The following is a 56,904-nucleotide window of genomic DNA, read 5'->3' on the forward strand; positions in this document are numbered from 1 at the left end:
AGTTCCTGTTCGGGGACGAGGACGCGCTGATCATGCTGGACATGTCCGAGTTCATGGAGAAGCACACCGTCTCGCGGCTGTTCGGCTCCCCGCCCGGTTACGTCGGGTACGAGGAGGGCGGCCAGCTCACCGAGAAGGTCCGCCGCAAGCCGTTCTCCGTCGTCCTGTTCGACGAGATCGAGAAGGCGCACGGCGACATCTTCAACTCGCTGCTGCAGGTGCTGGAGGACGGCCGGCTGACCGACGCGCAGGGCCGGGTCGTCGACTTCAAGAACACCGTCATCATCATGACGACCAACCTCGGCAGCCGCGTCATCTCCAAGAGCGTCAGCCTGGGGTTCTCCACCATGGACGACAGCGACTCGATGCACAACCGGATGAAGTCGCAGGTCCAGGAGGAGCTGAAGCAGCACTTCCGGCCCGAGTTCCTCAACCGGATCGACGACATCGTGGTCTTCCACCAGCTGACGCAGAAAGAGATCATCCAGATCGTCGACCTGATGCTCGCCGGCCTCGCCGTCCGCCTGCGCGACCGCGACATGGACCTGGAGGTCACCGCCGAGGCCAAGGCCCTGCTCGCCGAGCGCGGCTACGACCCGGTGCTCGGGGCCCGGCCGCTGCGCCGCACCATCCAGCGCGAGCTGGAGGACACGCTGTCGGAGAAGATCCTGTACGGCGACCTGCGTCCCGGCCACATCGTCAAGATCGCCGCCGAGGGCGACGTCCTCACCTTCACCGGCGCCGAACGGCCTCTCATCCCCGAACCCCCCGCCCCGCCCGCCGCCGAGCCCGGCGCGGCGGCCGAACTCGAACCGACGCGAACCTAGATGGACCGCCATGCCCCTCCTCGGGTGGAACTGCAAGACATGCGGAGCTGATGCATGAACGTGCTCGTCATCGGGGGCGGCATCGGCGGCCTCTGCACCGCGCTCGGCCTGGCCCGCCGCGGGTACCGGGTCCGGGTGTTCGACCAGAGCGACCCGGCCGAGCACGCCGGCTCCGGCCTGGTGCTGTCCCCCAACGGCATCAGGGCCCTGGACCGCCTCTCCCCCGAGGCCGGCCAGAAGGTGCGCGCCGAGGCGGTACCCGGCCCGCATCGGTTCAACTACGTCTCGCACACCGGCAAGGTCAAGGTGCGCATCGAGCCGACCGACCTGGTGGCCAAATGGAAGGCCCCCCTGGTCGCCATGCGCCGCCGCCTGCTGCACCGCATCCTGCTGGACTGCCTGCCCCCCGGCGCGCTCACCCTCGGCAGCCGGTTCGTCCAGGCCAAGGAGACCGGTGACGAGGTGACCGCCCGGTTCGCCGACGGCTCCACCGCCCGCGGCGACCTTCTGGTGGGCGCCGACGGCGTCTGGTCCATGGCCCGCCACCACCTCGGCACCAAACGCACCCCCCGCTACCTCGGCATCAGCTCCGTCCGCGGCATCACCCCCGCCCCCGAGCACACCTACCCCGGCGGCTTCTTCTCCCAGGGCCCCGGCCTCCAGATCTTCGCCAACCCCCTGAGGAACGGCGACCTCTACTGGGCCGCCACCCTGAACGCCGCCGAACACGAATGGCCCCAGCTCCACCCCGAGTACGCCAGGGAACGCCTCTCCCGCATGGTCAAGGACTGGCACGCACCCATCCCCGACCTGGTCGCCGAAACCCCCACCGGCCAGCTGGTGGTCACCGACATCCACGACATGAACACCCTCCCCACGTGGACCACCCCCCGGATGGCGCTACTGGGGGACGCGGCCCACCCCATGGCCCCCTTCCTGGGCCAGGGCGCCAACGCCGCCATAGAAGACGCCGCCGTCTTCTGCACCCTCCTCCCCGACCTCGCCCCCACCCCCGCCGTGACCGCCCACTCCCTCCCCGCCCCCACCACCCAGATGGCCGTGGCCACCGCCCCCGACGCCCTCCGCGCCTACGAGACGGCCCGAGTCCCCCGCACCACCCGCCTGAGCAAGATGTCCCGCCGCATAGGCATGGCCGGCCAGTGGGAGAACCCCACCGCCATAGCGATCCGCGACACCATGATGAAACTGGCCTTCAAATACGGCGGCGAAGGCCCCGACACCTGGCTCTACGGCTACGAGACCTGATCGCTTCCGCACCCCTGTGTCTCGTCCGTCACCGCGCTCTGAACACGGTCCAGGTCTCGACGACGCGGAAGCCCATCGACTCGTAGAGCGGCAGGCCCATCGCGGAGGCGTGCAGGAAGGCCGCGCCCGCTCCGGCCGCGACGCCGTCCCGCAGCACCGCCTCGGTGACCGCCCGGCCCAGGCCGCGGCCCCGTGCGGCCGGGAGGACGGCGATGTTGAACACACCGACCGCGCCGGGGACTCGTATCCCGAGCCCGGTACCGGCGGCCCGTCCGGACTCCTCGGCCAGATACCCGGTGATGGGACCGGCGTCGAGCACGCCCCCGCCCATCAACGAGTCGAGCATGTCCTCATGGACTTCGAACCCCCGGGTGAGAGCCTCGGTGTAGAGATCGCTCTCGTCCGCGCCGACCCGGCGCACCGCCTTCCGCTCCCCCGCCCCGGCCCGGAACACCAGGTCGTCCGCGGCACAGACCAGAAACGGCAGATCGCCGCGTTCGACCAGCCCGTGCCGTGCCGCCAGACCGGCGACCTCGTCGCTCACCTCACCGCGAACCATGATCGACCACGGCACCCCCTGCCGGCCGGCCTCGGCCGCCACCTCGTCGAGCGCCCCGAGATCCGGCTCCCGTGCCGTGTCGTAAACCGCGTTCAGTATCGCGAGACCGGCACGCGTCATCGCCGCACGCGCGGTACCCCGCTCGGCGTACCAGCCCTTCGGAGTCACTCCGCAGAGGAACTCGAAGGCCTCGAAGTACGCCGCCGCCATGCGGTCAGCGATGGTGTCCATCGGCTGTCTCCCCGTGTCTCCGCCAAGCCGCCACCAACATATAGGACATGTCCGACTCAACGTAAAGGGCGTTCCTAATCGGGCGAAGAGGGTGGCTCGACCGGCTCGCGGCGTCGGCTCCTCCGGAAAGCAGCCGGAGCTGTGACACCAGGCGATTTCCCTGAGCCCCAGGTCCGCGAGCCGGCGGGTGCCATCATTGGTGGTGCCCTATCCAACTCTTGATCTTTTCGGGGAACAGCGGTGAGCAGCGTTGGGGTACAGCCCCGCACTCAACGGCGACCATCGGGGGAGGTGCTGGCCGTGGCGCATCCGGTCCCTACACTGGACCTCGTGTCGGCGTCCGTGCCTCTTCGTGGACCAGCCGCAACCGTCGTCTATCTTCTGGCGGCCGCGCGGGCGAACGGCATGCGGGTCAATCGCACAAAACTCACGAAGCTTCTCTATCTCGCCGATCTTCGCGCGGTCGAGCAGGGGATCGCTCCCGGGTCGGGTGTCGAGTGGCGGTGGCGCGGCCACGGGCCGCACAGTCTCCGGCTCGGTGAGGTCGAGCGGGACCTGCGTGAAGCGGGGGTCGTCCTGGTCGAGGAGAACGCCGATCCGTTCGCGGGTCACCGCGAGTTCGTCATCCACCTGGTGGACGCCCCGCACGTCGAAATCGACGCCGGGTTCGCCGAGGTCGTCGACGATGTGCTCGCCGACTACGGGCGATGGTCGGCTGGCCAGCTCCGCGACCTCGCCTACCAGACGTCTCCCATGCAGGAGGCCGTCAAGCAGGGCGAGCGCGAGGTGCGGCTCGACCTCGCGGGGGGACCGCCCCTGCCCGATCTCGGCCCGGGCCTGGCCCGCCTGCGGGAGTGGGCCCGCCGCAATCCACTGCCCGACGACGAGCCGGGCGGCGTCGACGACCTCGTGGAGGAGAGCCGGCAGTTCGCCGAGCACCGCACCGAGGCGACCCGGAACCTCCTGGAGGACTAGTGCCGGGCCCCTACGTCACCGGCGGTGTCTACCTCGTGAGGGACAAGGCGCTACGTCTGCTCCCCGAGGAAGAACGAGTCGTTCACGATGAACGCCGTCCCGTGGTCGTGGTGACCGGTCACCGGTCCAACGGCGACCCCGACTGGCCGTTCGTACTCGCCTGCCCTGTCTCGGGCTCGACGTCCCGGCGCACCCGCTTCGACGTCCAGCTCGCCCAGGGACAAGGCGGCGCCCAGAAGAAGTGCTGGATTCGCGTACCCGCGGTTCAACCCCTCGCCAAGGCGGTCCTCGAGGACAGGAGCGGGACCTTGGATGAGGACCTTCTGACGCAGGTCCAAGCTCGGCTCGCTCAGTACATGGGGTTGATCGACTGAGCGTGGCGGGCCGGAGACGGCATGCCGAAGGCCCACCGCGGTGTGGTGGGCCTTCGGGGGACCGCTTGGGGGGAAGCGGTCAGTCTTTGGGCTGGATCAAGAAGAACTCGTTGCCGTCGGGGTCTACGAAGGCCGAGTGCCAGGCCCAGGACTGGTCTTCCGGCTCGGTGGTGAAGTGGACGCCTCGGGAGGTCAGGAGTTCGTGGTCGGACTTGATGTCGTCGGTGATGAGCTGGATGTCGGTGAAGATGCCGATCTTTTCCTCGCTGCCCACCGGGAAGTCGGCGGTGGCGAGGACGATGGTGGTCTTGGCGCCGGGTGGCGCGACCTCTATCCAGCGCATGGGGCCCATGGAGTCGTCACGGCGTAGTTCGAAACCGAGTTTGCCGACGTAGAAGTCGACGGCGACGTCCTGGTCGCGGACGAAGACGTCTACGGTTCCTACGTGGGTGATCATCTGGGCCTCCTGGGCGGTGGATACGGACGGTATGCCCCGTGGTTCTATCAGTGACGAGGCGCGCCCGTCTGCCTCATCGGGTAGCGGGCGCGCCGGGTGTCACCGGAAGGCGGGGAGGTGGTCGGCGAGCCATTGGTCGAAGGAGCGGGAGGGCTTGCCGGTGAGCTCCTCGACCGAGTTGTAGACCTTGGCCCAGCGGCCGCTGTCGTCGGCCAGGACCGACTGGACGGCGTCGATGAGCTCCTCGGGGGCGCCGAGCATGACCCAGTTGTCGCGGGCCTGCTGGGCGGTGAGCTGCTGGAACTCGATGGGGCGGCCCAGAGCGGCGGAGATCTTGGCCACGCGCTCCTTCGGAGTGAGCGCCTCGGGCCCGGTGATGGGGTACGACCTGCCCTCGTGGCCGTCGGTGGTGAGCACCACGGCGGCGACGGCGCCGATGTCGCGCGGGTCGATCATCGCCTGCCGGGTGTCGCCGTGCGGCTCGCGCACGACGCCCTCGCCCCTGATGCCCCAGATCCAGTAGAACGTGTTGGACATGAACTCCCCGGGCTGAAGGATCGTCCAGGGGATGCCCGACTCCTTCACCGAGCGCTCGCCCGCAAGGTGCCAGCGGGTGATCGCGTCGGGGGCGTCGTCGATGGTGCCGAGGCCCGAGATCTTGACCAGGTGGCGCACCCCGGTGCCCTTGGCGGCGGCCACGATGGCGGCGTCGTGCGCGGGGGCGTGGTGGCTCGGCGCGAGCATGAAGACGCGCTCGACGCCCTCCAGCGCTCCGGGCAGCGTGTCAGGCTTGTCGACGTCGGCGACGTACACGTCGACCGAGGGGTCGAACTTCGCCTTGTCCGGGTTGCGGGTCAGCGCGCGGACCTTGGCGCCGGCCTCGACGAGGTGGGAGACGACGTGGTTGCCCACGGCCCCGGTGGCCCCGGTTACCAGAATCATGGATCGGATCTCCGTTCGACGGTGTCTCAGCCGGTGGTGGGCCAGCTGACGGGCAGGCTGGTCACGCAGCGCAGCACCGGGATGGGGAGGTAGAACTCGGGCTCGAAGTCCTCGGGCAGCCGCGCGTCCGGGATGGTGTCGAGCAGCACCTCGATGCCGGTGCGGATCGCCATGCGCGACCAGCCGGCGCCCACGCAGTAGTGCGCGCCGCGCCCGAACGCCACGTGACGGGCGAGGCCGGGCCGCTGCGGGTCGTACGACTCGGGCGACGGGAACGCCTCGGGGTCGCGGTTGGCGGCCTGGTAGGTCACCGCGACCATGGCGCCCTTGGGGATGCGGGTGCCGCTCAGCTCGATGTCGCCGGCGGCGGTGCGCGGCAGCCACTGGGTGGGGCCCTCCAGCCGCAGCCCCTCCTCGACGGCCCCGGCGAGCAGGTCGCGGTCGGCCAGCACGGCCTCCCAGCGCTTGGGCTCGCTGAGCAGCACGAGCAGCACGTTGGCCAGCCCGTCCACGGTGTTGGCGGCGCCCGCGGAGATGAGCTCCATGGTGCACCAGGCGATCTCGGCCATGCTGAGCTTGTCGCCGGCGTCGGCCTCGGCGAGCGCGAGCCGGGTCAGCATGTCCTGGCGCGGGCTGGCGCGGCGATCCTCGACGGCCCGCTCGTACCAGCGCTGGTACTCCACGATCTGCGCGGCGGCCTGGCGCTGGTCCTCGACGGGCAGGCCGGGGATGAACAGCATCTCCCACAGCCCGTTCCACTGCAGGACCTGGTCCTGCTCGTCACGGGGCACGCCGAGGAAGTCCAGCAGGGCGCGGTTGGCCAGCGGGCGCACGTACTGCTCCAGCAGCTCCGCCGAGCCCCCGGTGAGCCCGGCGGCGAGCTCTTCGGCCGCCGCCCGGGTCAGCGGCGCGTTCTCGGCGACGCGCTGCTGGGAGAGGCCCTGGCCGACGAGCGTGCGCATGCGGGTGTGCTCGGGCGGGTCGGTGTTGTACAGCGTGGTGCTGAGCGGCAGGCCCTTGGCCAGCTCCTCCAGCACCTCGGGCGGGATGCCGGGGCCGTTCTTGTCCTCGCCGGAGCTGAACTTGTCCGGGTGCTCCAGGATGTACGCGACGTCCTCGTGCTTGGTGACGACGTACACGGCGCCGGCGTCCTCGGCGTCGTCGACCATCCACTCGTCGGACCCCATGGAGCTCTTGTACACCGGGCACTCGCCGCGCAGCCGGTCCCAGATGGGGTACGGGTCCTTGGTCTGCTCGGGGTCGAAGGGGCTGAAGTGCAGGTCCGCCGCGGTCATCAGGAAATCACTCCCTCGACGAGGCTGTCTCCGCCGGCGGTGGCGGTGACCTTGCCGAACCTCAGACCGGCCAGCTCGAAGAGCCGCGCGAAGTCCCCGGCGCTGCGGGCCTTGCCACCGCCCACGGCCAGCATGTGCAGGTCGAGCAGGGCGACGTACTGGCCCTCGGGTCCCTCGGTGACGAGCTGCTCGATGGCGATGACCCGCGCGCCGGGGTTGGCCGCCGCGACGGCGTTGCGCAGGATCGCCGCCGCGGCGACGTCGTCCCACATGTGGAGCACGTGCTTGAAGAGGTACAGGTCGGCCGCCACCGGGATGCTCTCGCGGCAGTCGCCGGCGACCAGCTCGGCGCGGTCGGCCAGCTCGCCGCCCTCGCGCAGCTCGGCGTGGGCGTCGTAGAGCGCGGGTTCGATGTCGAACACGGCGCCGCGCAGGCCGGGGTTGCGCTGGAGCACGGCGCGGATGATGCTGCCCTGCCCGCCGCCCACGTCGACCACCTTGGAGACGCCGGTCACGTCCAGGGCGTCCACGATCGGCCCGACGGCCGCCTCGCTGATGGCGGTCATGGCGCGGTCGAACACCGCGCCGGCCTCGGGCTCGTCCTCCATGAAGTAGGAGAACAGGTCCTTGCCGTACAGCTGCGGGAACAGCGGCCTGCCGCTGCGCACCGGCTCGGCGAGCCTGCTGGACAGCTTCCAGCCCCACTCGGCGCCTTCCAGCAGCACCATGTCGAGCAGCCGCTCGGGGGCGCCGGAGCGCAGCCCGGCCGAAAGGTCGGTGTGCGCGAACGTGCACTCGTCGCCGGCGGTGCGGAACACGCCGAGGGTGGTCAGGGCGCGCATGAGGCGGAACAGGGCGTCGGGGTCCGCTCCGACCTTGGTCGCCAGGTCGTCGATCCCCACCGGCTCGTCACCCACGGCGTCCGCCAGGCGGAGCTCGGCGGCCGCCACGACGGCGCCACTGATCTCCTTGCCGGTGAGGAATTGCATGATCTGGTTGGTAATCGATTGCCGGTCAGTACTGGTGGTCACGCATGCCACCCCATTCGAGGTCGAGAAAAGAGCGTGGAGGCCCGGACAGCGCTTTTCCGCAGCGTATGGGGGCCGGAGAGGCACCTTCTTCTCATGGATTGCCTACGCGCGAGGGCCTGTGGGCAATCCGTGAGAAGGAAACGCGTACCACCCGCGGATACGTTCGCAATCGAACGATCCGAAGGAGCTGCCGAGATGACCACTACCGCAGATGCGCAGACCGTGGCGGAGCGCAACAAGGCATTCGTGGAGGCCTTCCAGGCCCAGATCATGGCGGAGAACTGGGAAGAGGCCAAGAAGTTCCTGCACCCCGAGGTCCGGGTGCACTTCCCCATCGCGGGCGCCTCCGTGGTGCCCAGCGACCCGGACGGCGTGATCCGGATGTTCCAGGACTCCGCCCAGTGGTTCACGTTCCTGAAGGCCGAGCCGAAGATCTGGCTCGCCGACGAGAACCACCTTTTCGAGGTCGTCGAATTGTACTTCGAGCACACCGGCGAGTTCTTCGGCGTACCGCCGACGGGCCAGCGTTTCTCCATCAACGGCATGGGTGCCTGGCGTTTCCAGGACGGTCTCATCCACGACCACTGGGGCCAGTACGACATGGCGGCCATCCCGGGCAAGCTCGGCCTGGAGATGCCGGGATCGCTCCCGATCCCCGAGGCCGGGTGACCGCACGACCGGCACCACCCGCACGGAACGCACCATCACCCGTACCACCGCACCAAGGGCCCGTCCCGCCCCGGCCGGGCCGGTTCGCGCAGCACGCACCGGCCCGGCTCCCCGTGCCACACCCCGGCCCACCGGCCCCCGATCCACCGGCCCCGATCCCCAAGGCCCTCACAGCCCACCCGGCTCGCACGCATCGGATGGCGAAACGTTGATGCCCGCACCGCGACCACCCGCCCCGGCGGGCCTTCCCCTGCTCGGCAACGGTCCGTCCTTCATCCGCGACGCCATGGGGACGCTGTGGCGTGCCCACGCCGAACTCGGCCCGGTCTTCTCGCTGAAGCTCGGCCCGAAGCGGATGGTCGTGATCACTAGCCCCGCGGACGCCCAGGGCGTCGTCAACCTGCCGGAGTCCACGCTGTCGCTGCGCCCGGTGTACCGCTGGGTGATCCCGATGTTCGGCGAGGTCCTGCAGGCCGCGCCGTACGAGTCGTACGTGGACCAGCGGGACATGATGCTGCCCGCGCTGCGCGCCAAGAACCTGCCGAACTACCTGGTGTCCATGGTCCATGAGACCGGCGAGTGGCTGAACACGCTGGGCGAGGCCGGGGTGTTCGACGCGACCCGCGGCCTGGAGCGCCTGTCCATGTCGATCGCGGTCCGGTCGTTCCTCGGCGAGGACTTCCTGCACCGGTCCGGCGAGTACTTCTGGCGGCAGTACCTCGACCTGGCCGAGGGCATGGAGATCCTGCTGCCGCCGAAGCTGCCGCTGCCCCGCCTGATCCGCAGGGACCGGGCCAGGGACCGGTTGTTCACCCTGCTGCTGCCCAAGGCCGCCGAGGCGCGGATCGACCCCGACCCCGACGCGTACGGCTTCCTGGCCCACCTGGTGAGCGGCCGGTACGCCGACGGCTCGCCGGTGACGGACGAGGAGGTCGTCGGCCTCATCCTGTCGCTGGTCTTCGCCGCGTACGAGACCACGGCCGCGCAGCTGGCCTGGGCGCTGGTGCTGCTGCTCCAGCACCCCGAGCAGCTCAAACAGGTGGTGGCCGAGGTGGACGAGGCGCCCGCCGAGCCGACGCCGGGCTCGCTGCACGCGATGCGCCGCCTGCAGTGGAACCTGCGCGAGGCCGAGCGGCTGCGGCCCATCACCACCATGTTGTGGCGCTACACCGAGAAGGCGTACAAGGTGGGCGGCTACTCGGTCCCGGCCGGGTGGTTCACCGTGCTGTGCCCGCCGATCACCCACCGGTCGCCCGAGGTGTACGACTCCCCCGGCGACTACGACCCCGACCGTTTCTCCCCCGACCGCGACCCCTCGGGCCGGGCCGCCGCCACGCTGATCAACCTGGGCGGCGGCCAGCACCGCTGCCTCGGTGCCCGCTTCGCCGAGTCGGAGATGAAGGTGGTGCTCAGCATGCTCCTGCGATCCCACTCGCTCAGCCTGGTCGAGCAGGATCCGCCGCCGTCCAAGAAGATGGGCATCTCCCGCCCCGCCTCCCCCTGCCTGGTGGCCTACCAGCGGCGCGAGCCCGCCCTGCCGGTGGACCCGGCCGACGTGGGGTGGCTGGCGTGAACGACGCGATGATCGAGGTCGAGGGGCTGCGCAAGTCCTTCGGGAAGAAGGCCGCGGTCGCGGACGTGTCGTTCAGCGTGCCGGGCGGCACCGTGCTCGGGCTGCTCGGGCCGAACGGCGCGGGCAAGACGACGGTGATCAACTGCCTGTCCACCCTGCTGCGGCCGGACGCCGGTCGCGTGACGGTCGCCGGGCACGACGTGCTGGGTGACCCCGCGGCGGTGCGCGCGTCCATCTCGCTGACGGGGCAGTTCGCCGCGGTCGACCAGGTGCTCACCGGCCGGCAGAACCTCGTGCTGTTCGGGCGGCTGCTGCGCCTGTCCCGGCGGGAGGCCGGGGAGCGGGCCACCGAGCTGCTGAGCAGGTTCGACCTGCTGGAGGCCGGCGACAAGGCGGTCAAGGAGTACTCCGGCGGCATGCGGCGGCGCCTGGACCTGGCGGCGGCGCTGGTGGTGCCGCGTCCGGTGCTGGTGCTGGACGAGCCGACCACCGGCCTGGACCCGCGCAGCCGCCACGCGATGTGGCGGGTGGTGCGGGACCTGCGGGCCGAGGGGGTGACGGTGCTGCTCACCACGCAGTACCTGGAGGAGGCCGACCGCCTGGCCGACGCCATCGTGGTGATCGACAAGGGCCGGGTCATCGCCACCGGCACGCCCGACGAGCTGAAGGACAAGGTCGGAACCACGATGTGCGAGGTGCGCCTGGACGACGACGCCGCGCGTGAGCGGGCGCTCGGCGAGCTGCGCGGCCAGTGGACCGACGCGACCGAGAGCGACGGCGCCATCGTGGTGCCCGGCGGGGACGCCCGCACGCTGACCGAGATCGTCCGGCGGCTCGCCGACACCGGGATCGAGGCGGACAACGTGGCGCTGCGCCGCCCGACGCTGGACGACGTGTTCTTCGCCCTCACCGGCCGCGGCGCCGCTGAGCCCGGAAGGTCCGGCACGTCCGGCGAGGTGGCGAGGGCCGCGCGGTGAGCGCGGGCGCGGGCCTGACCCCGGCCGCCGTACTCGCCGAGGGCGGGGCGGCGAGCCTGGTCAGGCAGTCCGCCCTGCTGGCCGGGCGCAACCTCCGCGTCGCGCTGAGCGTCCCCACGATCGTCGGCATGGTCGTGTCGCCGCTGCTGTTCTACTTCGGGTTCCTCGCGGTGTTCCGCAAGATGTTCCAGGCGCAGGGCATCGACTTCGGGCAGTACCTCCCGCCCGCCATCGTCGTCATGTGGGCGACGTTCACCGCCGTGTCGGCGGCCGTGCTGCTGTCGCGGGACCGGCGCGGCGGCATGCTGGCCCGGCTGCGCTCGATGCCGGTGCACGGCGGCGCGGTGGTCACCGCGCGGCTGGCCTCCGACGGCGTCCGCGCGCTGATCAGCATCTGCGCGGTGATCGCCGCCGCCCACCTCACCGGCTTCCGCTTCGCCACCGGCCCGCTCGGCGCGGCGGCGTTCGTCCTGCTGGCGCTGGCGTTCCTGCTGGTCCTGAGCCTCGGCACCGGCGCGGCCGGGCTGGCCGCGACGCAGCCGGAGGCGATCGGCGCCACCCTGCACATGCCGGCCATGCCGCTGCTGATGCTCTCCACGGCGTTCGCCCCGGCCGCGAGCTTCCCCTTCTGGCTGCGCCCGGTGGTCGAGCTGTCGCCGGTTTCGGCGATCGTGGACGCGCTGCGGGCCGTCGCGGACGGCACGGGCCTCGCGGGCGCGTTGCTCCGGGCCGGCGTCTGGCTGGTGGTCCTGCTGCTGATCTTCTCGCGAGCCGCGACGCGGGCCTACCGGAGGGCGACGTGAGCGCCGCGGGCGGCGCCGGCGTCGCGGCGGAGAGCCTGCTGCTGGCGGGCAGGGGCGTGCGGCGGTTCCTGCGCAGCCCCCAGCAGATGGTGCACACGGTCGTGATGCCGCTGATCCTGCTGTTCACCATGCTGATCGTGTTCGGCGGCGTCGTGGCGGGCGCCGGCGGCGGGTCGTACGTCGCGCGGCTGGCCCCGGCCATCGTGATGTTCGGCGCCGCGTCCGGGTCGGTGCTGACCGGCGTGGGGTTCTACCTGGACCTGAACACCGGCCTGTACGACCGGTTCAGGACCATGCCGATCAGCAGGGCCTCGCCCCTGGTGGGCCGGGTGCTGAGCGACCTGACCCGGGTGCTGCTGACGGCCGTGGCCTCCGCGGCGGCGGCGCACCTGGCGGGCTTCCGCTTCGAACGGGGGCCGCTCGCGGCGCTCGCGTTCTTCGGGGTCGTGCTGGCCTTCGGCTCGATCTTCATGTGGATCGCGCTGGTCATCGCGCTGACCGTGCGGAAGGTGGAGGCGATCGGCATGCTGCTGACCGCCCCCTCGACACTCCTGCTCTTCTTCTCCTCCGGATTCGCGCCGAAGGACGCGTTCCCTGGCTTCCTGCAACCTCTGGTGGGCGCCAATCCGTTGTCGTCCGCCGCCGACGCCGCGATCGGGTTGTCCTCCGGAGGCCATCCGGTCGCCGGCCCGGTGACCCACATCCTCTGCTGGGCGCTGGCGGTGACCGCAGTGGCCGCACCTCTGGCCGTGCGGCTCTACCGTCGCCGTGACCTCGCCACGCCCGGCTGATCCCAAGGGGAGCTCCAGATGACAGCAATCCATGAGAAGGCCACGTTTCGCGGCGAACGTAGCTTTCGACGTGTGATGTCCCCCGTCACGACAGGTCACATCCCCACAACAGGAGGACAGGGAGAAAAGTGCTCGCGTACATCAACACATTCGTTCTCAAGGGTGACCCCCAGGTGTTCGAAAGCCTGATGGCGTCGCACGCGGAGTACCTCCGGACCCAGGCCGGGTTCGGCGGGTTCGAGCTGAACCCCTCGGACACCCGCCCGGGCGAGTACGTCAACATCGTCCAGTGGGTCAGCGAGGAGTCGCACGCGGCGCTCCGCCAGACCAAGGCATTCCAGGTGCAGGTCACCAACCTGCTCGGTGTGGCGGACGTGAGCTGCAGCGAAGTGGTCGAGGCCTCCGCGGATGTCACGCAGGCGGCCGAGGCCCGCAGCGCCTGACCCCGTACGACCCCACGGCGAACGGACGTGAGATCAAATGATCGCTTTCATCAATACGTTCACGCTCCGGGGCGACCGGTCCGAGTTCGAACGCCAGATCAAGGAGCATGAGAAGTTCCTGCAGGCCCAGCCGGGTTTCGGAGGCTTCGAGTTTCAGCGATCCGATCTCCGGCCGGACGAGTACATCACCATCATCCAATGGAGGGACACCGCGTCCCACCGCCGTCTGATGTCCATCAGGGAGTTCCAGAAGCAGGTGACCGACCTTCTCATGATCGCGGACGTCTCCTGTAGCCCTGTGGACCCTAATGTCGCGAAGGTCGGCGTCGCCAGAGTCGCGTGACCTTCCCGGGCAGGGCCGCCGCCGAGCCGTAGACGGCGGCGGCCCCAGCTTGGGGTGTACAGCATGACGGCGCGATGTCGCAAGGCGCGAGCGGGCGGGCGCGTGGTCCCCTTTCATAGATAGGACTTCGCCATGTCAGCCGGACCGCCCGAGAGACTGCTCGTGGTCGGCAGCGGTTGCCAGGTCTGCCGTGAGTACGGGCTGCGCAGCATGGCCGGGGGGTACGCCATCACCCTGGTCGACGACGAGACGCCCACATGGCAGCTGGCCCATATCCGCGACCACATCCCCGTGTCCTTCGACGACACCGACGCCGTGGTGAACGCGGTGCGGGCCGCCGGGCGGTTCGACGGCGTCGTGACGTACGTCGAGCAGTACCTGGAGGTGACGGCCGCCATCGCCGAGGAGATCGGCGTGCCGCACAACAGCCTGGAGACCGTGCGCGCCTGCCGCGACAAGCTGCTGACCCGGCAGGCCCTGGACGCCGCGGGGGTGCCGTCCGCCCGCTCGGTGCCGGTCGGCTCGCTCGGCGAGGCGCTGGAGATCGCGGCCGACATCGGCTACCCCGTCGTGGTCAAGCCCCGCAACCTCGCGGGCAGCGTCGGCGTGTCGCGCGCCGACGACCCCGCCTCGCTGGCCCGTGCCTACGACCTGTCCTCGGGGTCCCGCCTCGGCGGCGTGGACGGCCCGGTGCGGGTCCTCGTCGAGGAGTACCTCGACGGGCCGCAGATCAGCGTGGAGTGCGTGAGCGTCGGCGGCACGACGATCGTCTCGTGCGTCACCGACCACGTGGTGGACTACCCGCCGTACTTCGAGCAGGGCGCGCACGTGGTGGACACCGCGAGCCCGCTCGCCGACCCCGGCTCCCCCGCGGTCGACGTGGCGACTGCCGCGCTGGACGCGCTCGGCGTCGACTGGGGGGTCACGCACACCGAGCTGCGCCTCACCTCGCGCGGCCCGCGGGTGGTCGAGGTGAACGCCCGCCTCGCCGGCGCCCGCATCCCGTACCTCTGGCGGCTCGCCTCGGGGGTGGACCTCGCCAGGGCCGCGGCGGACGCCGCGATGGGCCTGCTCGGGGACCTCACCCCGGCACGCTCGGGCGCCGCCGCCATCAAGCACATCTACCCGGAGGCCGCCGGCGTGGTGACCTCGCTCGGCGCCGCGCCCGAGCTGGCGCGCGAGCCGTGGTTCCACGAGCTGGTGTGGGAGAAGTCACCGGGCGAGGTGGTCAAGCCTCCGCCCAACGGCCTGGACGACGTCCTGGGCTCGATGATCGTCACCGGGGAGGACGCCGGGTCCTGCCGGCGCGCCATGGAGGAGGGGATGCGGCAGGTCGAGGTCGTCATCGCCGCGCCGGATTCCCCGGCAGCGCACACGGCCGTCACGGCCGGGGAGGGGACACGATGACCGCCGACGCCACCTGGTACGAGCAGGTCGCCGATCTGCCCGAGATGCCCATCTGGGCCGAGCACATCACACTGACGCCGCACTGGGCCGCGGCCTGGGAGAAGGTCACCACCGAGCAGGTCAGGGACTTCCGCCACCTGCTGCTGAGCGACGGCGACGACGCCGAGCTGGTGTCGTACTACCTGGTGGACCACTCGCCGTTCTGGACGGAGAACGAGCAGGTGGTCGGGGTGGACCCGGTCTGGCCGGGGCCTGTGGTGTACGCGCCGTCGACGTACGCCGAGTACGGCGGCGCCGGGGCCAAGCGCACCGACTTCATCGCCGAGGCGGTGGACCGCGGCCTGGAGCTGACCCGCGAGTGGGGGGCCGTGGCGCTGGTGTTCAGCAACCTGACGCCGGACGTGCTGAGCCGGTGGTCGGCCATCCGCCCCACCTCGATGTCGGTGCTGTTCGACGTCGCCTACTTCGCCCCGATCGGCCAGTCGATCGAGGACTTCCTCGCCATGCGGCCGGGCTCCAACGTGCGCCGCGAGTTCCGCCGGCAGTGGCGGCGCGGCATGGACGCCGGGCTGAAGGTGCGGCGGCTGTTCGGGACCGAGATGGTGCCCGTGCTGGACGAGTTCGCCGCGCTCACCGTCGACACCTCGGCCGCGCACGGCTACAACATGTACGGCGCGGACCTGTTCCACGCCGTCGCCGAGGTGCCCGGCGCGATCATGCTGGCCGCCGAGCACGACGGCACCCTGGCCGGGGGCTTCCTGTGCCTGCGGCACGGCAACCGGCTGTCGGCGTGGACGGCCGGCATCGACTACCCGCGGCTGCGCAACCTCCACACCTACGGCACGCTCGCCTACGAGGCGGTCTCCTACGCCGTGGACAGCGGCGCGGCCATCATCGACATGGGCCGCTCCAACCACCTGTACAAGCAGCGTCTCGGCCTCACCGGCGTGGATCTGTACGCCGGGGTGTACCTCGCCGAGGACGACTACAACATCCAGGCGTCCCTGACCGAGCTGCACATCCGGCTGATCGCGCGCAACCACGCGGGACGGCGGCCGTGACCGTCGCCACGATGGGGTACCGGGTCAGGTTCGCCCTGATCATCGTCGCCATCGCCGGGATGAACATCGGGTACACCGCGATCCTGCCGTTCCTGCCGCAGTTGCAGGGCGAGCTCGGGCTCGGGCCGGTCATGCTCACGGTGTTCCTGCTGGCCTACCCGGTGGCGAAGATCATCAGCCAGTGGGCGCTCGGCGGGCGGCTGACCGACGGCTGGGGCCCGGCGCCGACGGCCGCCGTCGCCTGGCTCGGCGGCGCGGCCGGCATGGGGCTCATCGCCGTCGCGGACGGCGCGGAGCTGGCCGTGGCGGGGCGGCTGGTCTGGGGCGTCGGCACCGGGCTCGGCATCCCGGCGATCTACCGCGCCACCGGCATGCTGGCCGAGCACTACGACGTGCCGGTCGCCAAGCTGCGCTCCATCGTCGGGGCGGGCGCCGTGCTCACGCTGGCCATGGGCCCGGCGGTGGCCGGCGCCGTCCACCTGTTCGCCGGGTTCCGCGTGGTCCTGCTGTTCGGCGCGGCCCTCAGCGTGGCGGGCGCGGCAACCGTGGCGTACGCCATGCGGCTGCCCGCCGGGCGGGGCGAGGCCGCGACGGCGGCGAGCGTGCCGGAGCCCGCGGCCGTACCCGCCGGGCGGGGCTGGGCGTTGCCGTTGTTCGTCTTCGCGCTGTACGAGCTGATCCTCAACCTGCTGTTCGCGGCGTCCGAGCCGCTGGTGCCGCTGTACGTCGCCGGGGGTGAACAGGACCCGACCGGGAGGTCGGCGCTGATCCTCGGCGTCGGCCTCGGCGTGTGGGTGGTGTCCACGCTGCTCAGCGCGAGAGTCTCCGAACGGCTGCGCTCCCCGGCGGCGGGCACGGTGAGCCTGATCGTGCTCGCCGGTTCGTGCCTGGCCATGTCGGAGATCGGCGACCTCGGCATCGGGCTGATGGCGTTCGTGGTCTTCATGGTCGCCCAGGGGCACGGCTACCTGGTGGCCAGGGACGGCATCGACAAGTACACCGACGCCTCGGGCACCGTGTGGGGACGGTTCAACGCCATCGCCGACGTGGGCTTCCTGCTCGGCCCGGTCGTCGCGGTGGCGGCGTACAGCTGGGTGGGACACCTGGCGTTCCCGGTGGTCGGCGTGATCGCCCTGGCCGCCGCCGGCGCCTTCGCCCTGGCGGCCGGCCGCCTGCACCGCGCCACGACGGTACTGCCCCTGCCGATCCCGGAGCTGTCCAGCCGGGTGTGACGGCCCGAGCGCCTCCTCGCGGCGGAAGCTCCGCCGCGAGGAGGCGCCGGTACGCGCGTCACTCCAGGAGGAAGCTGGCGCTGCTCCGGAAGGCGCTCGTGCCGTCGTCGGCCTCGACCCACGCCAGATCCGCGCGGTGGCGCAGGTAGTAGCCGGGGAAGTTGACGGACTCCAGGGACACGGTGCCCGAGCCCGCAAGGCCTGTCCTGCGGGTGAAGCTGGCGTCGGCCCTGAACAGGGTCGAACCGTCGTTCCGTTCCACCCACGCCTCGTGGTTGCGGTGCCGCAGGAAGTAGCCGGGGAAGTTCGTGGACTCCAGCGACACCGTTCCCGAGCCGGACAGGCCCGTGACCAGCCGGAACTGGGAGTCGGCCAGCGGGGAGACGTTGGCCTCGGGGCGGACGCGGTAGTCCCAGTGCCGCAGCGCGTACCCGGGCCTGTCGTAGGACATCAGCCGCACCGGGGTCGCCCCGTCGGGCACCGGGATGCCGAAGTCGGGGGTGCCGTCCGCCCGCCAGTACACCTTCTGCACCCGGGTACGCCGGTTGGGGTCGTTGAGCGGGTCGCCGGAGATGTCCCGGTAGTTGCGGTCGTGATAGACGAGGATGTCGCTCTGCCCGTCCTCCGAGACCGTGAACGAGTTGTGCCCCGGCCCGTATTGGCCGGTCGCGGCGCTGGTGGCGAAGACCGGGTTGGCGCCCTTGGTCCAGGAGGAGGCCTGCAGCGGGTCGGACGAGGCGGACGACGTCAGCATGCCGAGGCAGTAGTTGGCGTCGGTGGCGCTGGCGGAGTAGGTGAGGAAGCGCCGCCCGTTGCGCTCCAGGACGGCCGGGCCTTCCGCGACCTTGTAGCCGCGGGTCTCCCAGGCCAGCGTGGGCACGGTCAGCCGCGTGGTGGTGCCGGTGATCGTCCAGGGGTTGGCGCCCATGCGGGCGATGTACAGGTTGGAGTTCGTGGAGATGCCCGGTTCCTGCTGGGCCCAGAGCAGGTAGCGCACGCCGTTGGTGACGAACGTGGTGGCGTCCAGGGAGAAGGTGTCCCAGGGGGTGGTGATCCGGCCGCGTTCGGTCCACGGACCGGACAGGGGGTTGGCGGCGGAGCTCTCCAGGACGTACATCCTGATCCGCCAGACGTCGTCGGCCCGGCCGGCGGCGAAGTAGACGTACCACTTGCCGTTGATGAAGTGGATCTCCGGTGCCCAGATGTGGGCGCCCATCTCACCGGAGGAGTGCTTGCGCCAGATGACCGTCTCCGCGGCGGACGAGAGTCCCTGGATGGTCGTGGCGCGGCGCAGGACGATGCGGTCGTACTCGGGGGCGGTCGCGGTGAAGTAGTAGTAGCCGTCGGTGTGGCGGAAGATGTGCGGGTCCGCGCGCTGGGCGGCCACCGGGTTGGTGTACTGCACGGCGGGCGAGGCGTGGGCCGGGCCGGGGAACAGCAGGCTCGCCATCACGGCGAGCAGCGTGGCCAGCGCGATCATCGGCGGGCGCGGGCGCGAGAGGGATTGCATCGGCTCCTCCAAGGGGGTCAGGCCAGTGGAGAGATGAAGGTGCGGGAGGCGTCCGGAGCGGCCGATGCCTGTTGACATGTACGCGTTCCGGACGGCCTCCACGCATTGTTAGCGCTAACACACATCACCGTGCGCGAGCAGGATCAGTGATGGCGTCCGGGGACAGTCGTAACCTGGCGGGCGACCCGCCGTCAATGGGCGTCGCACTCCGGCCTGAAGGCGGGGCCTCGCGCAGGCGGGGCCCCGTCAGCGTGCCGGCCTGGTCGCCGGGGTCACACGGCCTCGCGCCAGAGGCCGAGGCCGGGCTGGCGTCCCGAGGCGTACAGCAGGACGTCCCAACAGTCCTCCCCGGCGCGGAACAGGTCCGGCAGCCAGCGGCCGCAGACCGCGCCGAGGACGCCCCGGCATTCGGGGCGGTAGTGCACGCCCACGCTGGAGTACATGTCCCAGGCGTGGATGTGCCATTCGAGTGCGCAGAAGCCCGCGTAGTCCCCGACGGTCCACGTGCGGCCGTCCATCGGGAACAGGACGTGGTCCCAGGCGAGCGGCAGGCGGGTGACGAAGCTCCTGGCGGACAGGCCGAACTGCGCCAGCCGCACCAGCGGGGCCGCGGGCCGGAGGCTCGCCATGCGCTCGGCGTTGTGCGCGACGATGTCTTGGTGCGTCAGCAGCGGACCCGCGCACTCGTCGAGGATGCAGTCGAGGAAGCGGTTGTAGTCCTCCCCGATGCAGTGGAGATGGTCCAGCAGGTCGGCGGCGACCCACTCCTCGCAGGGAGTGGGCCGCCCCCAGTCGTCGTCCGACATGCGCGAGGCGATGGTCTCGATCGCCTCGGCGCCCGCCAGGCAGGCGCCGAGCACGTCGTCCCGGAGGAACCGCATCGGCTCAGTGCTGGGAGCAAAGGGCCGAGCAGGCGGCGCAGCCACCCTTGACGCCACAACCGCCCGGGTCCGCGTCCTGGGCCTGGGCGATCTTCACCGCGACGCCGCCGGCCTCGGGCTCCAGCTCGACGGCCGTGACCCTGGCCAGCGCGGGCGGCGTGACGTTGTACACCTCGCGGATGTCGATCTTCTCGCCGGCCAGCTCGGCCGGGATGGTCTCGCACAGGCACGCGAGGTTGTAGCGGCGCTCCACGATGTACGGCGTCTCGTGCAGCAGCCGGTAGAAGTCCTGCCCGACCACTCGCCTGCGGTCGTCGGGGAGCTGGCTCTCCAGGACGGCGATGCGCGGGCTGAGGTAGCCCTGGACGGTGACGACGGCCTTGCAGGTGCCGAGCGTGCAGCTGGTCGCCGACAGCAGCGGCGCCACGGCGTCGGCCTGCGCGTCCGTCATGTCGTACGACGGGTCGCCGAACGTGCGGCCGTTGTGCTGCATCATCTCGACCAGCTGGGCCAGCCCGTGCTTCCTGGCGAACGGCACCAGGGTGTCGATCACGGAGTCCGCGTTGCGGCGCTCCACGCAGATCTCGATGCCGATCCGCTCCCGCGGCACGTACTCCATCAGCGTCTGCAGGCCGAGCGGGACCGGTACGCCGTCCACCTGGCCGTACTGGTGGCGGCGCTCGGGTACGCCGAGCAGCCGGGCGGCCAGCGCCGAGTCCGGCGTCCAGTACTTGGAGTACAGGTACACCGGGTACTCGGAGATCTTCTTGGCGGCCTCCAGCGGCGTGAGACCCCAGGTGCGGCGGCACAGGTCCTCGTCACCGAAGATCATCCCGTTGGTGAACACCACCGCCGGCAGGTCCAGCTCCCTGCACGTCTCCAGGAAACGCCACCAGCCCTTGTCCAGCGTCGGCTCGCCCTCCCCCGGCACGTACACGTACTGGGCACCCAGGGCGGCCGCCTGGGCCAGCAGGTCGTCGCGCTCGTCGGCGTTGAGCTCCTTGGGCTTGCGCTTGCGGTCGGTGAAGCAGACGCCGCAGTCGGCGTTGCAGACACCGGTCATCATCAGGACCAGGAACGCGAGGCTCTCCGGGCGACGGGAGGCGGCCAGCTCCTGCAGCTCGGCCTGCGAGGCGCTCTTCAGGCTGTCGTGGAACGCCCGCCAGGTGGGCCTGCCGCGCATGAAGCCCGCGACCACGTCCGTGTAGCCCTGGGCGTAATCCGCGGCGATGTTCCCGGCGGTCGCCCGCATCCAGGTCGTCTCCGATATCTGTTGCACCGGGAACCGACGGTCGACGGATTCACTGCACCCACCCATGAGACTCCTCCGTTTTTCGCTGAAGAATGCCTTTTAGGCGTTCTCTCTTTTCGGAATCTACGGTGGGAAATCTGACGTGCTCTTCTCGCGGATTGCCCATCGGCACGCCGCTAAAGCCCTGCTGAGACGCGGCTTGAGACAAGCGAGGGCGACCGCCCCGCGCGGACCCCGCGGGGCGGTCGCCCGGGTGGTGGCTATGTCGTGACCGGCGCCTGTGCCTGGGCCGGGGACTTCTCGCCCACCTGCGCGCCCACCTGGCGGAAGTCCACGTCCGGCGAGATGCCGCGCACGGTGCCCTCCAGGATGAGCAGCGACATCAGCGGGAACGCGAAGTCCGAGGCGGCGTAGATGCCGTACTCGCGCTGGAGGTCGAACAGCTTGTTGCCGAAGGTGAACATGTCGAACTGGACGCCCGACCCGACGATGGTGTTCACCAGGTCCTCCACGGCCGACACGAACGCGTCCACGTCGGTGTCGTCGCCGACCGCGACCGCGCTCTCCAGCACGATCTCGCCGCAGCGGCGGCCGTCTCCGGCCCGCAGCCGCATCCAGTACTCCCCCATCAGCCGGCGGACCCGGTCGGGGAGCTGCACCGAGTACCCGGCGTCCAGGATCACCACGCGGGCGTCCTTGGTGAGGTACAGGTTGCCCGGATGCAGGTCGCAGTGCACGAAGCCGTCGACGAACATCATCTTCTGCGCCGCGGCGAGCACGGTCCCCGCCAGCCTGGCCCGCACCCCGTACGGCAGGTCCTCCGCGGTGGTGGAGTCGAGGTCCGGGATGTACTCGAACACCAGGCACTCGGGCCGCGAGTGCTCACCGATGAGGGTCGGCACCTGCACGTCCTTGACCGGCTTGAGGATGCCGCGCAGGCGCACCGAGTTGGCGGCCTCCTTGGCGAAGTCGAGCTGGCCGAGGATCGCCGCGCTGACGTACCCGGCGAGCTCGCCGACCGGCATGCCGCCCATCTTGGCCGAGCCCTCGGCCATGCGCACCATGCGGCGCACGAGGTCCAGGTCGGCCCGCATGCGCGCGTCGATGCCCGGCCGCTTGAGCTTCAGCGCGACCACCTTGCCGTCGGCCTGCACCGCGCGGTACACGCACGCGATGCTGCCGCTGGCCACGGGCTTCTCGTCGACGGTCGGGAAGAGCTTCGTCAGCTCCGAGCCGTACGCCGTGCGCAGCGCCCGGCGGGACTGGCGCACCGACATCGGCGCGACGCCGTCGTGCAGGACCGACAGCGCGTCGCACAGCTCGGACGGGAGCGCGTCCCTTCGGCTGCCCGCGATCTGCCCGTACTTGACGTACGTCGGGCCGAGCGCCTGGAGCATCCGGACGATCCGCCGGTAGAGGAAAACCCGTGCCCTGGCCCGGCCCCGCACGGCCCGGACCGCGACGACGCCGGCCAGGGCCGGGATCATGTAGGCCGCGGCGACGGTGCCGACCACGGCCACGCGCGCGAGGGTCCTCAGCAGGGACACCTTCGTCCCGGACGAACGCCGGGACGCGGGCGCGTACATTCTTGCGAGTTCATACATGTCGTGACCTCTAAGCCGTCGCGGCCAGGAGCTCCTCGGGGATCATGCCGAGCTGCTGGAGCAGCGCCAGCCCGTCGGCCGTTCCCCAGTGCTCTATGACCTTGCCGTCGGCGATGCGGACCATGCCCTGCAGGGCGATGGCCACCGACTTGCCGGAGGGCGGCACGCCGAGGAAGGAGCCGGTGTGCGTGCCGGTTAGGGTCATCACCGAGCAGACCAGGTCGCCCTCGGCCACCATGTGCTCGACGTTCATCTTCAGGTCGGGGAAGGCGTCCATGACCATCTGCATGGCGCCGGCGACGGTCCCGGCGTCCAGCACCTCGCCGCGCGAGTAGTGCACCATGTCGGGCGACCAGTACTGGATCATGCGGTTCAGGTCCCCGCTGTTCCACGCCTCCATGAGATTGCGGACGAGCGCCTTGTTCTCGGCTGTCGACATGGTTCCTCCTGCGTTCTTTTCCGTGGGATGGGTGCAGAGGCCGCGCCTCTGGGTCAGGGGCGGATCTCGTAGAGCGCGTTGAACGGGTTGGCGGAGGGCAGCGCCCGGATGGACCGGAAACCCGCCTCCCCGCAGTACTCCCGGATCCGGGCCGGGGGCAGGCCCAGAGTGCCGAGACCGGGTCCGCCGTCCGCCAGCGACGTCGGCAGGCAGTACATGAGGCTGGTCGCGTACAGCACGGACGCCGTGGGCCCGGTGTTGTCCACCGGGTCGTCGGCCGCCGCGCTCTCCAGCAGCAGGAACACGCCGTCCGGCGCGACCACCCCGCGCACCGCGCGCAGCAGCGCGACGGGCGAGGGCGCGTCGTGCAGCACGCTGAACGCCGTGACCAGGTCGTAGTGCCCGCGCAGGCCCTTGGTGGCGTCCTTGCGGGCGAACTTCACCCGGCCGGCCACCCCGGCGTCCTCGGCGGCCTCGCGGGCCGCCTCGACGTTCGGCCCGTAGGCGTCGTAGCCCACGAAACGCGACTCGGGGAACGCCAGCGCCATCGTGATCACGGCGCGGCCGTGGCCGCAGCCGATGTCGGCGACCCTGCCGCCGCGCTGGAGCCGGGCGGCCACGTCGCCGGCCGAAGGGATCCACTGCTGGACCAGCATCGTGTCGAACCAGCTCGCGCTCATCCGCTCCATGGCCTCGTAGAACTCGGCCGGGTAGCGGTCCTGCTCGACGCCGGCGCCGGTGGCGAACGCCTCGCACACCTCGCCGGTCATGCCCGCCAGGGCCGGCATGAGCTCGTATCCCGCGGAGAGGTTGAACGGTGAGCCCTCGACGGCGATCACCATGGCCAGCTCGGGCGGCAGGAGGAACCCGCCGGAGGGGCGGTGCGCCTCGAGGTAGCCCGCGCCGGTCAGCCCGTGCAGCCACTCGCGGATGTAGCGTTCGTCCAGCCCGGTGCGGGCGGCGAGCTCGACGCTCGTCACCGGGCCGGACATCGCCATCTCGCGGAATAGCCCGAGCCGTACGCCTATGGCGCACAAGATGCCCGTCATGGCTCCGCTCATGTCCCGCATGACACGGTCCATCAGGTTCATGATTTTCGCGGGATCCACCGCCGGAATACCGGGGGGAGCGGTTTTTTCCTGCTCCAGTGCGGTCATGTCGCCTCACCTTCTTCCGGTAAATCAGCGGTGATTTTCCTTGAACCTACGAACCAAATGGACTTTCGTTCTTCTCGCGGATTGCGAATGTCACGCGGGACCCGGCGATCACGCCCAGGGCGCTACCGGATACCACGGGATGATCTCGCGGCGGGCGAGCAGCCGGATGTCCCAGTACAAGAACGTGAAGACGCCGACGACGATGAATGAGACCGCCACGATGACGGCGGCCCTGCTGGGCTTGGCGGCGATCCAGCGGCCGATCCTGCCACCGGCGATCAGCGCGATGACCACGGCGAGCACGGCCATGATCAGGATGTTGCCGATCGACTGCAGCACGAACGCCCCGGCGCCGTACAACGGGTTGCCGCTCTCCGCCGCGTCACGGAACAGCTGGCGGAACAGCCCGAACGGACGGCCGATCAGGAAGCCGCCGATCAGGATGCCCATGACCAGCATGCGGGCGCCCGGGAACCGCTGGGAGACGCGCTCCAGCGGGTCCTTGACCAGGCCGAGCGCGGCGAGGCCGAGCCAGATGAAGACCAGCCCGATCACGCCGAACACCACCATGGACTGGATGCTGCGCGGCGACAGCCCCGCCGTGGTGGGGGCCGTGTCGAACTGCGGCATGCTGGTACCGACGATTCCGACGATCGCGCCGTACACCGCGGACACCGCGACCATGCCGACGACCAGCCACCGCAACGGGAGCAGCACCGCCTTCAGGCGGGTGCCGAGGGTGCCCTGCTGCCCCATCAGGGGGGCCACCGCGCCGAAGACCGCGATGTTGCAGGCCGTGAAGCTACCGGCCAGGCCGGTGGCGAAGGCGAAGGCGAGCCCGGCCAGGATGCCCGCGATGGGCACTTCCTTGGCGTCGTGCCCGAGGACGGTGTTGGCGATGTTGTCACCGATGGTGGAGTCGACGAACGTCGCCGACCACACCACGGTGAGCAGGAAGCCCGCCAGCACGCTGAGTGCGACGACGAGCCCTCGCCGGGTGGGGTAAGGGGAACTTTCCGGGGTGCTGCGGGGTGTGGACGCGATCCTCACCATTGCCGTTCTCCCTTTCTTTGCGCCCAGTTCATGGGCCGATCTCCTCGAGGAAGTCGATCTCCTCGAGCAGGAGTCCGCCGGGGGTCTCCAGCCCGCGTCTCACCAGGAGCTGAGGGAGGTACTCGATCCATCTGCTGCTCGAGAGCGGGCCGGCGTCGACGATGTCGAACCCGACGATCTCCAGAATCAAACCCACCCGCGACTTCGCCAATAGGTCGTCGCCGGCGAACGGAACGGTCACCTTCACGACGCCGTCCGCCACGTCGTTAACTCTTTTGGCGGCGACGCAGTTGAGTGCCTTGACCACGTGACTGTCCGGGAGCAGCTGGGCGATCCGCTCGGCTCCGGACAGGGTGGCCTGCGCCTCCGACAGCGGTGTGCCGCCGTCGGCGAAGCCGGGGTTGGACACGTCGATGACCGTCTTGCCGGCCAGCAGGTCGCGTATCCGGGGGGCGATCTCCGCGCACGTCACCTCGATGGGCGTGGCGAACACCACCAGGTCGGAGACCGTCACCACCCACTCCAGCGACCCGGCGACGGCGGCCGGGATCTGCCTGGCCAGCTCGGCGGCCGAGCGGCGGGTGCGGCTGGTGAGCAGGACGCGGAAGCCCTCGGCGGCGAACAGCCGGGCCAGCGCCGAGCCCATGCGCCCGCAGCCGACGATGCCGAAGGTGGGCGGCGCGGAGTCCAGGATGTCGTTCATCACTTCGTCCTCGCCATGCCGGCGGCCTGCGCCGCACTGCCGCCGGAGTAGCGTTCCAGCGCCTGTCTCAGCTCGCCGGGCACCTCCACGGGGACCAGCGCCCCGTTCTCGTCGCGCACCATGCAGGCCACGGCCTGCTCGCCCCTGGCGACCAGCTGCGCGGGACCCCCGCCCACCCGGTAGTAGGCGAAGTCCATGGTCACGTGGTTGTACGACAGCGCCCGCAGCGTCATCCGCACCGACACCCGATCCATCGCGTAGAGCTCTCCGAAGTAGTGGCACCCGCAGGACACCGTGACCAGCGCCAGCTCGCCCGTCTTGAGCCGGGCGACCACGCCGGGGGCGTGCTCGGCCAGAAACGCCTCGCGGCACGCCCCCTGCCAGACCACGTGGTTGGCGAAATAGACGTTGCCGACGAGGTTGGTGTCGGCGAAGGTGACGAGCCGTTCGTGCGCGAAGTACGGCTTCACCTGGCCACCTCCGCGGGCGAGACGAGCATGGCGACCGCGACCGGCGACGGCTGGCCGTCGACGTCCACCACCGTGGACACCACGTCGTCGGTCCCGGCGCGCAGCAGGACCCAGCCCTGCTCGTAGGCGCCGCGCACGGTCAGCGGCCCGTGGGCGGTGCGGCCGGTCTTGGACAGGCATTCCTGCACCGTCCAGAGCCGGGCGAGGACGTGGCCCTCCGGCTCGCCGGTGAGGTGCGCCAGCTCCTGTGCCTGGCCCGGCCACGGGATCAGCGGGCGTATCCGCTCGACGTCCTCCGGGCCGGGCACAGGTTCCCCATCACAGGCCACAGTGGTACTCGTGGGGCTGGACACGGTGAGCGCCATGCCGTCCAAGCGGCTGCGGCTCCACGTGACCTCCCCGTCCGGGATCGGCCGTCCGCCGGCGGTGTGGCCGGCGCCGCCGCGTCCCTCGGTGCGCGGCCCGCCGTCGGCGACCGCCACCCGCAGGCCGGTGCCGGGCAGCAGGCCCCCGGCGACGCGTTGCAGGTACGGCCCGAGCAGCAGCGGAGGCCACCGGTCGATCCCGTCGATCGGCCCGACGTCACGCAGCCGCAGGCCGTCCCAGCTGAGCACCGGACGGCCCTCCTGGTCGCGCACGACGACGTCGTAGACGTAGTCGGCGCCGTTGTGCGTGCGTTCCACGGCGGCCAGCGTCAGGGGCCCGGCCGCGACGCCGTGCACGCTGAACCGCGCGCAGCCGACCGGCAGCAGCCGCCGGTGCGGCACGCAGGCCTGCAGGACGTGGATGGCGGCATCGTTGCGGAACGGGTCGCCGAGCTCGCCGCCCACCGCCTCGCTCTGGGCCAGCACGGCGGTGCACCCGGTGGCCTCCAGGTGCTCGTACCGCACCAGCCGCCGGAACAGCGGGCCGTGGAAGAACAGCGAGCCGTACAGCCGCCGCCCGTCGTGCGAGGGCAGGGTGGCGCGGCGCGCGGGCACGTCCGGCTGGGACGGCGCGGTCGCGGTGAACCTGCAGCTGAAGTGGTCCACGGCGAAGCCGCTCTCGTCGCTGCGCAGCACCACGTCCACGTCGCCGTCCTCGCGGGCCAGCGCGCAGATCCGCACCACGCGGCTGCCTTTGTCCGGCACCACCACCGGCCGTTCGAAGCGGCCGTCCTCGGCGGTCGTGGCGGGGGCGCCGGTGAGCAGCGCGCTCGCCTGCGCCATCGCCTCCAGCGCCGCCACGGCGGGCAGCACCAGCAGTCCGTCGATGCGGTGGTCGGCGAGGTAGGCGTCGGTGCGGGCGCCGAGCACCGCCTCGGTGATCAGCTCCACGCCGGGGGTCCAGGTCAGCACGCGCTCGGTGAAGCGGCGGCCCGCCGACGCGACGGCCGGGGCCGACAGGTCGGGCAGCCGGCCGGTGGCGAGCACCGACGGCGCGGAGACGCCGGTGGTGAGCAGCCCGGTGAGCAGCCGCACGCCCTTGTCGGCGGGCAGCGGCACGACGCCGGCGCGGACCAGGCTGTCCAGCACGTCGAGCCGCTGGCCCATCCCGGCGCCCGACCAGGCCGTCCAGTCGACGTTGCAGACGAAGCAGCCGGGCAGGTCGCGGGCGAGCACGCGGACCAGCTCGCGCATCCGGCCGTTGGCCAGCGCGTAGTGCGCCTCGCCGCGCAGGCCGTACCTGCCGATGACGGATCCGTAGGTGATGACGGCCCGCAGGCGGCGGGGTTCGAGGGCGCCCAGCACCGCCCGCAGGCCGTGGTACTTGGGGGCGGCGTGCTCGGCGAACGCCGCTCCGGACAGGTCGGCGAACCGTCCCGGGGTGTTGACGCCGCTGCTGTGGATCAGCGCGGTGACCGGCCCGAGCTCGCGGGTGATCTCGGCGACGGCGCGGCGCACCGCCCCGGCGTCGGCGACGTCGGCCGAGGCGTAGTGGTACACCACGCCCGACTCGCGCAGGCGGTCCAGGTTGGCGCGCAGCTCCTCGTCGCGGCCGGGTGAGCCGCGGCCGATGAGCGCGAGCCTGGCGCCGCCGAGGCCGGTGAGGGCGAGCGCCGTCTCGAACCCGATGCCCTTGCCGCCGCCGGTGATCAGCACCACGTCGTCGGCGGTGAGCGGGAACGGCTCGCTCTCCTTCAGCGGGTACGGCCGCTGCGTCTCCACGGCGGTGCGGCCCCTGCGGTCGATCACGATCTCGGTGTGCCTGAACGACGTGGTGCGCAGCAGGTGCGCCACCGAGATCGCTGCGGTGGCCGAGGCCGCGCGCACCGAACGCACCGGCAGCGAGGGGTACTCCTGGCGGATGGTGCCGAGGAACCCGGACGCGGTGTCGCCCTGGTCGACGACGGCGAGCGGCGAGCCGGACCGCACGGCCTCCCTGGCGCCGCACACCAGCTCGTCGATGTCGGCGTCGGCGGGGTCCTCGGGCAGGAACACCACGATGGCCCGGGGCGCGGTCTCGCCGCGCGGCAGCAGCGGCTCGACTGCCCTGCGCATCGCCCCGGCGCCCCGCACGTCCCAGTCGTACCGGTCGGTGGCGTCCTCGCCCAGCTCGACGGGGGTGAGCACCGGCACGAGCACGCGGTGCCAGTCGGCGACGCCGGGCGGCACGGGACCCTCCGCCGGGGCCTCCCCCGCGATCGGCAGCGCCTCGATCATGGCGGCCAGCTCGCCCACCCGCGCGTCGCCGAGCGACAGCGGCGCCGCGGGGACCAGCCGGCCGCACGCGGTCGCCGCCTCGGTGGCGAGCTGGGCGACCCGCAGGGAGTTGAGGTGCAGGTCGCTGAGCAGCCGGTCGTCCAGCCGGATGTCCTCGGCGGGCAGCTCGACGGTGCGGGCCACCAGCAGCCGCACGGTGGACGCGGCGTCGGACTCGGCACCCGGGGCCGGGGTGTCCGCGCGGACGGGCACCGGCTCGGCCGCGACCGGCGTCTCGCACGGGTTGGACAGGAACCTGGGCTCCCGCCACAGGTCGAACGACCTGGTCAGGCGCTCGGCGAACATCGGCCGCAGGTCGGTGGCGGCGCCCGCCGCGAACAGCGCGGCGCTGGCCTGGCACAGACCCTCGGCGGACTCGGCGCCCATCTCCATGGCGACCGCGGGCACCGTGGTGACACCCCCCGCCAGCGCGGCCAGGCCCCGTCCGGGCCCGACCTCCACCAGCAGCACGCACTCGTCGGCCAGTGCCTCGACGGCCTGGCGGAACAGCACGGGCGCGGTGACCTGCTGGGCGAGCATCCGCCGCAGGTCGCAGGCCGAGGTGAGCGCCCGGCCGCTGATGGTCGAGTGCACCCGGCGCTGGGCCGGCGGCACGGGCAGCGCGGCCAGGTAGGTGGCCAGCGGCTCCTCGGCGGCCGTGACCGCGCCGGTGTGGAAGGCGTGGCTGACGGCGAGCCGGGAGGCGGGCACTCCCTTGGCGGCGGCCCTCTTGAGCAGGTGCTCCAGGTCGGTGACCGGGCCGCCGACCACCAGGGCGGGGCCGTTGTCGGCCGACACGACCAGGTCGGTGTGCTCGATCAGCTCGGCGACCGTGTCGTGCGACGCCGCCAGCGACACCATGCCGGTGCCCGGGGTGCCCGACTTGCTCATCACCCTGCCGCGGAACGTCACCAGGCCGAGCGCCTCGGTCTCGGTGAAGGTGCCGGCCCAGCACAGCGCGCCGATCTCCCCGAGCGAGTGCCCGACCGCGGCGTGCGCCTCCACGCCGAGCTCCGACAGCCACCGCAGCCCCGCCATGGAGGCCGAGAAGATCGCCGGCTGGGCCACGGCCGTGTCCAGCGGCCCGACGTCGTCGGACGGCCCGGCCCTGAAGTAGCTCTCCGCGCCGGGCAGCAGCGTGGCGAGCGCCCCCGCCGACGTGGGGATCGGCGCGCCCTGCCCGGTGAACAGCAGGCCCACCCGTCCGGGGTCGCCGTAGGAGGCGAAGATGCCGGGGGCGCGCACCATCATGCCGGGCGCCACGCCGGTCAGGGCGTGCAGCAGGCCCATCGCCTGCCGGGCCCTGCGGACCAGCTGGCCGGGGTTCTGCGCCACGATGGCCAGCCGGTACGGCGCGGGCGCGCCGCCCGCCGCCTCGGTGGCCAGCGCCGACGCGAGGTCCGCGTGCTCGGCCAGGGACATGGTCATGGCGACCTCGGCCGTGCGGTCCAGCACCCCGGCCAGGTCGGCGACCGACTCGCCGCGGAACGCGAACACCTCGTGGCCGAGCGGCCGCCGGGCGGTGCGCCGTTCCACGTGGGAAAGCACGCGGCGGCGGCGCGGCGCCACCGACTCCAGCACCACGTGGGTGTTGATGCCGCCGAACCCCATCGCGCTCACCCCGGCACGCAGCGGCGCCTGCGGCCACGGCTCGGCCTCGGTGGCCAGGCGCAGCGGCACGTCGGCGCCCCGCAGCAGCGGATGCGGGTCGTCGACGCCGGTGACCGGCGGGATGACCTGGCGCTGGAGCGCGAGGGTGGCCTTCAGCAGCCCGGCGATGCCCGCGGCGGCCTTGGTGTGGCCGATGTTGGCCTTGATGGAGCCGAGCGCGGCGGGCGGCAGGTCCCGGCGTCCGCGCTGGGCCTCGATGAGGCTGGCGATCTCGACCTCGTCGCCGACCGCGGTGCCGGTGCCGTGGCCCTCGAACATCGCGACCGTCTCGGGCCCGAACCCGGCCCGCTCGTAGGCCCGCGCGAGCGCCAGGAGCTGGCCCTTCTTCTCCGGGCGGCTGATCCCGCCCTGGCCGTCGGACGACACGCCCCAGCCGCGGATCAGCGCCAGCGGGGCGTGCCCGGCCGACAGCGCGTCGTCGGCCCGCATCAGCGCCACCATGCCGCAGCCCTCGCCGGGCCAGAAGCCGGTGGGGTCGGCGTCGTAGACGCGCATCGCCGAGGTGGCGAGCGCGCCGGTGCGGGCGAAGCCGACCAGCTCGAACGGGTCCAGGCTGAGGTCCACGCCGCCGGCCAGCACGAGGTCCAGGTCGCCGTCGCGCAGCGCCGTGCAGGCGGTGACGACCGCCAGCAGGGACGAGGAGCAGGCGCCGTCCACGGTGTAGCCGCCGCCGTGCAGGTCGAAGTGGTTGCAGATCCGCCCGGCGATGGTGTTGGCCAGCCCGCCCGCGAGGCTCTCGTCGGTGGGCTCGGGGAACGGCGCCTTGTACGTCGGCTCCATGCGGTCCAGGAAGCCGGCCACCGCGTCGGCGGTCCAGCCCTCGGCGGCCAGGGACTCGCCGACGACGCGCCGCACGTACGGCCAGCGCAGCCGCATCAGCGACGCCCTGCTGAACTCGCCGGTCAGCGTGTTGCCGAGCACCACCCCGGTGCGCGCCGAGTCCAGGCCGCGCCCGCCGGGGAAGCCCGCCGACGCCAGGGTGTCGGCGGCGACCTCCAGGGCCAGCCAGTGGGTCAGGTCGGTGGAGCGGAACGCGGCGCCGGGCACCTTGAACCGCGCCCGGTCGAACTCCCAGCCCTCCAGCACGGCGGCGTACCTGGCGTAGGTGCGGTCGGGGTCGGTGAGGTCGGCGGACACGTAGGCGTCCGGGTCCAGGCGGGTGCGCGGGATGGGGCGGAAGGCCCGCCTGCGGGACAGCACCAGCTCCCAGAGCCGGTCGGAGTCCGGGGCGTCGGGATACCGGCACCCGATCCCGACGATCGCGTACGCCTCCGAGTTGCCTCTCATCGTGGCCCTCCGGCCGCGGCCAGCGCCGGTTCCGGGACCACGGCCCGCCGCACGGGGCGCGGCTCGGGCCAGGCGACCTCGCGCAGCATCGTGCCGTACGCCAGCAGCACGCCGCGCAGCGCGCACACGATGACCAGGGCGAAGAACATGCCGAACACCACGTGGAACGCGACCAGGACGCCGTACGTGAGCGCGGTGGCGACGCCGAACGCGACCTGGCGGCCGGGGCGGACCGGCGTGGTGCCCGGGTCGGTGATCATGTAGTTGGTGAACAGCACGAACGCCACGCCGGTCATGGGGGCCAGCGCGCTCACCGTGGCGGTGCCCTCGATCGCGGTGCGGATCAGCGCCTGGAGGGCGAAGCCGCCCGCCCAGCCCATGATCAGCGGGACCTTCTTGGTGAGCCCCGCGTTGAGCATCGTGCCGGACGCCAGGATGGCCGCCGGGATGATCCAGTCCACCGGGCCGGACACCCACTGGGTGAAGTGGTACGGCGGCGAGATGCTGACCCAGGGGTACACCAGCAGCACGACGGCGATGCCGAGGTTGGAGGGGTTGAGCACGTGCCGCTTGCTCGCGCCGACCCGGACGCGGATCAGGTACTTGGAGCCGATGGCGACGACCACGGCGAACATCACCGGCAGGATCCGCTCGTTGGCGTACAGCAGCATGGCGCAGGCCAGGCCGCCGATGTGCGCCGGGAGCAGGAAGTCGATCATGCCCGTGACCGTGCGGGGGAACTTCACCGGCCGCCGCCTGGCCCAGGCGTCCACGATCTCCAGCCCGATCTCCATCACGTACGCGGTGAGCACCGCGGCGATGGGGGTCAGGTAGGCCTGTTCGAAGCCGAGCAACGCGTGTCCCACGATGGTGAACACGGTGATCGACATGGCGAACCGGCGCAGTGCGGTCGTTCTCGGGTCGGGTTTGGGGCTCACTTGGTCACCTTCTCGATCGAGCCGTCCGCGCCAAGGGAGAGGCTGTGCCAGCCGGGGGTGAGGTTCGTGCTGCCGGTGTGCCGGACGCCGCAGGCGTCACGCCAGGTCAGCGTGACGGGCACCGCGCCGCTCCCCGAGAGGCCGAACAGCATCTCGGGGGCCGAGACCCCGGCGTGGCCGTTGGCCGGGTAGAGCTGGCCGACCCGCACCCCGGACGCGCCCGCCGGGATCGTGACGCCGGCGCCGACGGCCGGGGCGAGCGGGGCGCCCGCGGCCGCGCCGGTCGCGCAGGCGGCCGGGCGCTGCAACCGCAGGCCGAGGAACGGGTGCCGGGTCGTACGGGTGTTGCGGTAGAAGTACGACTGACGCCACTGGTTGGCGACGGCGAAGTCCAGCTTGCCGTCGTGGTCCACGTCGGCCAGCGCGAGGCCGCGGGTCGGGCCGGGGTCGTCCACCCCGAGCAGGGCCGCGACGTCGTGGTAGCGGCCGTCGGCGCCGCGCGACCAGAACGGGTTCGGGTCGCTGCCGGACAGGTCGTCCTCCTGCCGCAGGCGCGGCCAGCTGCCCGGCTTGTTCAGCAGGTCGTCGTTGGTCAGCGCCAGCTCCTGAAGCTGCGGCCAGCGGTTGACGGTGCCCTTGATGAAGCCGGTGGCCATCATGATCTGGTGGTCGCCCTCGCCGGCGAAGTCACCGGCCTTCACGTCCCAGCCCCAGCCGGACCTGGACAGGCCGAGCGGCTCGCTCTTGTCGTCGTAGTAGGCGACGCCGTCCTTGCCGATCACGTCGGGCCTCGCGCTCACCCAGGCGAAGTTGCTCTCGTGCAGGGCGTAGTTCTCGGCGATGTTGCTGACCACGATGTCCGGGGTGTCGTCGGCGTTCAGCTCGGTGAACGCCACGCCCATGCCCTTGAAGGAGTCCTTGCCGAGCACCTTGGACTTGGGGGTGCCGAAGTGCCGGATGCCGCCCATCAGGGTCAGCCGCACCTTGCCCGGGGTGGACTCGTTGAGCATCAGCCGGTCCGGGCCGAAGTCGTGGGCCATGTACAGCTCGGGCAGGCCGTCGCCGTTCAGGTCCTGCGCGCCGAACGCCAGAGTCCAGCCGTTGGCGATGTCGTCGTCGCCGAACGGCGCCTTGGCCTCGGTGTAGGTCACGCCGCCGGCCGTCGCCGAGTGGAACAGCAGGATGTGGTCGGTGCCGCCGTTGTAGGCCGCCGACATCGAGCGCTGCATCACCAGCAGGTCGTCCTGGTGGGCCTTCGGGTCGAGCACCCTGGCCTTGTCGGGGAAGAAGTTGCCGACGACGACGTCGTTGTGGCCGTCGCCGTCCATGTCGGCGATGGTGACCGCGTTGGTGTTCCACACCTGGTACGGCGTGACCAGCTCGCGCGCGGTGAACGCCGGGGCGGCGAGCGGGCCCGCGCCGCGCAGGAACACGACCGGGGAACGGCCCCAGTAGTAGGTCAGCACGTCGAGACGGCCGTCCTCGTTGTAGTCGCCGGGCACGCAGCCGGTCGGCGCCATGGTCGCGTCGTACGCGAGCCCGGTGGGGCTCAGCGTCATCGCCGGGTAGCGGGCGCCGGTGCCGGGCACCGGGCGCACGGTGACCGAGTCGTCCCTGGGGTCGACCAGGCAGGCGTCGTCGGCCAGGCCGTTGCCGTCCAGGTCGGCCAGGGCGACGGACGCGCCGACCGCGGAGATCCAGTGGTCGATGTTGCGGTAGGCCGGGGCGACCTCGCGGATCGTCCGGGCGTTGGCGGCGCCGTTGAGGGGGCTCTGCTCGAACTTGAACCGCTGAGCGATCCCGCTGTTCATCGCGGCCGAACTGGCGGGCAGCTCCGCCAGCCGCCAGCCCACGACGATAAGGATCAGCGAGAGGATCGCGGCGGTGCCGGCGCGTAGTTTCGCGATCATGACGCCACACCTCCCTTCTGCCGGGCCCACGCGCGGCGGATTCCGGCACGCCATGCCTCGTAGGTGCCGGGGTCGTCCGGCAGGTGCCGCACCGCGGCCAGGGAATCGTCGGTCCATCGGGCGGCGGTGGCGACGTCGGCGCCGGTCAGCGCCTGGACGGCCGCGGCCGTGCGCTCGGGGACGATCCCGGAGAACTCATGTGCCTTCGCCGCGAACGCCGCCCCCTGGGCGACGTGCGGGGCGTGGTCACCGGCGTGGGCGAGGAGATCCTCCAGCCGCTCGGGCGGCTGGGCGCCGGTGTAGGCGGCGGCCAGGCCGATGCCGGCCCACAGGTCGGGGCGGCGCCCGGCCGGGAAGCCGCCGATGACCTCGGCCACCACGTCGGGCTCGGCGCCGGTGTAGAACCACAACGCGCGGCCGACCCCCTGGTCCCGGATGGGGCGCACCGGCCCGCGGGCGGCGCGCTCGACGCGGTGCTCCTCCACGACCGCGCGGGCCCGGAAGAACGCCTGGTGGAAGCCCCAGCCGTCCCAGGCCAGCCAGCGGAACTGCGGCTGCGCGGCGCGCACGCCCGTCCAGGGCCGCACCCGCATCCTCGCGAACGACCAGCCCGTGCCGACGTGCGCCAGGTGGACGTACGGCGCGGCGGGCCCGTCCAGGAAGGCACGCGTGCGGCGCCCCCCGCCGAGCGTCATCAGGTCCAGGATCCCGATGCTCATCGCGGCGCCCTCGTAGGCGAAGCCGCGCAGTTCCGGGGCCACGTGTGAGAGGTCCAGCTCGCCCGGCGGGGCGCCGAGGCCGGCGTTGTAGCCGGTGGCGAAGGAGATCACCACCGCCTCGAGCGCACGGGTCGTCGCGGGGTCCCGGGCCGGGGGGCCGGGCACCGCGCGGACGAGTTCCCGCGGGTCAAGGGAGAGCAGCCGGCGTAAGACCTTCGCCGTCATCACTACCTCCAACGCCGGTCCGCGACCGGTCGTCCTTCGCCGAAACAGGGACACACGGGTGCGGCATGGGCGTCGAGACGGCGCGCGGCACCCGGGAAAGGCGCGCCGGAGCTGTGACGGCTTTCCGTGGTGGCCACGGAAGTCGTCGCGGTGCCGTTCAGAACGGCAACAGGCGGCCCGACGGCGCGCGCAGATCCAGGGAAATGAGACGTGGGCTTCTTCTGGATTGGGTTTTTCTGACTCGACGCATGGCCGGCACCCCCTTGTTCCGCTCCCACACGGCCGGGCCGATCGCCGGCCGGCGGCCGCGGGAATTGCGAAAAAGCATTGTTTGTCGTTAGGAGCCTCTGGTTTGGCCGTACCCGCCCTTGTCGGACAAGTCCGGCTTGCTGACCTGGGCAGACGGTACGACGACCGCCGGCCCCTGACCGCGTCCCCACACAACCGGCCGACGCGCCGGGCGGCTCCACAGGCGAGATCATCGGGAGGAACCATCCTGCGTCCGTGCCTTTTACCGGATGCTATGAACGGCGGTCCGACCTTTCAAGAAATTGGGCCGCAAGTACCGTGGGCGTATCGAAAGTTGTAGAGCCCGTGTATCGATCGGCCATTGGCGCGCTGCGCCCGATGATGGGACCCGCCGGATTTCCCGATATCCGGTCTCCACGTTATCGTGTTACACAGGACGGAGAATCGCGGATCCCTCGATCTCACCCGATTCGGTTCCGTATCACGACATACATCCGCACATCATCCGCACAGCCGATGAAAAGGCGAAAGAAGCCGGGAGCCGACCCATGCGCGCAGAAGAACGAACGGGGTTGACCGTCGTCCGCTCCCCGCACCCGACCCCCAACGGGCCACTGCATCTCGGCCACCTGTCCGGCCCCTACATCGCGGCCGACGTCGCGGCCCGCGCCGCCCGCAACCGGGGCGAGCGCGTGCTGACCATGTGCGGCACCGACGACCACCAGAACTCCATCGTGATGAAGGCCAGGTCGTCCGGACTGACCCCCGACGAGGTGATCACGTCCAACACGGCGGTCATCCGCGAGACGCTGACCTCCACCGGCATCACGCACGACGTGTTCGTCCGCCCGTACGCCGATCCCGAGCATCAGGCCCTCACCCGCAAGCTGTTCGACGAGATGGTCTCCGCCGGCCTCGTCATCACCACCGAGCGGGTCCTGCTGGTGTGCCACGGCTGCGGCAAGACCATGCACAACTCCTACGTCACCGGGAGCTGCCCGTTCTGCGCCGCCGAGAAGACCGGCGGCACCTGCGAGATCTGCGGCACCTTCAGCGCCGCCGACGCCATGACCTCCCCCCGCTGCGCCGTGTGCGGCGGCATCCCCGTCGAGTCCCGCGTCTCCGGCCCCGTCCTCCCCCTGGAGGCCCACCGCGCCCGTCTCACCCGCCTGTGGGCCGGCGCCGTCCTCCCGCCGTCCGTCCGCGCCCTCCTGACCGCCCACCTCGACCGCCCCCTCCCCTCCGTGACGGCCTCTCACCCCACCGACTGGGGCATCGAGGTCACCGGCGGCGAACGCCTCGACGCCTGGTTCGAGATGGGCCTCACCTACCTGGTGACCGTGGGCCGCTACGTGAACCCCCGGGCCACCACCCTTCGCGACTTCGCGCAGGCGTGGAACGGCGTCGACAGCGCCTGGTCGTTCCTCGGCCTGGACACGGGCTTCTACTACGCCGCCCTGTTCCCCGCCCTCTTCGCCGCCGCCGGCGTCCCCGACGCCCTGTGCGTCAACGGCCTCGCCGTCAACGAGCTGTACCTCTACGAGAGCGGCAAGTTCTCCACCAGCCGGGGCCACGCCGTCTGGGCGAGCGACCTGCTGAAGGAAGCCACCCCCGAAGTGATCCGCCTCTTCATGTGCTGGAACCGCCCCGACACCCACAGCACCAACTTCACCAGAGAAACCTTCGACTTCTTCCGCACCAAGATCACCCCCATGATCGAAAAAGCCCAAGCAACCCCCATCGGCTTCCCCACCACCCCCGTCCCCCCCGAAACCCTCCGAGCCCACCACGCCCTCACCCTGGAGAACTTCGACCCCGCCATGGCCATCCGCTGCCTGATGACCGCCCTAACCGACCACAACGACCCCGAAGCCACCCGCCTCCTCCGTCTGATCATGTAACCCCCCGCAGCTGATCAGCCGGACGCGGCCCCCTCCCCCACACGGTCCGGCGTCGCTCCCCAACCAAGGGCACGGTCCTCCCCGAAGACGCACCCCGCACGGAAACGGTCCTCACACAGGCGCACTTCGCGCAGCAGCAGGCGTCGCGTCCCACCCAAGACATGGTCCTTGCGGAGACGCCCTCCGCGCGGGAGTCAAGCGTCGCGTCCCACCCACGACAAGGTCCTTGCGGAGACGCGCTCCGCGCGGAAGCCGCAAGGGCTGTCTCATGCGGGGGGCAAGCCCCCCACACCCCCGGCTGCCGCGTTCTTCCTCCCGGCCTCTGAACAGCCTGTAGCTCCCATCGCAGTCCGTCCGATGCGCATCGGCAGGGTGTGCGATCTCGGCCTGCACCCAGTGCCATAACGAGCGCTGGTGCGCCCCCCACGCGCAGTGGGCTTCACCGACCGGAGATCTGTCGGACTTCCCAGGTCGGCCGTTGGAGCTGATCGTTGTACACGATGAGGTCGGCGTGGTCGGTTGGGCGGGCCGTGGCGAAGTAGAGCTGTTGCGAGGGGATATAGCGGTCGCGCCAGGACCGTTCGATTTGGGCGGTGTCGGCGGTGGATCCGGCCAGCGCTGTGCCTCGGTCCCGGGCGCGATCCACCGTCTGCTCGAACGGGACGGACACGAAGATGCGCAGGTCCCACCGGTCGACGAGTTCCGGGCGCAGGAGGAAGACGCCGTCGAAGAGCAGCACGGCGTCCGCCGGGGCTGTCGTGGCCGGCGGCGACGACGGGGTGTCGGTGTCTCTGTCGTAGACCGCGTGCTGAAACCTTCGGTCTCCGCCTGGGCCCAAAGGATCGAGCAGGACCCGGCACAGCGCGGCGTGGTCGTGAGCGTCGAAGTAGCAGCCTTCGGCCGAGTACTGCCCGCGTCGGTAGCGCTGTGCACGGGGGACGAGGAAGTCGTCGATGGTCGCGCGGATGACGTCGCGGTCCTGCGCCCGCAGAACGACGGCGAGCTCGTCGGCCAGCGTGGTCTTGCCGGCGGCAGGCGGCCCGTCGATGGCGACCCGCAACGGGTGCCCGGTCGAAACGGACCTCACAGCTTCAGCCAGCCGGCTGATGAGCTCACCACGGGTGCCTTGCTCCATTGCCGCCCCTCTCACGATGTCTCTGTCTAGCACGCACGTCAGGCTGCGGTCACCGGCTCGCATTCGACGAGAACGCCTCGTTCGAAGCGGGTCAGGAGGGTGGGGCGGCGGACGAGCGCGGCAGCCCGGGGGGTGTGGGGGCTCCCCCCACATGAGACAGCCCTTGCGGCTTTCGCGCGGAGCGCGGCCTCGCGAGGACCATGCCCTGGACGCAGGCAACCCCCCGCCGTGAGGTGGTGCGGTGTTGGGGGGGTTAGGAGGGTGGGGGGGTGGTGAGGGTGGTGGTTAGGTCGTTGTTGTGGGCGGTTAGGAGGAGGCGGGCGGCTCGGGGGTCTAGGTGGTGTTCGAGCATTACTACGGCGGTTTTTACCTCGTTGCCGGCGGCGTGGAGGGCGTCGCGGGCGGTGTGGGAGTCGGTGCCGGTGATGTCGGCGACTATGCGGGCGGCGCGGTCCACCAGCTTTCGGTTGCTGGCGGAGACCTCGACCATGTAGTTGCCGAAGGTGCGGCCGCATCTGATCATCGAGATGGTCGAGATCATGTTCAGGACGAGTTTCTGGGCGGTGCCCGCCTTCAGGCGGGTGGAGCCGGTGACCACCTCGGGGCCGACGATCACCTCGATGGCCTGGTCGGCCGCGTCCGAGAGCGGGGTGGCCTCGTTGCAGGACAGGCCCACGGTGAAGGCGCCGCGGCGGCGGGACTCGGCGACGGCGGCCAGGACGTAGGCGGCGCGGCCGGCGGCCGAGATGCCGACCACCGAGTCGTCCGGGCCGACCTCGTGCGCGGCGATCACGGCGGTGCCGGCCTCGGCGTCGTCCTCGGCGCCCTCGACCGAGCGGACCAGGGCGTCGGGGCCGCCCGCGATGATGCCGAGCACCGTGCCGGGGTCGGTGCCGAAGGTCGGGGGGCACTCCGAGGCGTCCAGCACGGCGAGCCTTCCCGACGTGCCCGCTCCCACGTACAGCAGCCTGCCGCCCCGGCGCAGCCTCGCGGCGATCTCGTCGACGGCGGCGGAGATGCGGGGCACCTGCGCGGCCACCGCGGCCGGGACCGCGGTGTCGGCCGCGTTCATCAGACGGGCGATCTCCTCGGTGGGCAGCTTGTCGATGGCCCGGTAACGCGGGTCGTTCTGCTCGGTCGCGCGGTGGCCCGGGTCGTTCTGCCCGGTCGCACCGTGAGGCCGGTTGGCATGCCCGGTCGCACCGTGAGGCCGGTCGTCATGCCCGGTCGCACCGTGGGGCCGGTCGTTCCGCTCGGCCGCACCGTGGCGTGGCTCGTCGCCGTTCGTGGTCGGGGCGGTGGGTGGTCGGGTCATGGCTCCTCGTTCTCGGGAAGGTCCGGGCCGTCCAGGGAGCGGCGGAACAACCAGAAGACGCGTTCGACGGGGGCGCCGATGGCCTTGGCGTAGAAGCGGATGGGACCCACCCAGCCGATCTGCGCCTGCTTCAGGCCGTACGCCGCCTGTTCGGCCAGGCAGCGGCGCAGCAGCACGCGGCCCACGCCCAGGCCGCGGGCCGACTCGGCGGTGCCCATCGGGCCGAACCACCTCGGACGGGAGCCCCAGGCGGCGAAGCCCAGGATCTCGCCGTCGCGGACGGCGTAGTGGCAGCCGGTGGCCTGTTCCACCTCCCAGGCCCACGCGTCGTTCCACTGCTCGCGGACGAACGCGGCGACCTCGGCGCGCTCGCCGAAGGCGCCGGGGGGCGCGGCGTGCAGTTCAACGCCCGCCTCGGCGAGGCGGGCCAGCTCCGGCTCCCGGGGCGGGGCGGCGGAGGTCAGGTCGGCGGTCATGTTCCACGCGGTGCGGTAGCGCCGGTAGCCGAGGCTCTCGGCGAGGCAGACGGCGGGGGTGTAGCGGACGTCGATGCCGGGCCACGCGTAACACGGCGGGTTGCCCGCCATGCGCGCCTCGCGCACGCCGCGGTCGCGCAGCCATTCCTCCGCCGCCCACACCAGCGCCTTGCCGAGACCCCTGCCCCGGACGGCCGGGTGGACGGCGAAGAGGTCCAGGTGGCCGATCCCCTCGGTGGCGGACGTCGAGACGAACACCACGCCGTCCAGGTCGGGTGTCACCAGCGCGGCCCAGTCCCGCTCCGGTGGCGGCGCGGCCAGCCGGGCGACCAGCGCGCTCGCCTCGGCGGAGTCCAGCGTCAGCGCCGACCAGGCGAGCCCGGCGATCGCGTCGAGCTCACCGGCCGCCATCGGCCGGATACCGGTCACGCGGTGGTCCTCACGCGGGCCGCCGCCCCGGCCGCGCCGTTCACCGCCGTCCCGGCCGTGCCGTTCGCGTCCGGGCCACCCGACGTGAACCGTTCGACGGGGATCACCTGGCGGCGGTGCGGGTGGAAGCAGGCGTGCTCGTGGGTCGGGTCCAGGCAGTGCGCCAGCTCGGGGCGCTCCTCGACGCAGCGGTCGCTGCGGAACGGGCAGCGGCGGGCGAACAGGCAACCGGTGTCGGGGCGGCGTTCGTCCAGGGCCTCGGTCGGCACCACGCGGTCGGGGCCGGGCAGCTCCAGGCCGTGCAGCACCGGGATGGCCGACAGCAGAGCCTGCGTGTAAGGGTGCACGGGGCCGGAGATGACCGTCTCGGTCGGGCCGCGTTCCGCCACCAGGCCCCGGTACAGGACGTACAGCTCGCTGTCGGCGCCGATGTACCTGGCCGTGGCGATGTCGTGGGTGATGAACATCAGGCTCACCCCGAGCCGCTCCCGCAGGTCCTTCAGCAGGGCCAGGATGCTCAGCCGCATCGACACGTCGATCATCGAGACCGACTCGTCGGCGACCAGCATCTCGGGGTCCACGGTGAGCGCGCGGGCGATGACCACCCGCTGGCGCATGCCGCCGGACAGCTGGTGCGGGTAGCGCGGCAGCACGTACCCGGGGTCGATGCCGACCAGGGACAGCAGTTCCTCGGCCCGCTCGCCGATCCACGAGCCGGGACGTTTCATCTGGCGGGCGCGCAGCGCGAGCGGCGCCCGCAGCGTCTGCTCGATGGTGCGGTTGGGGTTCAGCGCCGAGTACGGGTCCTGGTGGATGAGCTGGATCCGGCGGAAGTACGGCTCGCGCTTTCGTGGCCGCAGCGGTGTCATCGGCACGCCGCCGATGACGACGTCCCCGGAGTCGTAGGTCTCCAGCCCGGCCACGATGCGCCCGAGCGTGGTCTTGCCGCACCCGGACTCGCCGATGAACGACACCGCGCCGCCCTTGGGCACGGTGAAGTCCACCCCGCGCAACGCGTACACGTCCTGCGCGCCGGTGTGGTCGCCGCGCCGCCGGTAGGTCTTGGTGATCCCGGTTCCGCTGATCACGCGAACTCCTCCTTACGCTCCACCCGGATCGCCGAGGCGGGGAGCTCGACCGCGTGGCAGGCGGCGTTGCGGTCGCCGTGCGCCACCGTGGGCGGGTCGTCGGTCTCGCAGACCTCCATGCGCAGGGGGCAGCGCTCACGGAACACGCAGCCGGCCGTGGGGAGGGTGCCGAGGGTGGGCGGGCGGCCCGGCAGCGCGCGGGCCTGGGCGATGTCGCCGGACAGTCTGGGGATGGCCTGGATGAGGCCGCGGGTGTAGGGGTGGCGGGGCGAGCCGAGCACGTCCTTGGTGGGGCCGTGCTCCACCAGCCGGCCGCCGTACATCACGGCGAGCCGGTCGGTCACCTCGGCGGCCACCCCGATGTCGTGCGTGACCATCAGGGTGGTGAGCCCGCGTTCCTCGTGCACCTCGCGGATGATGCGCAGGATGGTCGCCTGGGTGATCATGTCGAGGGCGGTGGTCGGCTCGTCCAGGATCACCAGGTGGGCGTTGAGCACCAGCGCGAGCATGATCCCGACCCGCTGCCGCATCCCGCCGGACAGCTGGTGCTGGTGGGAGTCGAGCACGCGGGCGCCGTCCAGGCCCATCCGCTCCAGCAGGCTCATCGCGTCCCTGACCAGGACGCGCCCGTCCCGCACGCCGTGCGAACGGCCGAGGTCGAGCAACTGCTTGCCGACCGTCTTGAGCGGGTTGAGGGAGTTCTGCGCGGCCTGGAAGACGTACCCGAGGTGCTTGCCGCGGGCCTGCCGCAGCGCCTCGCCGCCGAGGGTCAGCACGTCGCCGAGCCCGTCGATCTCCACGCTCCCCTCGGCGATCCGGCCGGGCGGCTGCACGGCGTTCAGCAGGGAGAGCGCGAGGGTGGACTTGCCGGAGCCGGACTCCCCCACGATGCCGGTGATGGTGCCGGGCTCGATGGCGAGGCCGACGCCGCGCAGCGCGGGCAGCTCGCCGAGGGGCGTCTTGTAGACGACGGTGAGGTCGCGCACCCGTACGCCGGGGGCGGTGGTCATGGGCGTCCCCCCGGTCCCGTGGCGGCCGGGGCGACCCTGGTGGTGACGGTCATCGGGTTACTCCTCGCGCAGCCGGGGATTGAAGATCTCGTCCATGGCGTCCACGATGAGCACGATGCCCAGCGTGAGCAGCAGGATGGCCAGCAGCGGGGCCAGCAGGTACGGCAGCGCGGCCGTGCTGGTGAGCGCGCCGCCGCCGAAGACGGCGAGGTTCAGCATCACGCCCCAGTTGTTGGAGTCGAACGGCAGCACGCCGAGGAAGAACAGCCCCACCTGGGCGTAGATGGCGCCGGTGACCGCGATGAGCACGTTCATCGCGATGTACGGCGCCATGCCGGGCAGCAGCTCGCGCCCGATGATGTGCGTGGTGGACAGCCCGAGTCCCCGGGCCGCCTCGATGAAGCCGCGCTCGCGCAGCGACAGGGTCTGCGACCGCACCGCGCGGGCGACGCCGCCCCAGCCGAGCAGGCCGAGCACCAGGCCCATCTCCAGCGGGCTGTCGAACTTCCACAGGGTGGTCAGCACCAGCAGCAGCGGCAGCCCGGGGATGGTGAGCTGGAGGTCGGTGAGCCGCATCAGGGCCGTGTCCCAGCGGCCCCGGTGGAAGCCCGCGATCAGCCCGAGCGCGGTGCCGAGCGCGACGGTGATGACCGCCGTGGCGAGACCCGTCAAGATCACGTACCTGGCGCCGGTGACCACAAGGGCCAGCACGTCGGTGCCCTCGAAGTCGGTACCGAACGGATGCGCCAGGCTCGGCGCGGCGTACAGCGCGTTGTTCTCCCTCGGCAGCGGCGAGGGGTAGATCATCGGGCCGGCCACCGCCATCAGCGCGAACAGCGCGAGGATCACCACGCCCACGATGCGGCTCGGCTTGCGCCGCAGCACCCGCCGCACGCCGCGCCAGAAGTCGCGCCGCGACGACACCTTGACCGGGCGGGGGGGCGTAAGGATCGCCGTCATGCCGTGCCTCCCGTCCGCACCCGGGGGTCGATCACGGTGTAGAGGAGGTCCGCCGCGATGTTGGCGACGATGATCGCCACCGTGGTGACCAGGAAGGTGCCGCCCATCAGCGCGTAGTCGCGCGCGCCGATGCTGTTGACGAGCAGCAGCCCGAGACCCGGGTAGTTGAAGATGCGTTCGATGAAGATCGCGCCGCCGAACAGCATGCCGAGCGACAGCGCCAGGATGGTGAACAGCGGCAGGATCGCGTTGCGCGCCACGTACCGGAACAGCACGGCCCTGGACAGGCCGCGCAGCTCGGCGGCCAGGATGAAGTCGTCGCCGAGCACGGTCGCCACGCTGGACTTCATGGCGAGCACCCAGCCGCCGTAGCTGGCCAGCGCGTACGTCAGCACCGGCAGGGTGGCGTGCTGCACCAGCGAGGCGAGGTACGGCCCGTTGAACCCGGGCACGAACTCGACGTCCACCGGGCCGCCCGCCGGGAGGATCGGCCACAGCGTCGTGAAGATCGCCAGCATCAGCAGGCCGATCACGTACTGCGGCACGCCGTGCAGCAGCGACCCCGAGATGGACAGCAGGTCGCCGAGCCGGCCGGACCGCTTGATCCCCGCGTAGACGCCGAGCGTCACGCCGAGCAGGAAGCTGAGCAGCGTGCCGCCGAGCACCGGCAGGATGGTCCACTTGGCCGCGGCGCCGATCAGCGTGGTCACCTCGGTGCCCGGGGTGCTGAGCGACTGGCCGAGGTCCAGGTGGATCAGCGCTCCGAGGTACTGGGTGTACTGCTCCCACAGGGTGCCCTTGGGCAGGAAGCCGTACAGCGCGGCGGTGGCCCGCTCGGCGGCGTCCGGGGACATGCCGCGCTCGATCAGCGTCTCGTACTGCCCCTGCACCGGGTTGCCCGGGATGCTGCGGATGATCACGAAGCTGATCGTGGTGACCACCCAGATCATGGCGAGCCCGCGGGCCAGGTGGCCGGTCAGGCGTCGCGTGACGGCGTGCGCCCGGGGACGGCCCCGGGCCGGGTGTGTCTTCATGGCCTACTTCTTCTTGATCATGCCGAGCTGCATCCACACGCCCGCGGGCAGCCGCAGCACCTCACTGGCGGGCGGCGGCCAGCCGGTGTAGCGGGTCGTGTTGACGAACTGGGTGTTGACGTAGTCGTAGATCTGGATGACGGGCAGCTGCTCGTTGGTGAAGCGGGCCAGCGTGGCGACGATGCGCTTCTGCTCGTCGGGCGTGGCGAGGTTCAGCCGGTTGGTCAGCTCGCCGGGGTTCACCCCGCCCACCGTCTCCGGGCCGCCCATCCAGTTGCCCTGCTTGCCCGGCGGCACGTGCTCCAGGCGGCCGGCCAGCAGCTGCCAGCCGTTGGCCGAGCCGTACAGCCGCTGGAAGATGTTGTACGGCGACGGGCCGAGGCCCATCAGCCAGAAGCCCACGTCGTACTTCCCGCCGGCGAGCTCGTCGAGGTACAGGATGTAGTCGGCGGAGGTGACGACCGACGCGCGGATGCCGTGGTCGGTGAGCTGGCTGGTGACGGCCTTGGCGGCGGCCACCCAGTCGGAGAACGACGCGGGGACGTTGATGCGCACCTGCCACGGCGAGCCGTCCGGCATCGCCCACACGCCGGCCTTCTTGACCATGCCGGCGGCCCTCAGCTCCTGCTCCGCCTTGGCGGGGTCGACCTTGTACGGGTCGAGCGCGCCGAGCCCGTCGCCGAGCCAGGCCTTGGCGGCGCTGGCGTGGATGCCCGAGGTGGTGACGGCCGCGGTGCCCGCCTCCGGGGAGGCGATCTTCGTGACCTGGGTGCGGTCGATGAGGTAGGCGAGCGCGCGGCGGACGTGCACGTTGTCGTACGGCTTGTGGGACTGGTTGAACGCCATCGCGGCGGCCACCGGGGAGTAGCCCTTGCGGACCTCGTTGCCGGGGGTGCGCTCGATGCGGTGCATCACGGCGGCGGGGACGGCGGTGAAGGGGGCGCTGTCCAGTTTGCCGGAGACCAGGTAGTTCCAGATCTGCTCGTTGCCGGTGTAGTTGAGGACCTTCACCTTGCTCGGAGTGATCTTGGCGGCGTCGTAGAAGTAGGGGTTCTTGGTGAGCAGCGCCGCGCCCGGGTTGACCCGCTCCAGCACGAACGGGCCCGCCGAGACGTCCGTCGCCGGGGAGAAGGTGATCACCTGCTGCGACAGCCCCGTGATGACGGCCTTGGCGCGCTCGGCCGCGGCGCCGGTGCCCCGGGCGGCCTTGAGCGTGCTCCAGAAGCCGGCGGGCAGCAGGTGGCCGTACACGTGGGCGGGGACGACGATGGTGGACAGCACGTTGCGCAGGAAGGCGTTGCTGCGGATGGCGCCCTGGGTGACCTTGACGGTCTTGGCGTCCACGACGGTGATGTCCGCCGCCGCGCCCGCCGCGCCCGCGTTCACGGTGTAGGCGCTGCCGCCCTGCGTGTAGGCGAGACCGATGGATGTCTGTACGTCCTGGCTGGTCACGGGCTTGCCGTCCGACCAGCGGGCGTCCGGCTGCAGGTGGACGACGACCTCACCCTGCCCGGGGGTGGTCGTCCAGCTCTTGGCGAGGCCCGGGTAGAACTGGTTCGCGTCCATGAGGTCGTTCTTCGGCCAGGCCAGCGACATGGCGTCGTAGCCCGCGAAGGTGCTTCCCTGCGGGTTGAACGGATTGATGGGCGCCGTCGCGTCGATCTGCTTGGACCCGTCGATGGTCGTGTAGATCCCACCGGGCCCTACGGCGGCCCCCTCCGTGGCACCGCACGCGGCGGTGGCCGAGACGATCGCGGCTGTGACCGCGACCGCTGCGAGTCGTCGCTTCATGAAGTGTGCTCCAGGTCCCCGATTGCCAGGACCATACGGGTGCGAGGGCGTGAGGGTCAAATTTTTTCCTCTAGGCAGCTTACCATGAAGCTTTTTTGCCAACCCCCTTCACCTGCGAAAACATCCCCATGACGATCGCCGGGAACACCAAATGAACCCTCGATCGACGCCGGGAACACCAAGAGGACCCTCGATCGACGCCGGGAACACCAAAAGGGGCCCTCGGCCGACGCCGGGAACACCAAAGGCCCCTCGGCCCACGCCAGGAACACGAAAGGGGACCCTTGGCCGACGCCGGGAACACGAAAGGGGCCCCGGCGGCGGCCGGGACCCCTTCGTTCGCCTGGACGCGGCCGTCGGCCGCTCCCACGGCCGGTCGGCCGCCTGCGTACGGCGTCAGCCGCCGAGCAGGGCGCGCACCCGGGGGGCGCCCGCCGCCAGGAGCAGGGTGGGGAGCCGGGGGCCGGTGTCGCGGCCGACCAGCAGGGTGTAGAGCAGGGCGAAGAACTCGCGCTGGGCGACCTTCAGCTCGGGGGTGGGCTTGGCGTCGGGGGTCAGGCCCGCCTGGATCTTCGGCACGCCGTAGACCAGGGTGGTGAGCCCGTCCAGCGACCAGTGCTCGTCCAGACGGTCGAGCAGCAGGCGCAGCGACTCGCGGTCCCGCTCGCCGAGCGAGGCCAGCAGCTGGGTGTCCGGCTCGTCGCGCACCCGGGTGCGCTGCTCGGCGGGCACCTGCGTGGTGATCCACCGCGCCGCCCGGTCCAGCCGCGGCCGGGCCTCGTCCAGCGAGGTGATCGGGTCGGAGGGGTCCAGCTCGCGCAGGATGCGCAGCGTCTGGTCGGTGTCGCCGGTCGTGATGTCCACGATCGAGGCCAGCGTGCGGTACGGCAGGGGGCGCGGCGTGGCCGGCAGCGGCCCGGCGGCGGTGGTCGACGCCCGGGTGTACGCCGCGACGTCGGCCGGCTGGGCCGCCCCGTCGGCGACCTTGCGCCCGAGGGAGTCCCACTCGTCGTACATCCGCTGGATCTCCTGGTCGAACGCGACCTTGAACGATTGGTTCGGCTTGCGCCGCGCGTACAGCCACCGCAGCAGCGGCGCCTCCATGATCTGCAGCGCGTCGGCGGCCGTCGGGACGGCGCCCTTGGAGCTGCTCATCTTGGCCATGCCGCTGATGCCGACGAAGGCGTACATCGGCCCGATCGGCTGCTCGCCGCCGAACACCTCGCTCACGATCTGCCCGCCGACCACCCACGACGACCCCGAGGAGTGGTGGTCGACCCCGGAGGGCTCGAACGCCACGCCCTCGTACGCCCAGCGCATCGGCCAGTCGACCTTCCACACCAGCTTCCCGTGGTTGTGCTCCGACAGCCGCACCGTCTCGGCGTGCCCGCACACACAGGTGTAGGACAGCTCGGTGGTCTCGTCGTCGTAGCCCGTCACGGTGGTCATGTCCCGCTCGCACACCGAGCAGTACGGCTTGTACGGGAAGTACCCCGCCGCGACCTTCCCGTCGTCCTCACCGGCCGCCCCCGAGCCCTCGGCCGCCGCCTCGGCCGCCGCCGCGTCCGCCGCGTCGACCGCCGGCCCCTGCTTGGCCTTCGCCGGTGCGGGCTTGTCCTTGGTGCGGTACCGGTCGAGGATCGCGTCGATGCGCCCGCGCTCCCGCATCGCGAAGAGGATCTGCTCCCGGTACACCCCCGAGGTGTACTGAGCGGTCTGGCTGATGGCCCGCACCTCGATGCCCATCTCGGCCATCGCCGCGGCCATCGGCGCCTTGAAGTGCTCCGCCCAGTTGGCGTACTCACTTCCCGGGGGGGCCGGCACGGACGTCAGGGGCTTCCCGATGTGCTCAGACCACGAGGAGTCCACCCCCGCGGGCACCTTCCGGAACCGGTCGTAGTCGTCCCACGACAGGATGTGCACGACGTCGTACCCCCGCCGCCGGATCTCGTCCGCCACCAGATGAGGCGTCATGACCTCCCGCAGGTTCCCGAGGTGGACCGGCCCCGACGGGCTGAGCCCGGACGCGCAGACGATCGTTTTGCCGGGTGCCCGCCGCTCGGCCTCGGCGATGACCTCGTCCGCGAACCGTGAGACCCAGTCGGCCTCGGCGCTCATACCCACGATCGATTCCTTCCTCGGAAAACCTGACCCCTCCATTGTCCCGGACCACCACAGTGACCCGCGCCACCCTGTGGACGGGCGGCCGGGCCCGCGACACGTCACGCCCCCCGCACGGCGGATCCGGAACAGCCGGAAAGATCGGGCCGCTTGGTAGTGTTCAGCCTGACGTGTGGGGGCACGCGTACCCCCTCCACATCACCGACAACGGCCGGTACCGAAGGCGGGTGAGGACGCTCACATGACCACGCCATCACCGCACCCATCCCCCGCGGACACCTCCGCCACCCGTGGCACCCGAGTGCGCGGCACCCGGCAGGCCGAGGCCCTCGTGTCCGTGCTCGCCAACCTGCCCGGCTTCCACAGCGCCCAGGACATCCACGCCGAGCTGCGCCGCCGCGGCGAACGCGTGGGCCTCACCACCGTCTACCGCCACCTCCAGGTCCTCAGCGAGGGCCCCGCGGTGGACGCCATCCGCGACGAGAACGGCGAGACCCTCTACCGCCGCTGCGCCACGGGCTCACACCACCACCACGTCACCTGCCGCTACTGCGGCCGCAGCGTGGAGGTCGAGGGCACCGCCGTGGAACGCTGGGCCGAACGCGTGGCCGCCGAGGCGGGCTTCGTCGACGTCGACCACACCGTCGAGATCTTCGGCCGCTGCCCCGACTGCGCCTAGGAACCCCCCAACGGACGCCGGCGCCGGCGCGGCCTACCAGGCCGGCTTCTCCCAGACCGAGACGTGGCCGGTGCTGTCGCCGGTGAAAGGCTCGCGTTTCCAGCCGGCCCAGCGTTCCCGCAGGCGCATCCCGGCGAGCCGTGCCATGAGGTCCAGTTCGGACGGCCATACGTAGCGGTGCGGCGACGAGCGGGTCTCCAGGCGGCGGTCCACCACCCAGTAGTGGTGGGAGTACGCGATCTGGGACGCGATGTCGTACTCCTCGAAGCCGAGGTGCTCGGGGGTCACGGTGAACGGGTGGATGGTCTCGCCGGGCGGGAGACTGCGCAGCGCCGGGACGTACACCTCGACGACGAAGCAGCCGCCGGGTTCGAGATGTGCCGCCGCGTTGCGGAAGCACTCGACCTGTTCGTCCTGGGTGGTCAGGTTGGTGATCGTGTTCCGCACCAGGTAGGCGAGCGTGAAGGCTCCCTGCACCCTGGTGGTCGCGAAGTCGCCGATGGTCACGCCGACGCGCTCCGCCCCCGGCTTCTCCCGCATCCGGGCCACCATGGGCGCCGACAGATCGATGCCGTGCACCCGGATCCCCCGCCCGCTGAGCGGCAGCGCGATCCGCCCGGTGCCGACGCCGAGCTCCAGCGCGGCACCCGTCCCCGCCAGGTCGGCCAGGAACGCGACGGCCGGTTCGACGACCGCCGGTTCGAACAGCTCGGGCCACTTGGCCTCGTAGGTCTCCGCTGTCCACTCATCGAAATTGTTCTCCGGCACGGTCCCACTGTGACCCGCCTCCTCCCTGGCAGCCACCGATTTCGGTGGCCTTGACAGACTTGGCTAATGTCATTAGCTTGAAGCTAACACTATTAGCCAAGCCTGGAGGCCTGTCATGACCGAACACCTGACCGTCGACGGGGGCACCCTCGCGTACGAGGTGACCGGCGCCTCCGGGCCGCTCGTCGTGCTCGCGCACGGCATGGGCGACAGCCGCGAGGCGTACCGCTTCGTGGCGCCGGCCCTGGTGGCGGCCGGATACCGGGTCGCCGCCGTGGACCTGCGCGGCTGCGGCGAGTCGAGCGTGGGGTGGGCGTCCTATACGCGTACGGACATCGCGGGTGACCTGATCGCCCTGGTGAACCACCTGGGTGGCCCGGCGACGCTGGTCGGCCACTCCATCTCGGGCGGCGCGGCCACGATCGCCGCGGCGAAAGCGCCGTCGCTGATCACCGCGGTGGTCGAGCTGGCGCCGTTCACCCGCAAGCAGTCGATCGCACCCGGCGACCTGCGGGTGTCCCGCTTTCGCCGGGGCATGCTCAGCCTGCTCGGCACCGGCCTGTTCGGCAGCGTCCGGCTCTGGAGGCGGTATCTGGAGATCGCGTACCCCGGCCCCAGGCCGGCGGACTGGGACGTGCGCCTCGACCGGATCGACGCGATGATGCGCGAGCCGGGCCGGATGAAGGCCATGCGGTCGATGGGCCGGTCCGCCCCCGTGGACGCCGGCGCCCAGCTGGGCAACGTCCGCTGCCCGGTGCTGGTCGTGGAGGGCACCCTCGACCCCGACTGGGCCTCCCCGCGGGCCGAGGGTGAGGCGATCGTGGCGGCGCTGCCACCCGGTCTGGGGCGGCTTGAGATGATCCCCGGTGCGGGACACTACCCGCACGTCCAGTTCCCCTCGCAGGTGGTCACCTTGATGCTGTCGTTCCTGGACTCCGTCCGTGCCTAGGGCCGGACTCGACCCGGCCGCTGTCGTCGCGGCCGGCGCGGCGCTCGCCGACGAGGTCGGCTTCGCGGGCCTGACCATGGGCCTGCTGGCCGAGCGGGTCGGCGTGCGGACGCCGTCGCTCTACAAGCACATCGCCGGCCAGGACGACCTGAACCGCCGCATCGCGGCGCTCGCCCTCGCCGAGGCGGCGGACGCGGTCGGTGCGGCCGTGCAGGGGTACGCGGGCCGCGACGCGCTCGCCGCCGCGGCCCGCGCGTTCCGCGACTTCGTGCTCACCCACCCGGGCCGGTACGCGGCCACCATCGGCGTCGAGCCGACCGGCCCGGACGACCCGATCGCGGTCGCGGGGTCACGGTTGCTGGACTCGTTCACGGCGGTGCTCCGGGCGTACACCCTCGCACCGGACGAGATGGACCACGCGCTGCGCGCGCTGCGCAGCTTCTTCCACGGATTCGCCACCCTGCAGTCCGCGAACGCCTTCCAGTGGTCCGCCGATGTCGACGAGAGCTTTGAGTGGCTCATCACCCTCGTCGACCGGGGCCTGCGTCACGCCTCCACGGGCTGAGCCGGAGTCTCGGCAGGGGGCGCGGCGGCGCGCCGGGGAAGCGACAGCGGGGTCGCCAGCAGGAGCACGCCGGCCAGGCCGATGGCCGTACGCGGGCCGAGCAGGCCGCCCAGCACGCCCCAGACGGCCGTCAGGAGCGCGGTCGACGCCTTGGTCGTCACCGCCCAGGCGGACAGCACGCGGGCGGCCCGGCCGGTCGCGGTGCGTTCGAGGCGGTAGGTGGCGCAGACGGGGTTGAAGATCCCGCAGCAGAAGATGAGCCCGAACTCGACGCCGATCACCAGCAGCAGCCCTCCGGTGCCGGGCCCCAGGAAGGCCAGCCCGACGGGCCAGAGCGCGCGCAGCGCCCCGGTCACGACCAGGACCCGGTGCTGCCCGGACCGGGTGACGAGCGGCCGGGCCAGCCGTGAACCGAGCAACCCACCGATCGAGGGCGCGGCGAAGGCGAGGCCGTACTGCCACGGCGCGAACCCAAGCCGGCCGAGCATGAGGACGGCCAGCAGCGGCTGGGTGGCCATCACCAGGCCGTTGAACAAGGCGGTGTTCAACAACAGCCGCCGCAGCGTCACGTCGGCGAGGATGTACCGCCAGCCGTCGAGCACGTCCCCGGCCCGCATGCGCGCGACCTCCCGGCGCGGGGGCTCACGCCCGCCCATCGCACCGATGCCCAGGGCCGAGAGCAGGTAGCTGACCGCGTCGGCCACCACCGTCGCCACCGGACCGAGGAGCCCGATCGCCGCGCCACCCAGCGGCGGCCCGATGATCGTGGTCGTCCAAGCCGTGGACTCGAACCGGGCGTTGGCGACGAGCAGGTCCTCGGCCCGCAACAGCGTCTTCAGGTACGCGCCGGAGGCGGCACGGAAGGCGATGTCGGCCGCCGCGACGACGACCGAGACCAGCAGGAGCTGAAGGAAGGTGAGCACGCCGAGCGTGAACGCGACGGGAATCGTCAGCAGCGCCGCGAAGCGCGCCAGATCCATCGCGATCAGCACCGGCCGCTTGCGGCGGAACTCCACCCAAGGCCCGAGCGGCACCGCCACGGCCGCGCCAACCAAGGCCCCCACGCAGGCAAGCGCGGCGACCTCTGCCGGACCGGCGTGCAACACCTGAATGGCGATCAGCGGGAACGCGCCGAAGGCGAGCCACGTACCGAGCGCGCTGGTCCCGTACGCTCCCCAGAGCCAGCCGAACCGCCGCCCCAGCCGGTGCCCGCTCCGCATGCCCGACGCTCCTCGCCACTCACCCGCACAACCGATCAGCGATCGGAAGCATCAAAGCGCGCACCGTACCTGGGGATCAAACAACTGAAGCCCCGTCGGCCACAACCAACGGTTGTGCCCCTAGGGTGTCGGCATGGACCTCGACGCCGTCCGGACCTTCGTCGCCGCCGCCGACGCAGGGCAGTTCCAGGAGGCCGCCGCCGAGCTGGCGGTCACCCAGCAGGCCGTGTCCAAGCGCATCGCCGCGCTGGAGCGCGGCCTCGGCGTGCGGCTGTTCACCCGCACCGCCCGCGGCGCCGGGCTCACCATCGACGGGCAGGCATTCCTGCCCCACGCGCGCGAACTGCTGCGCGTCGCCGAGCGCGCGGTCGCGTCCGTGCGCACCGGCCGCCGTCCGCTGCGCGTCGACATGATCACCTCACGCAGCGCGGCGTCGGGCCTGATGCGCGGCTTCCACCGCGCGCACCCCGAGATCGAGCTCGACGTGGTGATGCTGTTCGACATCGAGACGGCCCTCGCCGCCATCCGGTCCGGTGCGATCGACGCGTCCTTCCGCGCCGTCGCCGTGCCGGGCCGGCCCCTTCCCGAGGACATCGAATCCGTCCGGGTGCTCGACGAGCCGCTCCAGCTCCTCACCGGGCCCGCCCACGCGCTGGCCGGCGCCCGGTCGGTGACCGTCGCCCAGCTCGCCGGGCACCGGATCTGGATGCCCGGCATCGTCCCCGGAACCGAGTGGGCCGCCTACTACGACGATCTCGTCGCCGAGTTCGGCCTCACCATCGAGGCGACCGGCCCCAACTTCGGCTCCGACGCGCTCCTCGACACCATCGCCGACACCCCGGCCCTGGCCACGTTCATGGGCGAGCACACCCGCCTGGTCTGGCCCGCCGGCCACGGCCTGCGCCGCATCCCGGTGACCGATCCCACGCCCGTCTACCCGCACTCGCTCCTGTGGCACCGCGACCACCCCCACCCCGCGCTGGCCACCCTCCGCGCCCACCTCGCCGCCACAACGGCCGGCCATGACGCCACCGGGACCTGGGCCCCGCACTGGGCACTCCCGCGCTGACGCCACCTCGGCGGGACTCTGGTCAGATCCGCCGTGTAAGGGTTACGCTTCACCTGTAAGAAATTTCTTTCAGGTGAAGGAGTGTCGTGACAGGGTCCGTGCCGACCGGCGACGAACTGGTCGCGATCCTCGCGGCGCTGGCCAACCCGCTGCGGCTGCGCATCGTCGCGAGGCTCGCCGGCGGGCGCGACTACGTGAGCCATCTGGCCCGCGACATCGGGATCAGCCGTCCGCTCCTGCACATGCACCTGCAGCGGCTGGAGGCCGCCGGGCTGATCGCCGGCAGTCTCGAACTGTCCGAGGACGGCAAGGCCATGAAGTACTACGAGCTCACGGACTTCCACCTGCACCTGACCGCCTCGACCGTGGCCGAGGCGGTCCGGACCCTCACCCCGTCGGACCCGGACAAGGGTCCCGCCCCCAAGGAGCAGTCCTGAATGGACACGACGACCTGGCCGAGCACCGTCCTGATCCTGGGCCTGTCTCTCCTGGCCCTGGCCCTGTTCATCTCCGTCGCGGCGACAACACTGGAGTCCCGCAAGCTCAAGTCCTCCACCGCGGTCCAGGAGGACCTGCGCCAGCTCGTGCGCCGCTACGAGCAACTCGCCGAGAACACCCACGACGCCCAGCAGCGGATGGCGACCGACCTCTCCGAACTGCGGTCCCGCGCGACCTCGATCGAGCAGATCCTGCGGACCGTCGAATGATCACCCGTCCCCCGCGCATCAAGGAGACCACGATGAAGGCGATCGTCCAGGAGAGGTACGGCTCCGCCGACGCCCTGAGGCTCGGCGAGGTCGACAAGCCGGTGCCCCGCGACGACGAGGTCCTGGTCCGCGTGCACGCCGCGTCGGTGACCCACGGCGACCTGGTGACCATGACGGGCGAGCCGTACCTGGGCCGCCTGGCGCTGGGTCTGCGCGGCCCGAAACAGAAGGTCCCCGGCCGGGACATCGCCGGAGAAGTCGAGGCCGTCGGCAGGAACGTCACCCGCTTCAAGCCCGGCGACGAGGTGTACGCCGAGGTCCCCGCCGGAGGCTTCGCCGAATACGCCCGCGTCCCCGAGTCCCTCCTGTGCGCGAAGCCGTCCAACCTGACCTTCGAACAGGCCGCCGCCGTCCCCTGGGCGGCGAACACCGCGTTACAGGGCCTCCGCGACCGCGGCGAGATCGAGCGGCGGCGCAAGGTCCTGATAAACGGCGCCTCGGGCGGCGTCGGCACCTTCGCCGTACAGATCGCCAAGTCGTTCGGCGCGGAGGTGACCGGCGTGTGCAGCACGAGAAACGTGGACCTGGTCCGCTCGATCGGCGCCGACCACGTCATCGACTACACCCGCGAAGACTTCACCAAGACCCCCCACCGCTACGACCTGATCTTCGACCTGGCGGGAAACCATTCGTTATCCGACTTCAGACGCGCGTTGACTCCCGACGGCACCCTCGTCCTCTCCAGCTCGAAAGGCGGCCGCTGGCTCGGCCCGATAGGCAAACTCCTGCACGCCCTGCTGCTGTCCCCGTTCATCCGCCAGAGCCTGCGCATGTTCATGGCCCAGCGAAGCCAGAAGAACCTCGCCACCCTCAAGGAGATGCTCGAATCCGGCCAGATCACCCCGGCGATCGACAGAACCTACCCCCTGGGCGAGGTCCCCGAGGCCCTGCGCTACTTCACCGAGGAACACGCCCGAGCCAAGATCGTCATCACCGTGTAAGCCCGTCCCCTGTACTTCGGCCGGTGAACCAACGCTGAACGATCACCCCGGACACCCCACTTCAAACCAGACCGTGCGCCCGTCCTCCCCGTCCCAGACCCCCCACTCCCGCGAGACCGTCTCCACCAGCCGCAGCCCTCTCCCTCCCTCGCCGAGACCCTCCTCGCAGACCCGCGGACTCCCCTCACCCCCGGCGTCCACCACATCCACATGAACCCGGTCGAAGCAATCCGCGATCGCGACCGTCACCGTCCCCCCGCCTCGCGAGTCCGAGTGCAGCACCGAGTTCGTCACAAGCTCCGACACCAGCAACATCACATCATCCAGACCCGCATGCCCGTCCCCGAGCTTCTCCCGCACGAACTCCCGAGCCCGATGCACCGACTCGGGCACCGCCACCAGCTCGATGACCCCTAACAGGTTCCCCCGCCTCGAATCCGTACCAGGAGACAAGGTCATGGGATCCGTCATAGATCACACCTCCGACGTGTGGTTCCGGGGGCCTGTACGGCGGCGCGAACGCCCCACGGGTCCCGTCACCTAGCGCTCTTCGATCCCCACTTGATCGCCCTGAGCAAGCGGTGATCGGATTTGATTCTCCGACAGCCGAATGCAATTCCATTGGGTCCTGCTTCGAGCTTGGAGCGACCCTATGAAAACGAAAGAGAGCCGGTGTTCACG

General features: G+C 71.4%; 52 protein-coding genes. 22 read left to right on the plus strand and 30 right to left on the minus strand.

Annotation, left to right across the window (positions count from 1 at the left end; all coding sequences use genetic code 11):
- Positions 1–827, plus strand: an 827-nt coding sequence (locus tag ACFP1K_RS21910; RefSeq protein WP_380756250.1) for an AAA family ATPase, incomplete at its 5' end; no start/stop codon positions are given.
- A gap of 54 nt (positions 828–881) precedes the next feature.
- Entirely contained in the window at positions 882–2,093 is a 1,212-nt protein-coding gene (locus ACFP1K_RS21915) for an FAD-dependent oxidoreductase (RefSeq protein ID WP_380756252.1), read from the plus strand.
- A 28-nt stretch (positions 2,094–2,121) separates the two neighbouring features.
- Here ACFP1K_RS21915 and ACFP1K_RS21920 read toward each other — a convergent pair whose 3' ends face one another.
- On the minus strand, positions 2,122–2,883 hold the full coding sequence (locus ACFP1K_RS21920) for a GNAT family N-acetyltransferase (protein ID WP_380756254.1): 762 nt from the start codon (positions 2,881–2,883) through the stop codon (positions 2,122–2,124).
- Between the two features lie 405 nt (positions 2,884–3,288).
- Here ACFP1K_RS21920 and ACFP1K_RS21925 point away from each other — a divergent pair, with 405 nt between their 5' ends.
- Entirely contained in the window at positions 3,289–3,858 is a 570-nt protein-coding gene (locus tag ACFP1K_RS21925) for a hypothetical protein (RefSeq protein WP_380756256.1), read from the plus strand.
- Positions 3,858–4,232, plus strand: a complete 375-nt coding sequence (locus tag ACFP1K_RS21930; RefSeq protein ID WP_380756258.1) for a type II toxin-antitoxin system PemK/MazF family toxin — start codon at positions 3,858–3,860, stop codon at positions 4,230–4,232. The genes ACFP1K_RS21925 and ACFP1K_RS21930 overlap by 1 nt, the downstream gene beginning before the upstream one ends.
- 79 nt (positions 4,233–4,311) lie before the next feature.
- Here ACFP1K_RS21930 and ACFP1K_RS21935 read toward each other — a convergent pair whose 3' ends face one another.
- The 4 genes from ACFP1K_RS21935 to ACFP1K_RS21950 form a co-directional block, all read right to left on the minus strand.
- Entirely contained in the window at positions 4,312–4,689 is a 378-nt protein-coding gene (locus ACFP1K_RS21935) for a VOC family protein (RefSeq protein WP_380756260.1), read from the minus strand.
- 99 nt (positions 4,690–4,788) lie between these two features.
- Positions 4,789–5,631: an SDR family oxidoreductase gene (locus tag ACFP1K_RS21940; protein ID WP_380756262.1), complete on the minus strand. Its 843-nt coding sequence runs from the start codon at positions 5,629–5,631 to the stop codon at positions 4,789–4,791.
- Positions 5,632–5,657: 26 nt separating this feature from the next.
- Entirely contained in the window at positions 5,658–6,926 is a 1,269-nt protein-coding gene (locus ACFP1K_RS21945; RefSeq protein WP_380756264.1) for a cytochrome P450, read from the minus strand.
- Positions 6,926–7,957: a methyltransferase gene (locus ACFP1K_RS21950; protein ID WP_380756266.1), complete on the minus strand. Its 1,032-nt coding sequence runs from the start codon at positions 7,955–7,957 to the stop codon at positions 6,926–6,928. Before ACFP1K_RS21950 ends, ACFP1K_RS21945 begins: the two co-directional genes overlap by 1 nt.
- A gap of 195 nt (positions 7,958–8,152) precedes the next feature.
- On the opposite strand from ACFP1K_RS21950, the gene ACFP1K_RS21955 reads away from it, so the two are divergent.
- The 10 genes from ACFP1K_RS21955 to ACFP1K_RS22000 all read left to right on the plus strand — a co-directional run bounded on the left by ACFP1K_RS21955 (position 8,153) and on the right by ACFP1K_RS22000 (position 17,256).
- Positions 8,153–8,626 (plus strand): ester cyclase, encoded by a 474-nt coding sequence (locus tag ACFP1K_RS21955; RefSeq protein ID WP_380756268.1) that lies wholly within the window; start codon positions 8,153–8,155, stop codon positions 8,624–8,626.
- A gap of 211 nt (positions 8,627–8,837) precedes the next feature.
- Positions 8,838–10,199 (plus strand): cytochrome P450, encoded by a 1,362-nt coding sequence (locus ACFP1K_RS21960; protein WP_380756270.1) that lies wholly within the window; start codon positions 8,838–8,840, stop codon positions 10,197–10,199.
- Positions 10,196–11,176: an ATP-binding cassette domain-containing protein gene (locus ACFP1K_RS21965; protein WP_380756272.1), complete on the plus strand. Its 981-nt coding sequence runs from the start codon at positions 10,196–10,198 to the stop codon at positions 11,174–11,176. The genes ACFP1K_RS21960 and ACFP1K_RS21965 overlap by 4 nt, the downstream gene beginning before the upstream one ends.
- Positions 11,173–11,979 carry an ABC transporter permease gene (locus tag ACFP1K_RS21970; RefSeq protein ID WP_380756274.1) on the plus strand — a complete coding sequence of 269 codons (807 nt, stop codon included), beginning with the start codon at positions 11,173–11,175 and terminating at the stop codon, positions 11,977–11,979. Before ACFP1K_RS21965 ends, ACFP1K_RS21970 begins: the two co-directional genes overlap by 4 nt.
- The gene (locus ACFP1K_RS21975; RefSeq protein ID WP_380756276.1) at positions 11,976–12,770 is read left to right on the plus strand and encodes an ABC transporter permease; all 795 of its coding nucleotides are present in this window, start codon (positions 11,976–11,978) and stop codon (positions 12,768–12,770) included. Before ACFP1K_RS21970 ends, ACFP1K_RS21975 begins: the two co-directional genes overlap by 4 nt.
- Before the next feature lie 128 nt (positions 12,771–12,898).
- Positions 12,899–13,213: an antibiotic biosynthesis monooxygenase family protein gene (locus ACFP1K_RS21980; RefSeq protein WP_380756278.1), complete on the plus strand. Its 315-nt coding sequence runs from the start codon at positions 12,899–12,901 to the stop codon at positions 13,211–13,213.
- A gap of 37 nt (positions 13,214–13,250) precedes the next feature.
- Entirely contained in the window at positions 13,251–13,556 is a 306-nt protein-coding gene (locus ACFP1K_RS21985; RefSeq protein WP_380756280.1) for an antibiotic biosynthesis monooxygenase family protein, read from the plus strand.
- A 132-nt stretch (positions 13,557–13,688) separates the two neighbouring features.
- On the plus strand, positions 13,689–14,963 hold the full coding sequence (locus ACFP1K_RS21990; RefSeq protein WP_380756282.1) for an ATP-grasp domain-containing protein: 1,275 nt from the start codon (positions 13,689–13,691) through the stop codon (positions 14,961–14,963).
- On the plus strand, positions 14,960–16,024 hold the full coding sequence (locus ACFP1K_RS21995) for a GNAT family N-acetyltransferase (RefSeq protein WP_380756284.1): 1,065 nt from the start codon (positions 14,960–14,962) through the stop codon (positions 16,022–16,024). The genes ACFP1K_RS21990 and ACFP1K_RS21995 overlap by 4 nt, the downstream gene beginning before the upstream one ends.
- A complete protein-coding gene (locus ACFP1K_RS22000) occupies positions 16,021–17,256 on the plus strand; it encodes an MFS transporter (protein WP_380756286.1) in 1,236 nt (411 codons plus the stop codon). The genes ACFP1K_RS21995 and ACFP1K_RS22000 overlap by 4 nt, the downstream gene beginning before the upstream one ends.
- 58 nt (positions 17,257–17,314) lie before the next feature.
- Here ACFP1K_RS22000 and ACFP1K_RS22005 read toward each other — a convergent pair whose 3' ends face one another.
- The 13 genes from ACFP1K_RS22005 to ACFP1K_RS22065 form a co-directional block, all read right to left on the minus strand.
- Complete coding sequence (locus ACFP1K_RS22005; protein WP_380756289.1) at positions 17,315–18,766, minus strand: family 43 glycosylhydrolase; 1,452 nt, start codon at positions 18,764–18,766, stop codon at positions 17,315–17,317.
- 272 nt (positions 18,767–19,038) lie between these two features.
- Complete coding sequence (locus tag ACFP1K_RS22010) at positions 19,039–19,647, minus strand: maleylpyruvate isomerase N-terminal domain-containing protein (protein ID WP_380756291.1); 609 nt, start codon at positions 19,645–19,647, stop codon at positions 19,039–19,041.
- Between the two features lie 4 nt (positions 19,648–19,651).
- Complete coding sequence (locus tag ACFP1K_RS22015; RefSeq protein ID WP_380756293.1) at positions 19,652–20,926, minus strand: hypothetical protein; 1,275 nt, start codon at positions 20,924–20,926, stop codon at positions 19,652–19,654.
- A gap of 233 nt (positions 20,927–21,159) precedes the next feature.
- The gene (locus ACFP1K_RS22020; RefSeq protein ID WP_380756295.1) at positions 21,160–22,446 is read right to left on the minus strand and encodes an ABC1 kinase family protein; all 1,287 of its coding nucleotides are present in this window, start codon (positions 22,444–22,446) and stop codon (positions 21,160–21,162) included.
- A gap of 67 nt (positions 22,447–22,513) precedes the next feature.
- Positions 22,514–22,942, minus strand: a complete 429-nt coding sequence (locus ACFP1K_RS22025) for an ester cyclase (protein ID WP_380756297.1) — start codon at positions 22,940–22,942, stop codon at positions 22,514–22,516.
- 53 nt (positions 22,943–22,995) lie between these two features.
- Positions 22,996–24,099 (minus strand): methyltransferase domain-containing protein, encoded by a 1,104-nt coding sequence (locus ACFP1K_RS22030; RefSeq protein WP_380756299.1) that lies wholly within the window; start codon positions 24,097–24,099, stop codon positions 22,996–22,998.
- 108 nt (positions 24,100–24,207) lie between these two features.
- Positions 24,208–25,152 carry a hypothetical protein gene (locus tag ACFP1K_RS22035; protein WP_380756301.1) on the minus strand — a complete coding sequence of 315 codons (945 nt, stop codon included), beginning with the start codon at positions 25,150–25,152 and terminating at the stop codon, positions 24,208–24,210.
- Positions 25,153–25,180: 28 nt separating this feature from the next.
- The gene (locus tag ACFP1K_RS22040) at positions 25,181–25,855 is read right to left on the minus strand and encodes an NADPH-dependent F420 reductase (protein WP_380756303.1); all 675 of its coding nucleotides are present in this window, start codon (positions 25,853–25,855) and stop codon (positions 25,181–25,183) included.
- Positions 25,855–26,325 carry an acyl-CoA thioesterase gene (locus ACFP1K_RS22045; RefSeq protein WP_380756305.1) on the minus strand — a complete coding sequence of 157 codons (471 nt, stop codon included), beginning with the start codon at positions 26,323–26,325 and terminating at the stop codon, positions 25,855–25,857. The genes ACFP1K_RS22040 and ACFP1K_RS22045 overlap by 1 nt, the downstream gene beginning before the upstream one ends.
- Positions 26,322–31,964 carry a type I polyketide synthase gene (locus ACFP1K_RS22050; RefSeq protein ID WP_380756307.1) on the minus strand — a complete coding sequence of 1,881 codons (5,643 nt, stop codon included), beginning with the start codon at positions 31,962–31,964 and terminating at the stop codon, positions 26,322–26,324. The genes ACFP1K_RS22045 and ACFP1K_RS22050 overlap by 4 nt, the downstream gene beginning before the upstream one ends.
- Positions 31,961–32,902: an enediyne biosynthesis protein UnbU gene (locus ACFP1K_RS22055; protein WP_380756309.1), complete on the minus strand. Its 942-nt coding sequence runs from the start codon at positions 32,900–32,902 to the stop codon at positions 31,961–31,963. The genes ACFP1K_RS22050 and ACFP1K_RS22055 overlap by 4 nt, the downstream gene beginning before the upstream one ends.
- On the minus strand, positions 32,899–34,812 hold the full coding sequence (locus ACFP1K_RS22060; RefSeq protein ID WP_380756311.1) for an FG-GAP repeat domain-containing protein: 1,914 nt from the start codon (positions 34,810–34,812) through the stop codon (positions 32,899–32,901). The genes ACFP1K_RS22055 and ACFP1K_RS22060 overlap by 4 nt, the downstream gene beginning before the upstream one ends.
- Entirely contained in the window at positions 34,809–35,756 is a 948-nt protein-coding gene (locus ACFP1K_RS22065; protein ID WP_380756313.1) for a DUF1702 family protein, read from the minus strand. The genes ACFP1K_RS22060 and ACFP1K_RS22065 overlap by 4 nt, the downstream gene beginning before the upstream one ends.
- A 797-nt stretch (positions 35,757–36,553) precedes the next feature.
- Between ACFP1K_RS22065 and ACFP1K_RS22070 the strand changes: the two genes are divergently transcribed.
- Entirely contained in the window at positions 36,554–37,906 is a 1,353-nt protein-coding gene (locus ACFP1K_RS22070; protein WP_380756315.1) for a class I tRNA ligase family protein, read from the plus strand.
- A 439-nt stretch (positions 37,907–38,345) separates the two neighbouring features.
- On the opposite strand, the gene ACFP1K_RS22075 is transcribed toward ACFP1K_RS22070, so the two are convergent.
- The 9 genes from ACFP1K_RS22075 to lysS all read right to left on the minus strand — a co-directional run bounded on the left by ACFP1K_RS22075 (position 38,346) and on the right by lysS (position 49,262).
- On the minus strand, positions 38,346–39,041 hold the full coding sequence (locus tag ACFP1K_RS22075) for a cytidylate kinase family protein (protein WP_380756317.1): 696 nt from the start codon (positions 39,039–39,041) through the stop codon (positions 38,346–38,348).
- A 253-nt stretch (positions 39,042–39,294) separates the two neighbouring features.
- Positions 39,295–40,356: an N-acetylmuramic acid 6-phosphate etherase gene (gene murQ, locus ACFP1K_RS22080; RefSeq protein ID WP_380756319.1), complete on the minus strand. Its 1,062-nt coding sequence runs from the start codon at positions 40,354–40,356 to the stop codon at positions 39,295–39,297.
- Positions 40,353–41,261 (minus strand): GNAT family N-acetyltransferase, encoded by a 909-nt coding sequence (locus ACFP1K_RS22085; RefSeq protein ID WP_380756321.1) that lies wholly within the window; start codon positions 41,259–41,261, stop codon positions 40,353–40,355. The genes murQ and ACFP1K_RS22085 overlap by 4 nt, the downstream gene beginning before the upstream one ends.
- Complete coding sequence (locus ACFP1K_RS22090) at positions 41,258–42,349, minus strand: ABC transporter ATP-binding protein (protein ID WP_380756323.1); 1,092 nt, start codon at positions 42,347–42,349, stop codon at positions 41,258–41,260. Before ACFP1K_RS22090 ends, ACFP1K_RS22085 begins: the two co-directional genes overlap by 4 nt.
- The gene (locus tag ACFP1K_RS22095; RefSeq protein ID WP_380756325.1) at positions 42,346–43,359 is read right to left on the minus strand and encodes an ABC transporter ATP-binding protein; all 1,014 of its coding nucleotides are present in this window, start codon (positions 43,357–43,359) and stop codon (positions 42,346–42,348) included. The genes ACFP1K_RS22090 and ACFP1K_RS22095 overlap by 4 nt, the downstream gene beginning before the upstream one ends.
- Positions 43,360–43,416: 57 nt before the next feature.
- Positions 43,417–44,319 carry an ABC transporter permease gene (locus ACFP1K_RS22100; protein ID WP_380756327.1) on the minus strand — a complete coding sequence of 301 codons (903 nt, stop codon included), beginning with the start codon at positions 44,317–44,319 and terminating at the stop codon, positions 43,417–43,419.
- Positions 44,316–45,353 carry an ABC transporter permease gene (locus ACFP1K_RS22105; protein WP_380756329.1) on the minus strand — a complete coding sequence of 346 codons (1,038 nt, stop codon included), beginning with the start codon at positions 45,351–45,353 and terminating at the stop codon, positions 44,316–44,318. Before ACFP1K_RS22105 ends, ACFP1K_RS22100 begins: the two co-directional genes overlap by 4 nt.
- 3 nt (positions 45,354–45,356) lie before the next feature.
- The gene (locus tag ACFP1K_RS22110) at positions 45,357–47,144 is read right to left on the minus strand and encodes an ABC transporter substrate-binding protein (protein WP_380756331.1); all 1,788 of its coding nucleotides are present in this window, start codon (positions 47,142–47,144) and stop codon (positions 45,357–45,359) included.
- A gap of 396 nt (positions 47,145–47,540) precedes the next feature.
- Positions 47,541–49,262: a lysine--tRNA ligase gene (lysS, locus tag ACFP1K_RS22115; protein ID WP_380756333.1), complete on the minus strand. Its 1,722-nt coding sequence runs from the start codon at positions 49,260–49,262 to the stop codon at positions 47,541–47,543.
- A 244-nt stretch (positions 49,263–49,506) separates the two neighbouring features.
- Here lysS and ACFP1K_RS22120 point away from each other — a divergent pair, with 244 nt between their 5' ends.
- Positions 49,507–49,944, plus strand: a complete 438-nt coding sequence (locus ACFP1K_RS22120) for a Fur family transcriptional regulator (RefSeq protein WP_380756335.1) — start codon at positions 49,507–49,509, stop codon at positions 49,942–49,944.
- Between the two features lie 33 nt (positions 49,945–49,977).
- Here ACFP1K_RS22120 and ACFP1K_RS22125 read toward each other — a convergent pair whose 3' ends face one another.
- Complete coding sequence (locus tag ACFP1K_RS22125; protein ID WP_380756337.1) at positions 49,978–50,712, minus strand: class I SAM-dependent DNA methyltransferase; 735 nt, start codon at positions 50,710–50,712, stop codon at positions 49,978–49,980.
- A gap of 115 nt (positions 50,713–50,827) precedes the next feature.
- On the opposite strand from ACFP1K_RS22125, the gene ACFP1K_RS22130 reads away from it, so the two are divergent.
- Both ACFP1K_RS22130 and ACFP1K_RS22135 read left to right on the plus strand, forming a co-directional pair.
- A complete protein-coding gene (locus ACFP1K_RS22130) occupies positions 50,828–51,661 on the plus strand; it encodes an alpha/beta fold hydrolase (RefSeq protein WP_380756339.1) in 834 nt (277 codons plus the stop codon).
- A complete protein-coding gene (locus ACFP1K_RS22135) occupies positions 51,654–52,226 on the plus strand; it encodes a WHG domain-containing protein (protein ID WP_380756341.1) in 573 nt (190 codons plus the stop codon). The genes ACFP1K_RS22130 and ACFP1K_RS22135 overlap by 8 nt, the downstream gene beginning before the upstream one ends.
- Here the strand turns inward: ACFP1K_RS22135 and ACFP1K_RS22140 are convergent.
- The gene (locus ACFP1K_RS22140) at positions 52,208–53,446 is read right to left on the minus strand and encodes an MFS transporter (RefSeq protein ID WP_380756343.1); all 1,239 of its coding nucleotides are present in this window, start codon (positions 53,444–53,446) and stop codon (positions 52,208–52,210) included. The genes ACFP1K_RS22135 and ACFP1K_RS22140 overlap by 19 nt on opposite strands.
- A gap of 133 nt (positions 53,447–53,579) precedes the next feature.
- On the opposite strand from ACFP1K_RS22140, the gene ACFP1K_RS22145 reads away from it, so the two are divergent.
- From ACFP1K_RS22145 to ACFP1K_RS22160, 4 genes are all read left to right on the plus strand, one after another.
- Positions 53,580–54,515 carry a LysR family transcriptional regulator gene (locus ACFP1K_RS22145; RefSeq protein ID WP_380756346.1) on the plus strand — a complete coding sequence of 312 codons (936 nt, stop codon included), beginning with the start codon at positions 53,580–53,582 and terminating at the stop codon, positions 54,513–54,515.
- Between the two features lie 86 nt (positions 54,516–54,601).
- Positions 54,602–54,952, plus strand: coding sequence for an ArsR/SmtB family transcription factor (locus tag ACFP1K_RS22150; protein WP_380756348.1), 351 nt, complete (start codon positions 54,602–54,604; stop codon positions 54,950–54,952).
- Positions 54,953–55,222: a hypothetical protein gene (locus ACFP1K_RS22155; RefSeq protein ID WP_380756350.1), complete on the plus strand. Its 270-nt coding sequence runs from the start codon at positions 54,953–54,955 to the stop codon at positions 55,220–55,222.
- Positions 55,223–55,254: 32 nt separating this feature from the next.
- Positions 55,255–56,223, plus strand: coding sequence for an NAD(P)-dependent alcohol dehydrogenase (locus tag ACFP1K_RS22160; protein WP_380756352.1), 969 nt, complete (start codon positions 55,255–55,257; stop codon positions 56,221–56,223).
- Positions 56,224–56,265: 42 nt separating this feature from the next.
- On the opposite strand, the gene ACFP1K_RS22165 is transcribed toward ACFP1K_RS22160, so the two are convergent.
- Positions 56,266–56,694: an ATP-binding protein gene (locus ACFP1K_RS22165; RefSeq protein ID WP_380756354.1), complete on the minus strand. Its 429-nt coding sequence runs from the start codon at positions 56,692–56,694 to the stop codon at positions 56,266–56,268.
- Positions 56,695–56,904: the final 210 nt, after the last annotated feature.

It is taken from the genome of Sphaerisporangium aureirubrum, from assembly GCF_042658925.1.
Classification (GTDB): domain Bacteria; phylum Actinomycetota; class Actinomycetes; order Streptosporangiales; family Streptosporangiaceae; genus Sphaerisporangium; species Sphaerisporangium aureirubrum.

Excerpts from the sequence above, each read along its gene's own strand:
- ACFP1K_RS22005 (WP_380756289.1), bottom strand. The coding sequence starts at position 18,766 with ATGCAATCCCTCTCGCGCCCGCGCCCGCCGATGATCGCGCTGGCCACG.
- ACFP1K_RS21935 (WP_380756260.1), bottom strand. The coding sequence starts at position 4,689 with ATGATCACCCACGTAGGAACCGTAGACGTCTTCGTCCGCGACCAGGAC.
- murQ (WP_380756319.1), bottom strand. The coding sequence starts at position 40,356 with ATGACCCGACCACCCACCGCCCCGACCACGAACGGCGACGAGCCACGC.
- ACFP1K_RS21960 (WP_380756270.1), top strand. The coding sequence starts at position 8,838 with ATGCCCGCACCGCGACCACCCGCCCCGGCGGGCCTTCCCCTGCTCGGC.
- ACFP1K_RS22025 (WP_380756297.1), bottom strand. The coding sequence starts at position 22,942 with ATGTCGACAGCCGAGAACAAGGCGCTCGTCCGCAATCTCATGGAGGCG.
- ACFP1K_RS22060 (WP_380756311.1), bottom strand. The coding sequence starts at position 34,812 with ATGATCGCGAAACTACGCGCCGGCACCGCCGCGATCCTCTCGCTGATC.
- ACFP1K_RS21940 (WP_380756262.1), bottom strand. The coding sequence starts at position 5,631 with ATGATTCTGGTAACCGGGGCCACCGGGGCCGTGGGCAACCACGTCGTC.
- ACFP1K_RS21995 (WP_380756284.1), top strand. The coding sequence starts at position 14,960 with ATGACCGCCGACGCCACCTGGTACGAGCAGGTCGCCGATCTGCCCGAG.
- ACFP1K_RS22165 (WP_380756354.1), bottom strand. The coding sequence starts at position 56,694 with ATGACGGATCCCATGACCTTGTCTCCTGGTACGGATTCGAGGCGGGGG.
- ACFP1K_RS21990 (WP_380756282.1), top strand. The coding sequence starts at position 13,689 with ATGTCAGCCGGACCGCCCGAGAGACTGCTCGTGGTCGGCAGCGGTTGC.
- ACFP1K_RS22075 (WP_380756317.1), bottom strand. The coding sequence starts at position 39,041 with ATGGAGCAAGGCACCCGTGGTGAGCTCATCAGCCGGCTGGCTGAAGCT.
- ACFP1K_RS22130 (WP_380756339.1), top strand. The coding sequence starts at position 50,828 with ATGACCGAACACCTGACCGTCGACGGGGGCACCCTCGCGTACGAGGTG.
- ACFP1K_RS21985 (WP_380756280.1), top strand. The coding sequence starts at position 13,251 with ATGATCGCTTTCATCAATACGTTCACGCTCCGGGGCGACCGGTCCGAG.
- ACFP1K_RS22120 (WP_380756335.1), top strand. The coding sequence starts at position 49,507 with ATGACCACGCCATCACCGCACCCATCCCCCGCGGACACCTCCGCCACC.
- lysS (WP_380756333.1), bottom strand. The coding sequence starts at position 49,262 with ATGAGCGCCGAGGCCGACTGGGTCTCACGGTTCGCGGACGAGGTCATC.
- ACFP1K_RS21915 (WP_380756252.1), top strand. The coding sequence starts at position 882 with ATGAACGTGCTCGTCATCGGGGGCGGCATCGGCGGCCTCTGCACCGCG.
- ACFP1K_RS21955 (WP_380756268.1), top strand. The coding sequence starts at position 8,153 with ATGACCACTACCGCAGATGCGCAGACCGTGGCGGAGCGCAACAAGGCA.
- ACFP1K_RS22105 (WP_380756329.1), bottom strand. The coding sequence starts at position 45,353 with ATGAAGACACACCCGGCCCGGGGCCGTCCCCGGGCGCACGCCGTCACG.
- ACFP1K_RS22145 (WP_380756346.1), top strand. The coding sequence starts at position 53,580 with ATGGACCTCGACGCCGTCCGGACCTTCGTCGCCGCCGCCGACGCAGGG.
- ACFP1K_RS21925 (WP_380756256.1), top strand. The coding sequence starts at position 3,289 with ATGCGGGTCAATCGCACAAAACTCACGAAGCTTCTCTATCTCGCCGAT.
- ACFP1K_RS22140 (WP_380756343.1), bottom strand. The coding sequence starts at position 53,446 with ATGCGGAGCGGGCACCGGCTGGGGCGGCGGTTCGGCTGGCTCTGGGGA.
- ACFP1K_RS22040 (WP_380756303.1), bottom strand. The coding sequence starts at position 25,855 with ATGAACGACATCCTGGACTCCGCGCCGCCCACCTTCGGCATCGTCGGC.
- ACFP1K_RS22070 (WP_380756315.1), top strand. The coding sequence starts at position 36,554 with ATGCGCGCAGAAGAACGAACGGGGTTGACCGTCGTCCGCTCCCCGCAC.
- ACFP1K_RS22095 (WP_380756325.1), bottom strand. The coding sequence starts at position 43,359 with ATGACCACCGCCCCCGGCGTACGGGTGCGCGACCTCACCGTCGTCTAC.
- ACFP1K_RS22065 (WP_380756313.1), bottom strand. The coding sequence starts at position 35,756 with ATGACGGCGAAGGTCTTACGCCGGCTGCTCTCCCTTGACCCGCGGGAA.
- ACFP1K_RS22030 (WP_380756299.1), bottom strand. The coding sequence starts at position 24,099 with ATGACCGCACTGGAGCAGGAAAAAACCGCTCCCCCCGGTATTCCGGCG.
- ACFP1K_RS21920 (WP_380756254.1), bottom strand. The coding sequence starts at position 2,883 with ATGGACACCATCGCTGACCGCATGGCGGCGGCGTACTTCGAGGCCTTC.
- ACFP1K_RS22050 (WP_380756307.1), bottom strand. The coding sequence starts at position 31,964 with ATGAGAGGCAACTCGGAGGCGTACGCGATCGTCGGGATCGGGTGCCGG.
- ACFP1K_RS22160 (WP_380756352.1), top strand. The coding sequence starts at position 55,255 with ATGAAGGCGATCGTCCAGGAGAGGTACGGCTCCGCCGACGCCCTGAGG.
- ACFP1K_RS21945 (WP_380756264.1), bottom strand. The coding sequence starts at position 6,926 with ATGACCGCGGCGGACCTGCACTTCAGCCCCTTCGACCCCGAGCAGACC.
- ACFP1K_RS22100 (WP_380756327.1), bottom strand. The coding sequence starts at position 44,319 with ATGACGGCGATCCTTACGCCCCCCCGCCCGGTCAAGGTGTCGTCGCGG.
- ACFP1K_RS22035 (WP_380756301.1), bottom strand. The coding sequence starts at position 25,152 with ATGGTGAGGATCGCGTCCACACCCCGCAGCACCCCGGAAAGTTCCCCT.
- ACFP1K_RS22110 (WP_380756331.1), bottom strand. The coding sequence starts at position 47,144 with ATGAAGCGACGACTCGCAGCGGTCGCGGTCACAGCCGCGATCGTCTCG.
- ACFP1K_RS22010 (WP_380756291.1), bottom strand. The coding sequence starts at position 19,647 with ATGCGGTTCCTCCGGGACGACGTGCTCGGCGCCTGCCTGGCGGGCGCC.
- ACFP1K_RS22155 (WP_380756350.1), top strand. The coding sequence starts at position 54,953 with ATGGACACGACGACCTGGCCGAGCACCGTCCTGATCCTGGGCCTGTCT.